This window comes from bacterium (assembly GCA_031082185.1).
GTDB lineage: Bacteria > Sysuimicrobiota > Sysuimicrobiia > Sysuimicrobiales > Humicultoraceae > VGFA01.
On the sequence record JAVHLI010000016.1, the window covers coordinates 1 to 51,944 of the forward strand.

52 protein-coding genes, 4 tRNA genes, 1 pseudogene and 1 riboswitch are annotated in these 51,944 nt (G+C 66.8%); of the genes and pseudogenes, 45 read left to right on the forward strand and 12 right to left on the reverse strand.

What is annotated here, in order from left to right; genetic code table 11:
* Positions 1–51: 51 nt before the first annotated feature.
* Positions 52–147, reverse strand: a pseudogene (locus RDU83_12245) (peptidase).
* Between the two features lie 89 nt (positions 148–236).
* Complete coding sequence (locus RDU83_12250) at positions 237–1,625, reverse strand: Ig-like domain-containing protein (GenBank protein ID MDQ7841776.1); 1,389 nt, start codon at positions 1,623–1,625, stop codon at positions 237–239.
* 123 nt (positions 1,626–1,748) lie between these two features.
* Here RDU83_12250 and RDU83_12255 point away from each other — a divergent pair.
* The 10 genes from RDU83_12255 (at position 1,749) to RDU83_12300 (ending at position 11,821) form a co-directional block, all read left to right on the forward strand.
* Positions 1,749–1,825, forward strand: a tRNA-Met gene (locus RDU83_12255).
* A gap of 70 nt (positions 1,826–1,895) precedes the next feature.
* Positions 1,896–2,930, forward strand: coding sequence for a tRNA lysidine(34) synthetase TilS (gene tilS / locus RDU83_12260; GenBank protein MDQ7841777.1), 1,035 nt, complete (start codon positions 1,896–1,898; stop codon positions 2,928–2,930).
* A gap of 52 nt (positions 2,931–2,982) precedes the next feature.
* Entirely contained in the window at positions 2,983–4,902 is a 1,920-nt protein-coding gene (gene ftsH, locus RDU83_12265; protein ID MDQ7841778.1) for an ATP-dependent zinc metalloprotease FtsH, read from the forward strand.
* Between the two features lie 30 nt (positions 4,903–4,932).
* On the forward strand, positions 4,933–5,535 hold the full coding sequence (locus RDU83_12270; GenBank protein ID MDQ7841779.1) for an isochorismatase family cysteine hydrolase: 603 nt from the start codon (positions 4,933–4,935) through the stop codon (positions 5,533–5,535).
* 61 nt (positions 5,536–5,596) lie between these two features.
* Positions 5,597–7,114, forward strand: a complete 1,518-nt coding sequence (locus RDU83_12275) for a 5'-nucleotidase C-terminal domain-containing protein (GenBank protein MDQ7841780.1) — start codon at positions 5,597–5,599, stop codon at positions 7,112–7,114.
* A 28-nt stretch (positions 7,115–7,142) separates the two neighbouring features.
* A complete protein-coding gene (locus RDU83_12280) occupies positions 7,143–7,640 on the forward strand; it encodes an ECF transporter S component (GenBank protein MDQ7841781.1) in 498 nt (165 codons plus the stop codon).
* 81 nt (positions 7,641–7,721) lie between these two features.
* On the forward strand, positions 7,722–8,201 hold the full coding sequence (locus RDU83_12285; GenBank protein MDQ7841782.1) for a hypothetical protein: 480 nt from the start codon (positions 7,722–7,724) through the stop codon (positions 8,199–8,201).
* Between the two features lie 13 nt (positions 8,202–8,214).
* A complete protein-coding gene (gene hutH / locus RDU83_12290; protein ID MDQ7841783.1) occupies positions 8,215–9,732 on the forward strand; it encodes a histidine ammonia-lyase in 1,518 nt (505 codons plus the stop codon).
* Positions 9,729–11,378 carry a urocanate hydratase gene (gene hutU / locus RDU83_12295; GenBank protein MDQ7841784.1) on the forward strand — a complete coding sequence of 550 codons (1,650 nt, stop codon included), beginning with the start codon at positions 9,729–9,731 and terminating at the stop codon, positions 11,376–11,378. Before hutH ends, hutU begins: the two co-directional genes overlap by 4 nt.
* A 68-nt stretch (positions 11,379–11,446) precedes the next feature.
* Positions 11,447–11,821 carry an ASCH domain-containing protein gene (locus tag RDU83_12300; protein MDQ7841785.1) on the forward strand — a complete coding sequence of 125 codons (375 nt, stop codon included), beginning with the start codon at positions 11,447–11,449 and terminating at the stop codon, positions 11,819–11,821.
* Here the strand turns inward: RDU83_12300 and RDU83_12305 are convergent.
* Positions 11,818–12,390: an RNA 2'-phosphotransferase gene (locus RDU83_12305; protein MDQ7841786.1), complete on the reverse strand. Its 573-nt coding sequence runs from the start codon at positions 12,388–12,390 to the stop codon at positions 11,818–11,820. The genes RDU83_12300 and RDU83_12305 overlap by 4 nt on opposite strands.
* An 89-nt stretch (positions 12,391–12,479) precedes the next feature.
* Between RDU83_12305 and ftcD the strand changes: the two genes are divergently transcribed.
* The 10 genes from ftcD to radA all read left to right on the forward strand — a co-directional run bounded on the left by ftcD (position 12,480) and on the right by radA (position 23,345).
* Positions 12,480–13,376, forward strand: a complete 897-nt coding sequence (ftcD, locus tag RDU83_12310; GenBank protein MDQ7841787.1) for a glutamate formimidoyltransferase — start codon at positions 12,480–12,482, stop codon at positions 13,374–13,376.
* An 8-nt stretch (positions 13,377–13,384) separates the two neighbouring features.
* Complete coding sequence (hutI, locus tag RDU83_12315) at positions 13,385–14,644, forward strand: imidazolonepropionase (protein ID MDQ7841788.1); 1,260 nt, start codon at positions 13,385–13,387, stop codon at positions 14,642–14,644.
* Positions 14,641–15,300, forward strand: coding sequence for a deoxynucleoside kinase (locus RDU83_12320; protein MDQ7841789.1), 660 nt, complete (start codon positions 14,641–14,643; stop codon positions 15,298–15,300). The genes hutI and RDU83_12320 overlap by 4 nt, the downstream gene beginning before the upstream one ends.
* A complete protein-coding gene (locus RDU83_12325; protein ID MDQ7841790.1) occupies positions 15,297–15,926 on the forward strand; it encodes a deoxynucleoside kinase in 630 nt (209 codons plus the stop codon). The genes RDU83_12320 and RDU83_12325 overlap by 4 nt, the downstream gene beginning before the upstream one ends.
* On the forward strand, positions 15,923–16,687 hold the full coding sequence (locus RDU83_12330; protein MDQ7841791.1) for a biotin--[acetyl-CoA-carboxylase] ligase: 765 nt from the start codon (positions 15,923–15,925) through the stop codon (positions 16,685–16,687). The genes RDU83_12325 and RDU83_12330 overlap by 4 nt, the downstream gene beginning before the upstream one ends.
* The gene (locus RDU83_12335) at positions 16,684–17,595 is read left to right on the forward strand and encodes a quinate 5-dehydrogenase (protein MDQ7841792.1); all 912 of its coding nucleotides are present in this window, start codon (positions 16,684–16,686) and stop codon (positions 17,593–17,595) included. The genes RDU83_12330 and RDU83_12335 overlap by 4 nt, the downstream gene beginning before the upstream one ends.
* Before the next feature lie 16 nt (positions 17,596–17,611).
* Positions 17,612–18,724, forward strand: a complete 1,113-nt coding sequence (locus RDU83_12340) for a shikimate dehydrogenase (GenBank protein MDQ7841793.1) — start codon at positions 17,612–17,614, stop codon at positions 18,722–18,724.
* Between the two features lie 107 nt (positions 18,725–18,831).
* A complete protein-coding gene (greA, locus tag RDU83_12345) occupies positions 18,832–19,338 on the forward strand; it encodes a transcription elongation factor GreA (protein ID MDQ7841794.1) in 507 nt (168 codons plus the stop codon).
* Positions 19,339–19,535: 197 nt separating this feature from the next.
* Positions 19,536–21,992, forward strand: a complete 2,457-nt coding sequence (locus tag RDU83_12350) for an ATP-dependent Clp protease ATP-binding subunit (protein MDQ7841795.1) — start codon at positions 19,536–19,538, stop codon at positions 21,990–21,992.
* 3 nt (positions 21,993–21,995) lie between these two features.
* Entirely contained in the window at positions 21,996–23,345 is a 1,350-nt protein-coding gene (gene radA, locus RDU83_12355) for a DNA repair protein RadA (GenBank protein MDQ7841796.1), read from the forward strand.
* A 4-nt stretch (positions 23,346–23,349) separates the two neighbouring features.
* On the opposite strand, the gene RDU83_12360 is transcribed toward radA, so the two are convergent.
* Positions 23,350–23,745: a DUF1573 domain-containing protein gene (locus tag RDU83_12360; GenBank protein ID MDQ7841797.1), complete on the reverse strand. Its 396-nt coding sequence runs from the start codon at positions 23,743–23,745 to the stop codon at positions 23,350–23,352.
* A 246-nt stretch (positions 23,746–23,991) separates the two neighbouring features.
* Here RDU83_12360 and RDU83_12365 point away from each other — a divergent pair, with 246 nt between their 5' ends.
* The 4 genes from RDU83_12365 (at position 23,992) to RDU83_12380 (ending at position 25,938) form a co-directional block, all read left to right on the forward strand.
* Positions 23,992–25,002, forward strand: a complete 1,011-nt coding sequence (locus RDU83_12365) for an HNH endonuclease signature motif containing protein (protein MDQ7841798.1) — start codon at positions 23,992–23,994, stop codon at positions 25,000–25,002.
* Entirely contained in the window at positions 24,983–25,207 is a 225-nt protein-coding gene (locus RDU83_12370; GenBank protein ID MDQ7841799.1) for a hypothetical protein, read from the forward strand. Before RDU83_12365 ends, RDU83_12370 begins: the two co-directional genes overlap by 20 nt.
* An 81-nt stretch (positions 25,208–25,288) precedes the next feature.
* On the forward strand, positions 25,289–25,711 hold the full coding sequence (locus RDU83_12375) for a type II toxin-antitoxin system Phd/YefM family antitoxin (protein MDQ7841800.1): 423 nt from the start codon (positions 25,289–25,291) through the stop codon (positions 25,709–25,711).
* A complete protein-coding gene (locus RDU83_12380; GenBank protein ID MDQ7841801.1) occupies positions 25,711–25,938 on the forward strand; it encodes a hypothetical protein in 228 nt (75 codons plus the stop codon). Before RDU83_12375 ends, RDU83_12380 begins: the two co-directional genes overlap by 1 nt.
* A gap of 239 nt (positions 25,939–26,177) precedes the next feature.
* On the opposite strand, the gene RDU83_12385 is transcribed toward RDU83_12380, so the two are convergent.
* On the reverse strand, positions 26,178–26,378 hold the full coding sequence (locus tag RDU83_12385; protein ID MDQ7841802.1) for a hypothetical protein: 201 nt from the start codon (positions 26,376–26,378) through the stop codon (positions 26,178–26,180).
* A 403-nt stretch (positions 26,379–26,781) separates the two neighbouring features.
* Between RDU83_12385 and RDU83_12390 the strand changes: the two genes are divergently transcribed.
* The 7 genes from RDU83_12390 to sigH all read left to right on the forward strand — a co-directional run bounded on the left by RDU83_12390 (position 26,782) and on the right by sigH (position 33,838).
* Positions 26,782–27,879 (forward strand): TRAM domain-containing protein, encoded by a 1,098-nt coding sequence (locus tag RDU83_12390; GenBank protein ID MDQ7841803.1) that lies wholly within the window; start codon positions 26,782–26,784, stop codon positions 27,877–27,879.
* Position 27,880: 1 nt separating this feature from the next.
* A complete protein-coding gene (gene ispD, locus RDU83_12395; protein ID MDQ7841804.1) occupies positions 27,881–29,038 on the forward strand; it encodes a 2-C-methyl-D-erythritol 4-phosphate cytidylyltransferase in 1,158 nt (385 codons plus the stop codon).
* Between the two features lies 1 nt (position 29,039).
* On the forward strand, positions 29,040–29,375 hold the full coding sequence (locus tag RDU83_12400) for a hypothetical protein (GenBank protein ID MDQ7841805.1): 336 nt from the start codon (positions 29,040–29,042) through the stop codon (positions 29,373–29,375).
* Between the two features lie 61 nt (positions 29,376–29,436).
* Positions 29,437–30,963 carry a cysteine--tRNA ligase gene (cysS, locus tag RDU83_12405; protein MDQ7841806.1) on the forward strand — a complete coding sequence of 509 codons (1,527 nt, stop codon included), beginning with the start codon at positions 29,437–29,439 and terminating at the stop codon, positions 30,961–30,963.
* Positions 30,927–31,724 carry a 23S rRNA (guanosine(2251)-2'-O)-methyltransferase RlmB gene (rlmB, locus tag RDU83_12410; GenBank protein ID MDQ7841807.1) on the forward strand — a complete coding sequence of 266 codons (798 nt, stop codon included), beginning with the start codon at positions 30,927–30,929 and terminating at the stop codon, positions 31,722–31,724. The genes cysS and rlmB overlap by 37 nt, the downstream gene beginning before the upstream one ends.
* 38 nt (positions 31,725–31,762) lie before the next feature.
* The gene (locus tag RDU83_12415) at positions 31,763–33,085 is read left to right on the forward strand and encodes a VanW family protein (GenBank protein ID MDQ7841808.1); all 1,323 of its coding nucleotides are present in this window, start codon (positions 31,763–31,765) and stop codon (positions 33,083–33,085) included.
* Between the two features lie 114 nt (positions 33,086–33,199).
* The gene (gene sigH, locus RDU83_12420; protein ID MDQ7841809.1) at positions 33,200–33,838 is read left to right on the forward strand and encodes an RNA polymerase sporulation sigma factor SigH; all 639 of its coding nucleotides are present in this window, start codon (positions 33,200–33,202) and stop codon (positions 33,836–33,838) included.
* A gap of 9 nt (positions 33,839–33,847) precedes the next feature.
* On the opposite strand, the gene moaA is transcribed toward sigH, so the two are convergent.
* Both moaA and RDU83_12430 read right to left on the reverse strand, forming a co-directional pair.
* Positions 33,848–34,837: a GTP 3',8-cyclase MoaA gene (moaA, locus tag RDU83_12425; protein ID MDQ7841810.1), complete on the reverse strand. Its 990-nt coding sequence runs from the start codon at positions 34,835–34,837 to the stop codon at positions 33,848–33,850.
* Between the two features lie 67 nt (positions 34,838–34,904).
* Positions 34,905–34,981 (reverse strand) — tRNA-Thr (locus RDU83_12430).
* Between the two features lie 76 nt (positions 34,982–35,057).
* On the opposite strand from RDU83_12430, the gene RDU83_12435 reads away from it, so the two are divergent.
* The 6 genes from RDU83_12435 to RDU83_12460 all read left to right on the forward strand — a co-directional run bounded on the left by RDU83_12435 (position 35,058) and on the right by RDU83_12460 (position 40,134).
* A tRNA-Tyr gene (locus tag RDU83_12435) sits at positions 35,058–35,143 on the forward strand.
* Between the two features lie 8 nt (positions 35,144–35,151).
* A tRNA-Gly gene (locus RDU83_12440) sits at positions 35,152–35,225 on the forward strand.
* Between the two features lie 122 nt (positions 35,226–35,347).
* The gene (locus RDU83_12445) at positions 35,348–36,673 is read left to right on the forward strand and encodes a UDP-glucose/GDP-mannose dehydrogenase family protein (GenBank protein ID MDQ7841811.1); all 1,326 of its coding nucleotides are present in this window, start codon (positions 35,348–35,350) and stop codon (positions 36,671–36,673) included.
* Positions 36,657–37,607: an SDR family oxidoreductase gene (locus RDU83_12450; protein ID MDQ7841812.1), complete on the forward strand. Its 951-nt coding sequence runs from the start codon at positions 36,657–36,659 to the stop codon at positions 37,605–37,607. Before RDU83_12445 ends, RDU83_12450 begins: the two co-directional genes overlap by 17 nt.
* Complete coding sequence (locus RDU83_12455) at positions 37,604–39,076, forward strand: glycosyltransferase (protein MDQ7841813.1); 1,473 nt, start codon at positions 37,604–37,606, stop codon at positions 39,074–39,076. The genes RDU83_12450 and RDU83_12455 overlap by 4 nt, the downstream gene beginning before the upstream one ends.
* Positions 39,073–40,134: a glycosyl hydrolase gene (locus RDU83_12460; GenBank protein MDQ7841814.1), complete on the forward strand. Its 1,062-nt coding sequence runs from the start codon at positions 39,073–39,075 to the stop codon at positions 40,132–40,134. Before RDU83_12455 ends, RDU83_12460 begins: the two co-directional genes overlap by 4 nt.
* Here RDU83_12460 and RDU83_12465 read toward each other — a convergent pair.
* Entirely contained in the window at positions 40,131–41,372 is a 1,242-nt protein-coding gene (locus RDU83_12465) for a beta-galactosidase (protein MDQ7841815.1), read from the reverse strand. The two genes, RDU83_12460 and RDU83_12465, sit on opposite strands and share 4 nt — an antisense overlap.
* A 12-nt stretch (positions 41,373–41,384) precedes the next feature.
* Positions 41,385–41,464: riboswitch (cyclic di-GMP riboswitch) on the reverse strand.
* Between the two features lie 211 nt (positions 41,465–41,675).
* Here RDU83_12465 and RDU83_12470 point away from each other — a divergent pair.
* The 8 genes from RDU83_12470 (at position 41,676) to RDU83_12505 (ending at position 50,427) form a co-directional block, all read left to right on the forward strand.
* Positions 41,676–41,948, forward strand: a complete 273-nt coding sequence (locus RDU83_12470; protein MDQ7841816.1) for an HU family DNA-binding protein — start codon at positions 41,676–41,678, stop codon at positions 41,946–41,948.
* Between the two features lie 226 nt (positions 41,949–42,174).
* Positions 42,175–43,749, forward strand: coding sequence for a lysine--tRNA ligase (gene lysS, locus RDU83_12475; protein MDQ7841817.1), 1,575 nt, complete (start codon positions 42,175–42,177; stop codon positions 43,747–43,749).
* Between the two features lie 16 nt (positions 43,750–43,765).
* Positions 43,766–44,725 carry a D-2-hydroxyacid dehydrogenase gene (locus RDU83_12480; protein MDQ7841818.1) on the forward strand — a complete coding sequence of 320 codons (960 nt, stop codon included), beginning with the start codon at positions 43,766–43,768 and terminating at the stop codon, positions 44,723–44,725.
* 28 nt (positions 44,726–44,753) lie between these two features.
* A complete protein-coding gene (gene fusA, locus RDU83_12485) occupies positions 44,754–46,856 on the forward strand; it encodes an elongation factor G (GenBank protein ID MDQ7841819.1) in 2,103 nt (700 codons plus the stop codon).
* 19 nt (positions 46,857–46,875) lie between these two features.
* Positions 46,876–48,639 carry a DNA primase gene (gene dnaG, locus RDU83_12490; GenBank protein ID MDQ7841820.1) on the forward strand — a complete coding sequence of 588 codons (1,764 nt, stop codon included), beginning with the start codon at positions 46,876–46,878 and terminating at the stop codon, positions 48,637–48,639.
* A gap of 31 nt (positions 48,640–48,670) precedes the next feature.
* Positions 48,671–49,780: an RNA polymerase sigma factor RpoD gene (gene rpoD, locus RDU83_12495; protein MDQ7841821.1), complete on the forward strand. Its 1,110-nt coding sequence runs from the start codon at positions 48,671–48,673 to the stop codon at positions 49,778–49,780.
* 72 nt (positions 49,781–49,852) lie between these two features.
* Positions 49,853–50,074, forward strand: a complete 222-nt coding sequence (locus tag RDU83_12500) for a ribbon-helix-helix protein, CopG family (GenBank protein ID MDQ7841822.1) — start codon at positions 49,853–49,855, stop codon at positions 50,072–50,074.
* Positions 50,071–50,427 (forward strand): VapC toxin family PIN domain ribonuclease, encoded by a 357-nt coding sequence (locus tag RDU83_12505; GenBank protein MDQ7841823.1) that lies wholly within the window; start codon positions 50,071–50,073, stop codon positions 50,425–50,427. Before RDU83_12500 ends, RDU83_12505 begins: the two co-directional genes overlap by 4 nt.
* A gap of 58 nt (positions 50,428–50,485) precedes the next feature.
* Here RDU83_12505 and RDU83_12510 read toward each other — a convergent pair whose 3' ends face one another.
* The 4 genes from RDU83_12510 to RDU83_12525 form a co-directional block, all read right to left on the reverse strand.
* The gene (locus RDU83_12510) at positions 50,486–50,701 is read right to left on the reverse strand and encodes a type II toxin-antitoxin system HicB family antitoxin (GenBank protein MDQ7841824.1); all 216 of its coding nucleotides are present in this window, start codon (positions 50,699–50,701) and stop codon (positions 50,486–50,488) included.
* 11 nt (positions 50,702–50,712) lie between these two features.
* Positions 50,713–50,901: a type II toxin-antitoxin system HicA family toxin gene (locus RDU83_12515; GenBank protein ID MDQ7841825.1), complete on the reverse strand. Its 189-nt coding sequence runs from the start codon at positions 50,899–50,901 to the stop codon at positions 50,713–50,715.
* A 127-nt stretch (positions 50,902–51,028) separates the two neighbouring features.
* Complete coding sequence (locus RDU83_12520) at positions 51,029–51,433, reverse strand: ester cyclase (protein MDQ7841826.1); 405 nt, start codon at positions 51,431–51,433, stop codon at positions 51,029–51,031.
* 163 nt (positions 51,434–51,596) lie between these two features.
* The coding region (locus tag RDU83_12525) for a nitroreductase family protein (protein ID MDQ7841827.1) at positions 51,597–51,944 on the reverse strand (348 nt) is incomplete at its 5' end.

Genomic DNA, 51,944 nt, shown 5'->3' on the forward strand with positions numbered 1-51,944 from the left:
GGTCTCATGCATGGGAAGATATCATCGTCCCATTACTTATGCAAGGGTCAATAGGCGGAGGCGTTCTGCATGCTTGGTTTGGATGCCCGCCTTCGTTCCCTTGAGAAAGTACCGTTCAAGCCCCCTGTGCTTGAAGCTCTTGATCACAGATCAGAGTGTAACCCGTAACGCTACAGGTTACAAGCCCTGGCAGACAGAGGGCTTCGGCTCACGGTCACGGGCGGGCCGTAACGGGGCTAGTTCGGCTTTCGCTCCGCCCAGCGGCGTAGCTCGAGCTCCAGGTCCACGGCGGTGACCATCCTGGGATAGAACTCCACCAGGGTGGTCGCCGTGCGTTCGTAGTCGGTCAGTTGCGCGGAGAAGTGATCCACCAGGACCAGCCCGCGCGTGTACGCCGCGCGTACGGCCGCAGCCGCGGCGTCGCCGGAGAGCGCCAGCCGGATGGCCGTCGCCTCGACCAGACTCTCGGCCACGACCTCGGACCACGTACGGTACCCACCCCGGGCCGCTGCTTCTCGCGCCTGGAGGAACAGCGGTTCGGTGCGCTGCACCTGGTCGGGGGACTGCCCCCGGACGGGATCGAGCAGCATCCGGACGAACGGCCGCACCAGCCCAAGGCGGTCCACCCCCACAGGCGCTCCGGCGACAAGGTAGGAGCGATCACCCTGCCGGACCAGGAACCCCTGGCCGGGCGCTCCAAGCAGGCTGGGCAGCACCGTGATCCGCCCGCCCGGCACCGCGGTTACCCTCATGTAATCGGCTACGCGGCCCAACAGCGCCGGTGCTTCCCTGCGATGGGCCTCCAGGGCTTCGGCGTAGGCGCGCTCATGCGCCTTCCACAGGTCCGCCAGTCCTGCCTGGGCATGGAACTGCGCCAGCACCGGTCCGAGGCCGGTCAATCCCCCCGAAGTGGCAGGAGCAGGTCCAGGGGCCGGCTCCCGCAGCTCGGGCGGGTTTGTCAGCAGCAGCGCGGCGGCCACGTACTGCTCGAGCGTGACCGGCCGCTCTGCCATAAACCGCCGGACCGGATCAACCGTACCTGCCGGCAGCCCGGCGAGCCTGGTGCGCACCGCGGCGCGCACCGTTCCGGGTTCCCCGGGAGGGGCGTCGGGCGTGGCGGCCAGGAGTGCCGCAAAAAGGGTGAACACCCGGGCGTCCAGGCCGACGTCTATCCGCTCGGCCAGGCGGAGCCGACCTTCGCCGGCCACGCCCGTGGGCGCCGTGGCCGAGAAGCTCCAGGTGTAGTCCGAGGCCATCTGGTTGCCCTGGCGGTCCCTGGCCCGGAGCCGCACCGTGTACCGGACCCCTGGAGTCAGAGGAGGGTTGGGCCGAACGGTGACCGTCTTGGCGTCGTCTGACCACTGCGCGGGCCCGAAGGTTAGAGAAGGCTCTGCCTTGACCTCGAGCGTATCAGGGCTCATGGCCTTGTTGAAGGTTGCGGTGATGGGCGTATCCGATGGAGCCACGGCGTCCGCTGCAGGCACCACCGACGTGACGGCCGGCGGTGTGTTCTCGGAGACGCCGGGATTGGGCAGGCCTGTCAGGCCTCCGATGGAGCCGCATCCCGCCAGCAGCACAACAAGCACCAGTGCGCCCAGAAGCGCGCGGGGGCAGAGAGCAGACACGGCAGGTTTCCTCATGGGTAGATGCTTGTATGCAGCGGGGCGCGTTTCCTCCTGCTGTGGTGCTGTTCTGCCGCCCGGGCGTGGACTCGTGCTGGGGCCCAGGGTATAATCAAGGGTAGTTGTGGCGGTGTAGCTCAGTTGGTTAGAGCACGCGGTTCATACCCGCGGAGTCGGGAGTTCGAGTCTCCCCGCCGCCACCACGTTGAACCGGCGGTTCCAGAGGGACCGCCGTGTTGCGCTATTATGGGGAATCCGAGGGGTACCGGCCAGATGACCCGCGCGCAGACACTCCGGATGCGCCACCGCGTGCGCCAGACGCTCCGGCGTCACCGCATGCTTTCCGGCGGCGAGACGGTGGTCGTGGCGGTCTCGGGCGGGCCGGACTCTATGGCGCTGCTGCACCTCCTGTTGCGCCTGCGCGACGAGCTCTCCCTGCGGCTGCACGTGGTCACGGTAGACCACGGCATCCATCGAGCCGGCAGCGAGCATGCCGCTTTCGTCCGGCGCACAGCGCGGGCCTGGGGAATCCCGGTATCGTCCGTCCGCGCAAACGCGAGATCCTGGGCGCGACGGCACCGTCTTACGCTTGAGGAAGCCGCAAGGGCAGTGCGGTACGGTGCGCTGGCGCGGGTCGCCAGGCGCATCGGTGCCTCGCACCTGGCCCTGGCGCACACGGCCGACGATCAGGTAGAAACCGTGCTGCTCTGGCTGCTTCGGGGGGCAAGCGCCGATGGGCTCGCAGGTATGCCGGCCACCAGGCAGCACGATGGGCTGCGTGTGATCAGGCCCCTGTTGGATCTGTGGCGCCATGAGATCGTCGCCTACCTGGGGGCCGAAGGCGTGCCCTGCAGGACCGACCCGACAAACCGGCTGCGCGGGCCGCTTCGGAACCGCATCCGCATGGACTTGATCCCCCACCTGTCGGGGTATAACCCGGGTGTCAAGGCCGTGCTGCGGCGTCTGGCAGAGCAGGCGGCCGATGATGCGGCCCTGATGGACCGCCTCTCAGAAGAGGCCGGTTCAAAGGCGCTCAGGCGCCGGGCGGGTGTCATTGCGATTGACGCCGCGCAGTTCGCCGCGTTGCCCGTGGCCCTGCAACGCCGTGTGGCGCACCGGGCTCTGTGCGAGGCCGGCGGGAAGATTCGGGACGTGAAGTTCGTCCATATAGAGCGGATCCGCGCGATGGCCGAAAGCGGGCGGTCCGGGGAGCTGGCGGACCTGCCCGGGCTGCGCGCGGAGCGCAGGGGAGGCCGCGTCGTGATCGAGCGCGCACGCGGCACCGGCCCCCGCCGGATGTTACAATAGAGACGCGGCGCCGCGCCGTTTCAGCGGCACCGCGTCGGAGGAAGTGCTGGCAGTGACGAACCGGTACATGCGCAGTCTAATCGTTTGGGCCGTGATCCTGGCGGTCGCGTTCCCCTTTGCCCTGCAACTCTGGCGCCGCACCCCGCGCGAGGAGATGTCCTACAGCGTCTTCATTGACCAGGTGCAGTCCGGGCAGGTGAGCCAGGCCGAGATTGGGGACGGGGTCGTCGTAGGGAAGCTGAAGAACGGCCAGCAGTTCACCGTCTACGTGCCGCAGGGCGACACGTCCTACATAGACCTGCTGAAGGCCCGGGGGGTTGTGATCAAGGTCGAGCCCCGCTCTCGCTCGGCACTGTGGCCGACCCTGCTGTCCACGATGCTGCCGATCCTGCTGCTGGTGGGTCTCTGGATGCTGATGCTGCGACAGGCGCAGTCGGGCAGCAACCAGGCGATGTCGTTTGGAAAGAGCCGGGCCCGGCTGCACACCGAGGGCAAACCCAAGGTCACCTTCAGCGACGTGGCCGGCGTGGAGGAAGCCAAGGAAGAGCTCCAGGAGATCATCGAGTTCCTTAAGTACCCCAAGAAGTTCCAGGCGCTGGGCGCCAAGATACCGCGTGGCGTGCTGCTGGTGGGCCCGCCGGGCTCGGGCAAGACGCTGCTGGCCAAGGCGATCGCCGGCGAGGCCGAGGTTCCGTTCTTCTCGATCTCCGGCTCGGAATTCGTCGAGATGTTCGTCGGCGTCGGCGCCTCCCGAGTGCGCGACCTCTTCGACCAGGCCAAGAAGAGCGTGCCGTGCCTGGTCTTCATTGACGAGATAGACGCGGTGGGTCGCCAGCGAGGGGCAGGGCTCGGCGGCGGGCACGACGAGCGCGAGCAGACGCTCAACCAGCTCCTGGTCGAGATGGATGGGTTCGATCCCAACAGCGGGATAATCGTGATCGCGGCCACGAACCGGCCCGACATCCTGGACCCGGCTCTACTGCGCCCCGGGCGGTTTGACCGGCGAATCGTGGTGGACAACCCGGACACCAAGGGCCGCCGCGCCATCCTCGAGGTCCACGTCAAGGGCAAGCCCATCGCCGAGGACGCGGATCTGGGCGTGCTGGCCAAGCGGACGCCCGGGTTCTCCGGCGCCGATTTGGCCAACATGGTCAACGAGGCGGCGCTGCTGGCGGCGCGGCGCGACAAGAAGAGTATCGGGGCGGCCGAGATGGACGAGGCGATAGACCGGGTGATCGCCGGCCCCCAGCGCCGGAGCCGCATCCTGTCCCCGAAGGACCGCGAGCTGACGGCCCATCACGAGGCGGGCCACGTGTTGCTCGCCAAGGTAATCCCAGGAGCCGACCCGCCGCACAAGGTCACGATTCTGCCGCGCGGCATGGCGCTCGGATATGTGATGTTTGCGCCGCCGGAGGACAAGTACACCTACACGCGCGCGGAGATCCTGGCACGAATCACCGTGGGATTGGGCGGGCGCGTCGCAGAGGAGATAGTCTTCAACGAGGTCACCACCGGCGCGCAGAACGACTTCGAGGCAGCAACCGAGCTTGCCCGCAAGATGGTCACGGAGTACGGCATGAGCAACAAGCTGGGCCCGCTCTCGCTGGGCAGGCGGCACGGGCCGGTCTTCCTCGGCCGCGACCTGGTGGAGAGCCGCAACTACAGCGAGGAGATCGCCTTCGAGATAGACAAGGAGATTCGCCGAATCATTGACGAATGCTATGAGCGGGCGCGCGCGGCCATCCTGGAACACAGGGGCGCGCTCGACCGCATCGCACAGGCGCTGATTGAGTACGAGAGCCTGGAAGCCGAGGATCTCAGCCGGCTCTTCGCGGGTGAACCGCTGGTGCGGGCCGAGACCGAGGCGGCCGCTCCGCTGGAGCCGCGCGCCGAATCCGCCGTACCTGCGGCGCGTCTGAGGCCGGAGGCGCCGGTGCCGCAGTTGCAGCCGAAGCCGGAGGCGTCCGGATAGGCGCGCAGGTCGCACTAAGAGAGGCAGAGCATGACGCGCGAGGTTGAGGTTCCTCCCTACACCGTGGAGGCAACCGTGGTCGCACCCCCGGCGACGACGGCCCTGGTGGTTGTGGACATGCAGAACGACTTCGTTACTCCCGGCGGCGCGCTGGTGGTCCCCGATGCCGCCGGCACGGTCCCGGCCATTGCGCGCCTGCTGGAGAGGACCCGCGCGGCGGGCGCGCGCGTCTTCTACACCCAGGACACCCACCGCAACGGCGACCCTGAGTTCGCGATCTGGGGCGACCACGCGGTCGAGGGCACCTGGGGATGGCAGATCGTGGAACCCCTGCGGCCTGCCCCCGGCGACCGGGTAGTCCAGAAGCCCAGCTACGACGGGTTCTTCGGGACCTCGCTGGACCACGAGCTGCGGGCGGCCGGCATCCGGACCCTTGTAGTGTGCGGTACGGTGGCCAACGTCTGCGTCCTGCACACCGCCGGAAGCGCTGCGCTGTACGGCTACAAGGTGGTTCTGCCCGTGGACGCGGTGTCGGCGATCGTCCCGTTCGATCTTGAGGTGGCGATCCGCCAGGTCGCGTTTCTATATCGCGGGACGATTACCACGACCGACGCGCTGACCGTGGGGCCGTGACGCCGCGCGCTGTCTGCGCGGCCCCAGATCGCCAGTATGAGATGAGAGAGGAGCCTTCGCGATGCGCCGATTCATTGTCGTAGGCCTGATTGTTCTTGTCCTGGCCGCGACCTCCGCGGCCCAGAGCCCGGCGGTCCGGCTAACACTCCTGTACACCAGCGAGCACCACGGAAACGTCCTGCCGTTCGATACGCCTACTGCTAAGGGCGTGGGAGGAATGGCGGCCAGGGCCTCGCTGATCGCGCAGGTCAGGGGCGAGGCCCCCAACGTGCTGCTCCTGGATTCCGGCGATATCCTGATGGGGACCGCGATGTCGTCGGTTTTCCGCGGCGAGCCGGACATCCTGGCGATGAACCTGATCGGCTACGACGCGATGGCGGCGGGCAATCACGAGTTTGACTACGGGGTCGAGCACTTCCGTCGCCTGGTGCGCCTGGCCAAGTTCCCGATCATCTCCACCTCGCTCCGCGCTCGCGGGCAGGAACTCACCCCGCTGTTCATCATCAAGCAGGTGGCCGGCCTGCGGGTGCTGATCTTCAGCACGCTTGACGAGGAGTGGGCGGACATCATTCACCCGAATATCTCGCGCGATCTCGAGTACTTCGACCCGATAGGCAGCGCGCAGGGACTGATTCGAGGCCTGGGCCGGAGCGTGGACCTGGTCATAGCCCTGACCCACATGAGCAACTCGCTGGACCTGGCGCTGGCCCGCGCGGTTCCCCAGATCCACGTTATCATCGGGGGCCACACGGATGGCTTTGACGGCATGCTGACCGCCGCGGGAGGCCGGCCCGTGGATGCAATTGACAACCCGCCTACCGTCTACGTCAAGACCCACCGGCTGGGTGCCACCGTGGGGCGCCTCGACCTGGTTGTGGCGGACGGCAAGGTGCGCCGGGCATCTGCCCGCAACCTGCCCGTAACCGGCGCTCTGGCGCCCGAACCGGCGGTGGCAGGCCTGGTCAAGCAGTACGAGGACAGGCTCCAGGCCCGGTTCGCGGAGGTGATCGGACGGGCAGCGCTGTTCCTCGACGGTGAGCGGGGGACGGTAAGGGCGCGGGAGACCAACCTGGGCAACATGATCTCCGACGGGGTCCGGGAGTTCGCACGGACCGACGTGGCGATCATCAACGGCGGCAACATCCGCGGCTCGATCAACGAGGGGCCGATCACCCTGGGCGACGCCTTCCGGGTGCTGGCCTTCGACAACACCATCGTGACCTTCCAGTTGACCGGCGCGCAGATTCGCGAGGCCTTGGAGAACGGCGTCAGCATGGTGGAGCAGGGGGCAGGGCGCTTTGCGCAGGTGGCCGGTATGTCCTACGCGTACGAGCGGGGCCGTCCTTCCGGCCAAAGGGTGGTCGAGTTGCGGATCGGCGGGCAGCCGGTAGATCCCACCCGGCGTTACTCGGTCGCCACCAACGACTTCCTGGCCGACGGCGGGGATGGGTTTTCGGTCTTCAAGCTGGGAACACAGCGACGGGACACGCAGATGGACCTGCGCGACCTGTTCATCGAGCAGATCCGCCGCGCAGGGGTTGTCTCGGCTCGGTTGGACGGCCGCATTACAGCCCGGTAGTCCTGACGCGGACTTGAAGGAGGAAAGCATGTCACCACGGTTGATGGCCCAGGTGGCCGTCCTTGCGGCGGTCTACGTTGTGGTAGGGCAGGTGGTCCGGTTCATTCCCAACCCGATGGTGCCCGGAGCCATCGTGGCCCTCAACATGGTGGTGGTAGTGATAGCGGGCATGCTCCTGGGGCCCGCGGCCGGGGCGTCCGTCGGGCTGATAGGTACCCTCGTAAATGCCCTCAGCCCTGCGGGGAACCCCTTCGAGTGGGCCGCCATCGTTCCGCACGTGGTCATGGGGTTTGCAGCCGGCCTGGCGGGCCGGCGACACCTGATCCTGGGCGCGCTGACGATCATCGTCGGCCACGCTCTCAACATCGTGGCCTTCATACTGGTGGGACTGATCCCTGCCTCGCAGGTTGCTGTGACGATCTTCTCGATCGGCCTGCTGGCCGAGGTGGCAATTGACGTGGCCGTGATCCTGGCGGCGGTCCCGCTCCTGCGGCCGGTGGTGCGCGCCGGTTCACCCTCCCGGTAGAGCGGCCCCGCGGGCTCGCGCAGCAGGGAGTCGGGTCTTGGGGTGGAATAGACTGCTGGTCTACCTACGGAGGTGTCAGGCGTGAGCATGCGGCCCAAGAACCTTGCGCGCAAGACCGGCATCAATCTGGTACCCATCTTGATCTACATAGGCGTGGCCGTCGTGGTGGCGGCCGGGATGTACGCCTGGGATGTGAAGTACCGCAGGGACGAGGCGGCCAGGCGCCTTCCCCCTTCGCCTGAGGTCATCGCCAAGAACCTGGTTGAGAACATCGTCGGCTCTGAGACCGTTCGAGACGTGAAGGTGGATCAGGAGAAGAAGACGGTTACGGTGACCTTCGACTCGGTTCTCTTCAAGCCGGGGAAGCCCAAGAAGGACCTGCGCGAACTGATGGAGGCCGAGGCGACGCTGGCCACGCAGGCCGTCCTGATGCAGATGCGCGAGTACGGTCAGGTGAACGCGGTCCTCGTGAACCAGGGTAAGACGCTGGCGGTTGCCGAGGCGGTCCGCGGCAAGGATAAGATATCGATCACCTTCATGGACGAAAGGTTGAAGGACTAGCGGAGCGACCCGCGTGCTCGTCCGCCTGGGGGAGACGCTGACCATCGGCGACGTCGTCGCCGTGGCCGAGGGCCGCGCGCAGGTAGAGGTGCCGGAGGGCGCACGGGAAGCCCTTGGCAAGGCCCGTGCTCAGGTTGACCGCATTGTTGATGCGGGCCTACCGGTCTACGCCATCACCACGGGCGTCGGGAAACTGGCCTCGGTTCCCGTTTCACGCGAGGACGCCGACCGCCTGCAGCTCAACATCGTCCGCAGCCACGCCGCAGGCGTTGGGTCGCCTGCCCCGACCGGCGTGGTGCGGGCCATGATGCTGCTGCGTGCGCACGGTTTGGCACTGGGACACTCGGGCGTCCGGCCGGAGGTGGTGGACCTGCTGGCTGCGTTCCTCAACCGCCGCATCCACCCCATCGTTCCCGAGCAGGGATCGGTCGGCGCCAGCGGCGACCTGGCGCCCTTGGCGCACCTGGCGCTTGCGCTGATCGGCGAGGGCGAGGTCTTCGTGGAGGGCGAGCGCCTTGCCGCGAGGGTCGCGCTCGAGAGGAACGGACTGCGGCCGCTTTGCCTTCGCGCGAAGGAAGGGGTGGCCCTGGTAAACGGCACGCAGTACATGACCGGTTGGGGATCTCTGACCGTCCACCGTGCACTCCGGCTCTGCGCCACGGCCGATGCCGTGGGTGCCATGACACTGGAGGCCCTGCGGGGCTGCTCGGCGGCGCTTCATCCAAGGCTCCATCAGTTGCGCCCTCATCCCGGACAGCAGGCCAGCGCGGAGAACGTACGACACGTGATCGCGGGAAGCGCGCTGGTGGACAGCGTTCCGACGCGCGTCCAGGATGCCTACAGTCTGCGGTGTCTCCCCCAGGTGCACGGGGCGGTGCGCGACGCAGTCAGCTACGCCGCCGGCGTGGTGGGGGTAGAGCTGAACGCGGTAACCGATAACCCGCTCCTGTTCCCGGAGGAGGATCTGGTTCTCTCGGGCGGCAACTTCCACGGCCAGCCGGTGGCGGTGGCGATGGACTTCCTGGCCGTGGCGCTGGCCGGTCTGGGCACGATGTGCGAGCGAAGGGTGGAACGGCTGCTGAACCCGGCGCTGAGCGGCCTGCCCGCGTTCCTTTCCACGGACGGCGGCCTTCGCTCCGGGTTGATGCTGGTCCAGTACACGGCCGCTGCGCTGGCCTCCGAGAACAAGGTGCTGGCCCACCCGGCCAGCGCCGACAGCATTCCGACCTCCGCGAATCAGGAAGACCACGTAAGCATGGGTGCCACCGCCGCACGCAAGGCGGCCACGGTGGTGGCCCATCTCGAGCAGGTTGTGGCGATCGAGCTGCTGTGCGCGGCCCAGGCCCTCGAGTTCCGCGGCGCCGCGGAGATGGGACTTGGTACCGCAGCCGGCCACGCCGTGTTGCGGGAGACCGTTCCTGCGCTCGACGACGACCGCGTGCTGGCCCCGGATATCGAGGCGGCCACGGAGCTCGTGCGCAGCGGGCGCCTCCTGGAGGCGGTTGAACGCGCAGTCGGGGTGCTTCGGTGAAGCGTGTCATCCGCGCGCCGCGCGGCACCTCGCTCTCCTGCCGTGGGTGGCCACAGGAAGCGGCGCTGCGCATGCTGATGAACAACCTGGATCCCGAGGTGGCCGAGAAGCCGGACGACCTGATCGTCTACGGCGGAACCGGGAAGGCAGCACGGAACTGGGCGGCGTTTGACGCGCTGACCTCTGCCCTGCGCGCGCTGGGCGACGACGAGACGCTGCTGGTGCAGTCGGGCAAGCCCGTGGGCTCCTTCCGCACGCACCCCTGGGCGCCCCGTGTGGTGATCAGCAACGCTATGCTGGTTCCGGCATGGGCCACCTGGGAGCGGTTCTGGGAGTACGAAGCCCAGGGCCTGACGATGTACGGGCAGATGACCGCCGGCTCTTGGATCTACATAGGGACGCAGGGCATCCTGCAGGGCACCTACGAGACGTTCGCTGAGATTGCGCGCCAGCATTTCGGGGGGTCGCTGCGCGGCCGGCTGGTCCTGACTGCCGGGCTTGGGGGCATGGGTGGGGCTCAGCCGATGGCCGTCACGATGAACGAGGGCGTGGCGCTCGTTATCGAGGCCGATCCGTCCCGGATTCACAGGCGCAAGTCGCAGGGTTGGGTGGACCGGACGACGGACTTGCTGGACGAGGCGCTGCGCTGGTGCGGTGAAGCAAAGGAAGCCGGGAAGCCCCTGTCGGTAGCCCTGCTGGGCAACGCCAGCGAGATCCTGCCCGAGGTCGTCCGGCGCGGGGTGGTCGTGGATGTGGTGACCGACCAAACCTCTGCGCACGACCCACTGGAGGGGTACATCCCTTCCGGGGTGAGCGCCGAGGAGGCGCCAGGACTGCGACGGCAGGATCCCGCGGGCTACGTTGCTCGGTCGCGGGCCTCGATGGCCCGCCACTGTGAGGCGATGGTAGGCCTGCTGCGGTCCGGCGCGGTGGTCTTCGACTACGGCAACAACCTCCGCGGAGGCGCCCGCGAGGGTGGCTTTGCGGACGCCTTCGCCTACCCGGGATTCGTACAGGCCTATGTCCGCCCCCTGTTCTGCGAGGGAAAGGGACCGTTCCGCTGGGTGGCGATCTCGGGTGAACCCGCGGATATCGCGGCCACGGACGCCGCCGTCCTTGCGCTGTTTCCCGACAATCAGGGGCTCGCGCGCTGGATCCGCCTTGCCGCGGAGCGCGTGCCGTTCCAGGGTTTGCCGGCGCGGATCTGCTGGCTGGGATACGGAGAGCGTGCGCAGGCGGGTCTAGTGTTCAACGAGCTGGTTCGGACCGGCCGGGTGGCCGCCCCGATCGTCATCGGGCGCGATCACCTGGACGCGGGTTCGGTCGCCTCGCCGCTGCGCGAGACCGAAGGGATGCTGGATGGCTCGGATGCCATCGCCGACTGGCCGATTCTGAACGCGCTGGTGAACACCTGCGCGGGCGCGACATGGGTCTCGGTGCACCACGGCGGGGGAGTGGGCATCGGCTACTCGATCCACGCCGGACAGGTCAGCGTGGCCGACGGCACCGACCTGGCCGCGCAGAAGCTTGAGCGGGTGCTGACCACCGATCCGGGTACCGGGATTCTGCGTCACGCCGACGCCGGCTACCCCGCGGCGCTGGCCGCTGCCGATCGGTGGGGGCTGCGGCTGCCCGGCGCCTCCTAGCCCGCGGCAGGAGTCGCCCGACCGAAGGGGAATCTGCCAGAGACCGTTGTTCTGCCACGGAGGTCCTAATGCTTGCGCTGAACTTCTACTCAACCGTTTTCGTCGATGCCCTGCGCCACGGGGTAAAGACGGCGACGATCCGGCTGGGCGACAAGAGCGACAAATACTGCGACGGCCAGGTGGTCTGGATCACGGTTGGGCGCAGGTTCGGCACCCGCCGCAAGATTTTCTCGGCCGTCATTGACCGGGTTGAGCTGAAGCGGCTTGCCGAGGTCACGCCGCGCGAGATCGAGCGGGACAACCCGCAGCTGCGGCGGCACGAGGACCTGGTGGAGTTCCTTTCCAAGATCTACGGCCGTCCGGTGACGCTCGATGACGAGGTCACCGTGATCCATTTCTCGCGGGTGGAGGAGGGCGAGGGCCTCCCGCCCATGGACGTCTAGATCAGGATAAACGGGGCAGATACGCCCCGCGCTAGAAACAGGGCGGCTCCAGCCCGCCAGAACTCTATCCCGGCAGCATGCGCCCGCCGGCTAAAGACCACCACCACAACCGGATCGCTCAGATGCCGCCGCGCCACCTCGGCTGCGGCCTGAGGCGTCGTGGCAAGATGCACTAGTTTGCGGTCCCTGGGCCGCAGGCCGGTCTCGCGCAGCGTGTCGGCATCGTCTGCGGATGCGCCCAGGTACAGCCACTCCGGGGGCAGCGCCGCCTCTCCCGGTTGCTCAATCGTGACGGTGTGGCCGTATCGAGCGCGGATCCGGCCGTCGCTCAGTTCATACCGCCTTGGATCGGCCGCCGCCAGCGCGACAACGTCATCCGTGCACAGGGACTCCCATCCCCGCTGCGTGCTCAGCGCCTGGGCAAGCGCCTCCACCTGCACGAAGCCGCCGCTGTCCAGCGTGAGGCCGAGCTCGTCGGGGCGGTGGCGCAGCACGAGGGCTGCCAGCCGGCTGAGCCTTGCCAGCTTCTGGGAGCGGTTGTTGTGTCGGTCGGGACCAGGGGACGGCATCGGAGCTTACCTATCAATTGGCCGTTGGGTCTAGGAGAACCTGCCGGCACGACGAAGCATCTAGCTAGATGACGCCGGGAGGTGACTGAGTGATCGGGCGGCTGGTCGAGTGCGTGCCAAACATCAGCGAGGGGCGGCGGCGCGAGGTCATTGACGCGGTGGTAGACGCGGTGCGCCAAACCCCAGGGGTGAGGGTTCTCAACGTCCAGTCGGACGAGAGCCACAACCGGACCGTGATCACCTTTGCAGGGGAAGGTGAGGCCGTGGCGCAGGCGGCCCTGGCGCTGGTCGGGAAGGCGGTGGAGCTGATTGACCTGCGCGACCACCATGGGGAACACCCGCGCGTGGGCGCAGTTGACGTGATCCCGTTCGTGCCTCTGGGCGAGACCACGATTGAGGAGTGCGTCGGTCTCGCACGCCGGCTCGGCGAGCAGATCTGGGCCGCGCTGCGGCTTCCGGTCTACCTGTACGCCGCTGCGGCGACCGCGGCGCACCGAGTCCGCCTGCCCGATATTCGCCAGGGCGAGTTCGAGGGGCTGGCGGAGAAGATGCTACGGGACGGCTGGGCGCCCGACGTCGGCGATCCCCATCCGCACCCCAGCGCGGGCGCAGTTGTCGTGGGCGCCCGATTTCCGCTTATCGCGTACAACATCAACCTCCGCACCACCGACGTGAAGATCGCGCGCGCCGTGGCGCGCGCCGTGCGGGGGTCCAGCGGCGGGCTGGTCAACGTCCAGGCGCTGGGTGTTATGGCGGCGTCCGGTCTGGCACAGGTCACGATCAACATCCTGGACGCGTCCAAGACCCCGATGGCCAGGATCTTCGACCTCGTGCGCGTGGAAGCGGAGAGGTACGGCGTTGAGGTTGCGGAAAGCGAGGTCGTGGGGCTCGTACCGCTGGACGCCATCGTGGACGCGGCCCGAACCCACCTCCGCATGCACAGCTTCGATCGCGGGCAGATACTAGAGGTTCGCCTGCTGGAGTAGACGGTCTGATGCGCTCCGCCGACCTTATCGTCGAGCATGCCGCGGAACTGATCACGCTCGCGGGTTACCAGGACGGTCCGCGCACCGGCGGGGCGCTGCTGGATCTTGGCCTGATAGCGGACGGAGCAGTGGCCGCATCCGAAGGCCGGATCGTGGCGGTCGGCCCCACGTCGCAGGTGCGCGACCTCGTTCGGCTCGAACCCTCATCCACCGTCGTGGACGCACGGGGGTGCGTGGTGCTCCCGGGATTCGTGGATCCGCACACGCACCTGGTCTTCGCCGGAGATCGGGCGGACGAGTTCGAGATGCGACTGCGCGGGGCGACCTACCAGGAGATCGCGGCAGCCGGAGGCGGCATTCTGCGCACCGTCGCCGCGACGAGGATCGCCGACGAAGAGACACTGGTGCGGCTCGGCATGGCGCGACTGGACCGAATGCTACGGTGTGGCACGACCACCGCCGAGGTCAAGAGCGGGTACGGGCTGTCGGTGTCTGATGAGGTCAGGCAATTGCGCGCGATCCGGCGGCTGTCCCAAATGCACCAAGTGGAGCTGATCGCCACGGTTCTCGCGGCCCATGCAGTGCCTGTGGAGTTCCACGGGGATCCCGACGGGTACGTCGCGGCGATTATCGGGCAGATCCTGCCGGCGGTCGCAGGGGAGGACCTGGCGGAGTTCTGCGACGTGTTCTGCGACGAGGGCGCGTTTACGCCCGACCAGGCGCGGGCCGTGTTGAGAGCAGGCGCCGAGATGGGGCTGGTTCCCAAGCTCCACGCGGACGAGCTCTCCGACCAGGGCGGCGCAGCCCTGGCGGCAGAGGTGGGAGCGATATCGGCGGACCACCTACTCTACTCCTCGGAGGACGGCCTTGCGGCGATGGCCCACAGAGGCACGGTGGCCGTCCTGCTGCCGACCACCGCGTTCTTCCTGGGGTTGCCCTACGCCGGCGCCCGCCGGATGATCGAGATGGGCGTGCCGGTGGCCCTGGCGAGCGACTTCAACCCGGGATCGTCACCGACGTGGGCGATGCCCGCGGTGATCTCCCTGGCCTGCGTCGGCATGAAGATGCTTCCCGCCGAGGCGGTAGCGGCTGCCACGATCAACGCGGCTTGGGCGGTCGGCAGGGCCTGCGATGTTGGGAGCCTGGAGGCCGGCAAGTCGGCCGACATGCTCGTTCTGGAGGTTTCCGACTACCGGGAGCTGGCCATGCACATCGGCGCGCCGATCGTGAGCACGGTGATCAAGCGCGGCCGCGTGGTGGTCCAATGACCATCCGGACCAGCCTGCCGAGGGCGCGGCAGCACGCCCTGCTTCCCCCAGAGCCGCGCGGCCGGCTGATCGCCGTGGAAGGGCCCATCGGGGTCGGTAAAACCACGCTGGCCCGGCGTCTGGCAGGGCGCATGGGCGCCGAGTTGCTCCTGGAGGTTGTGGAGGAGAACCCCTTCCTGCACGGTTTCTACCAGGACATCCGCGGCCGGGCGTTCCCGACCCAGTTGTTCTTCCTTCTCAGCCGCCACCGCCAGCAGCGCTCCGCGCTGTGCCGGCTCGCCGCCGGAGGGGTAGTGGTTTCCGATTACATGTTTGCCAAGGACCGGCTGTTCGCCTCGCTGACACTGGATGCCCCCGAGCTCGTGCTCTACGAGACCGTCTACGAGCTAATCGCCCCGCAGGTGCCGGCCCCCGATGTGGTGGTCTACCTGAGGGCCACGCAGGACACGCTGCTTCGGCGCATCGCCGCTCGGGGACGGCCTTTCGAGCGCGCTCTCGGCCCCGCCTACCTGGCGCGCCTGGCCGAGGCATACGACTCATACTTCGAGCGGTTCGACGGGGCGCCGGTGATAACGGTAGACACCGATGCCCTGGATCTGCTGCACGAGGCCGGGCTGGCACGGGTCGCCGGCGCCGTCGCCGAGGTGCGGGCGTGAAGTGGTTTGTGGCGATGAGCGGCAACATCGGTTCGGGGAAGTCCACCCTGACCACGCTGCTCTGCCAGCGGCTGGGATGGCAGCCCTACTACGAGGTGGTGGACGAGAACCCGTATCTGCCGGACTTCTACGCAGAAATGGCCCGGTGGAGCTTCCACCTACAGGTGTTCTTCCTTTCGCGCCGGTTCCGGCACCACCAGGAGATCCTGCAGGCAGGGCACGCCGTGATTCAGGATCGCACGATCTACGAGGATGTGGAGATCTTCGCCCGCAACCTCTATTTGCAGGGGCTGATGGACGAGCGCGATTTTCGGGCCTACCACGACCTGTTCCAGACAATGGTGGGGTTCCTCCGGCCTCCCGACCTGGTGATCTACCTGCGCGCGCCGGTGGAGGTGCTGCTGGAGCGCATCAGGGCCCGCTCGCGCGACTACGAACGGCAAATCCCCTCCGACTACCTGGCCCAGCTCAACGAGCGCTACGAGGAGTGGGTCGCGCGCTTCACCCTGTGTCCGGTGTTGGAAGTGGACGCCGCCTCGCTCGCCCTGGACCAGATCGACGAACTGATCGTCCAGATGCAGCAGCGGCTCTCGTCTCTCTTCCCCCTGGGCGATGCGCGGTCGTGACCGCCCGCCTGGGACGGCCCCTGGTATGGGTAGGCGAACTGGGGTCCACCAATGACATGGCGCGGCTGCTGGTGGGTGCCGGGTGTCCGGAAGGCGCCGTTGTGGTGGCGGACCGGCAGACGCGCGGGCGCGGACGACAGGGGCGGGCATGGGCCTCGCCCGCGGGCGGGCTGTGGTGCTCGGTCCTCCTGTACCCGTCCGCGGACTCGCCGCAGGGTCTCCTCAGTCTGGCCGTGGCCGTGGCGGTCGCCCAGACGGTCGAGCAGTTCGTCCCGGAGGCGGCAGGGATACGCTGGCCCAACGACGTCGAGATCGCGGGCAGGAAGGTGGCGGGGATCCTGCTCGAGGCCACAGGCGCGGCTGTGGTGGCCGGAATTGGGATAAACGTGGGCATCGAATTGCAGGCGATGCCCCCGGAGGTGGCCGCAATCGCCGGGTCGCTCCACCTGATCGCCGGCCGTCCCATCGAGAGGCGTGCGGTGCTCGAGGCACTGCTCGCCCGCCTGGCAGACTGCTACTCCGCGTGGGCCGCCGGTGGGGACGCCGTGAGCGACGCCTGGGGCTCCCGCGACCTGCTGCGCGGGAAGCCGGTTGCCGTACTGCATTCGGATCAGGTGATCGAGGGCGTCGCGGAAGGGATCGACCGGGAGGGCGCCCTGAGGGTACGCACGGCCGACGGTGCCATCCGGCAGGTGGTGGCCGCTGGATCCGTCAGGGTAACAGGAAACGCCGCGTCCGTGTCAAACCAATCCTTCTTATGAAGCCCGAACGACACGTGGTCAGCATCAGCCTCGGCTCCAGCAGCGGGGATCACCGGGTCGAGACCGTGCTCCTGGGCCACCCGTTCATAATCGAGCGGATAGGCACCGGCGGCGACTACCGGCTGTTCTGCCAGAAGATACGCGAGCTGGACGGCAAGGTAGATGCCATCGGCATCGGCGGGATCAACCTGGCCCTCGTGGCGGGCCGCCGCAAGTACTACATCCGCGATGCCGTGCGTGCGGTCGCGGGAATGCGCACGCCCGTGGTGGACGGGGGCGGCATCAAGGACAGTTGGGAGCGCCACCTGATCCGGCACATCCTTCCCGAGGAGGCCGGGCTTACGCTGCGGGGCAGGCGCGTGCTTCTGGTGGCATCGGTGGACAGGTACGGCATGGCGGAGGCGCTTGTGGAGGTAGGAGCGGACCTGGTCCTTGGTGATTTGATGTTTGGATTGGGCGTTCCAGTCGGCCTGCGCGGGCTCGTGACCATCAGGGTGCTGGCGGCGGTCCTGCTACCCGTACTTACCCGGGGGCCGTTTACGTGGCTCTACCCGACGGGCAAGAAGCAGGACCAGGTGACACCCAGGTTCGGACGGGCCTACCGGTGGGCCGAGGTCATCGCCGGCGATTCCCATCTCATCCAGCGGTTCATGCCTGACGACCTGACCGGGAAGACGATCATCACAAATACCATCACCGCGGCCGGAGTCGAGGCATTTCGGCGCAGGCGCGCCGCGCTGCTGGTGACCACGACGCCCGAGATGGACGGACGTTCCTTTGCCACCAACGTCCTGGAGGCGATTGTGGTCGCGCTTTCGGGCCTGCGCCCAGAGCGGCTCGGCCCCGCAGACTACCTCGATTGGATCCGGCGTGCAGGGCTCAGGCCCCGCATCGAGCGGCTGACCTGAGGTCGGGGCGGCGAACATGGCCAGCGAAACCCGACGCTTCGCCTTCGTAGTTCACCCCCTGGTGGCGCGGGACTTCGTTCGGAAGTACCCGGTAGCCCGCCTGGTGCCCGATTCGGTGCTGGAGCGGATCGGCGGCTGGATGAAGCCGTTGGTCGCGTCGCACATCACCGGCGTTCGCTCCCCGATCGGTGTCGAGGCAGAGGGATGGTTCATCGGCCTTCCGATGACCTCGTCGCTGATTCTACGCTCGGACCCCGAGGTCGTTTACCGCAAGCTGGTGGCCTGCGGGCACCTGGCCGAGTCGCTGGGTGCGGACATCATGGGCCTGGGAGCATACACCAAGGTCATAGGCGACCGCGGGGTGACGGTGGCCGAGCGGCTCGGGCTGCCGGTGACGACGGGCAACAGCTACACGGCGGCCACCGCGGTGGAGAGCTCGTTGCTGGCCGCGGAGGAGATGGGAAAGGCACCGGGCGGGCTGCACGCCGTGGTGATCGGCGCCACCGGCTCGATCGGCGCGGTGTGCAGTCGGATACTGGCCCGGAACGTGGGCTCCTTGTTGCTGGTGGCCCGCAACACCGACCTGCTCAACGGGCTGGCAGAGCGCATCCGTGCCGAATCCGGGACGGACGTTAGGGTCACCACGGACGTCCATGCCGCGGTGCGGCAGGCCGACCTGCTCCTGGCGGTTTCCGCTTCGCCGGAAGTCCTGATCGAACCCGAGGACCTTCGCTCCGGGGCGGTTGTGTGCGATGTGGCCCGCCCCAGGAACGTCTCGCGGAAGGTCTGCGAGCGGCGCAACGACGTGCTGGTGTTCGACGGCGGCGTGATCAAGGTGCCGGGTGAGCCCGACTTCGGCATTGACTTCGGGTTCCCCCCGGGGCTTGGCGAAGCGTGCATGGCCGAAACGATGGTGCTGGCCCTGGAGGGCCGGCTTGAGGACTACACGCTGGGCCGCGACCTCTCTTGCGAGCAGGTGGATGAGATCGCGGTCATGGCACGCAAGCACGGTTTCTCGATAGCGGGGTTCAGGCGCTTCGAGCGGGCGATCTTGCCGGAGGAGATCGCATCCATCAGGAGTGCGGCGGCCGGGCGCGCTACGCGCGCCACGCGCGCCACGCGCGCTTGACCGGTAGTGCCCCTGGGAGTATGCTTGTGGTTAGTAACCTCCGACCGCCGGGCATCCGCCCGGCGGTTCGTGTCCGTTGTGGCGACAGATCGCTCGGGTGACGCTGGATGAAGAGCAACAGAAACGCTCGACCCAACAACGTTGAGAAGGAAACCATCCTCACGGCCGCCGGGCTCCGCAAGGTCGAGGGGGAACTCGATCAGTTGAGGGGACCCCGTCGCAAGGAGATCGCGGAGCGCATCAAGCTGGCAAAAGAGTTCGGCGATCTCTCGGAGAACGCGGAGTACGACGACGCCAAGAACGAGCAGGCCTTCGTCGAGGGGCGTATCCTTCAGCTGGAGCACATGCTGCGCAGCGCGCGTGTGATTGACGGCAGCGCAGCCATCGGCGACGCGGTGTCGGCGGGCGCCACGGTGCGTCTCAAGGATCTTGCCACGGGGGACGAGCTGAGATACACGATCGTCGGCTCCACCGAGGCCGATCCCCTGCTTCACCTCATCAGCAACGAATCGCCGGTGGGTGAGGCGCTCATCGGACGCAAGAAGGGCGAGACCGTGAAGATCCGCATCCCTGCCGGGGAGATCAGGTACAAGATTCTTGAAATCGTCCGGTAGCCGGGCTAGCTGGACGCGTGCGCGCCTCCGCTCGGGAATACGCTCCGCCCCGGCGCCGTAGTTGCAGGTGAGGTAGCGGGTGTCCTCCCGACGGCGGGGGGACAGCCCGGCAGGATCGGGGCCCGGTCGAACAGAAGACTCGGAGGACGACATGCGGGGTTCCTCTCACCCTCCGAAGAGAGGGGAGTGCGGTGGCAATGTTTGAACGGTTCACGGAGCGCGCTCGCCGCGTAATCATCCTCGCTCAGGAAGAGGCCAAGCGCCTCAACCACAGCGCTGTGGGGACCGAGCACATTTTGCTGGGCATCATCCGAGAGGGCGAGGGGGTGGCCAGCAAGGTCCTGGAGAGCCTGAACATCAGCCCTGAGCGGGTGCGCTCCGAGGTCGAGGGCGCCATCGGGCGTGGGGAGCGCTCGCCTCACGAGGAGGTCGCCTTCACCCCACGGGCCAAGAAGGTGCTTGAGCTGGCGCTGGACGAGGCCAGGCGCCTCGGGCACAACTACATTGGCACCGAGCATCTCCTGCTGGGCCTGATCCGTGAAGGAGAAGGCGTGGCATTCCGCGTGCTGGAGGCGCTGGGCGCCGACCTGGACCGCATCCGCGCGCAGGTGGTCTATCTCCTGGGCGAGGAGGGCACCACCTCGTTCGCCAAGCAGGCGAGCAAGACGCCCACGCTGGACGAGTACGGTCGCGACCTCACCAAGCTTGCCCGAGACGGCAAGCTCGACCCGGTCATTGGGCGCGATCGTGAGATCGAGCGCGTTATCCAGGTGCTCTCCCGTCGTACGAAGAACAATCCCGCGCTCATTGGGGAGCCCGGTGTTGGCAAGACAGCCATCACCGAAGGGCTGGCCCAGCGGATCGTGAGCGGCGACGTGCCCGACGTGTTGCGTGGGAAGCGCACCGTTCAACTTGACCTGGCCTCGCTGGTCGCGGGCACCAAGTACCGCGGCGAGTTCGAAGAGCGCATGAAGAAGGTAATGGAAGAGATCCGCAAGGCACAGGGCGAGGTGGTGCTGTTCGTTGACGAGCTGCACACCCTGGTGGGCGCCGGCGCCGCCGAGGGCGCCATTGACGCCAGCAACATCCTCAAGCCCGCGCTTTCGCGAGGGGAGCTGCAGTGCATAGGCGCCACAACGCTTGACGAGTACCGGAAGTACGTCGAGCGCGATGCCGGGTTGGAGCGCCGCTTCCAGCCGATCCTTGTCTCTGAGCCAAACGTCGAGCAGACCATCGAGATTCTCCGAGGCCTGCGCGAGCGGTACGAGGCGCACCACGGGGTCAGAATCAGCGACGAGGCCCTCGTGGCCGCGGCGACGCTTGCCGAGAAGTACATCTCAGACAGGTTCCTGCCGGACAAGGCGATTGACCTGATGGACGAGGCCTCGTCCAAGATCCGCCTGCAGGCTTCTTTCCTGCCCCAGGAAGTGCGCCAGGCGATGGAACGGGTGGAGCGGGCCAAGCGCGAGAAGGAAGAGGCCAGCAAGGCGGAGGATTTCGAGCGCGCTGCGCAACTGCGCGACCGTGAGCGGGTGCTCCGACAGAAGTTGGACGAAATGGAGGGGTCAATCAGTCGCGACAAACACAAGTCGGACCTCAACGCCGTGACCGCAGACGACATCGCCGACATCGTGAGCTCCTGGACCGGCATCCCGGTTACGCGTCTGGTCGAAGAGGAGTCGCACAAGCTGTTGCGCATGGAGGAGTCGTTGCACGAGCGGATCGTGGGCCAGGACGACGCGGTGCGGGCTGTGAGCAAGGCGGTGCGGCGGGCGCGGGCCGGCCTGAAGGATCCCCGCCGGCCCATCGGTTCGTTCATTTTCCTTGGACCTACCGGGGTCGGCAAGACCGAGCTTGCCCGGGCGCTGGCCGAGTTCCTGTTCGGGGACGAGGGTGCGCTCATCCGCATAGACATGTCGGAATACAGCGAGCGGCACACCGTCAGCCGGCTGGTCGGTTCGCCACCCGGTTATGTGGGCTACGACGAGGGAGGTCAGCTCACCGAGGCGGTACGCCGCCGGCCTTTCTCGGTTGTGCTCTTCGACGAGATCGAGAAGGCCCACCCCGAGATCTTCAACGTGCTGCTGCAGATCCTTGACGACGGCCGCCTGACCGACGCCCAGGGGCGCGCCGTGGACTTTAAGAATGCGGTCATCATCATGACAAGCAACGTGGGCGCCCCGCAGCTCAACAAGGAGATCGGGATCGGATTTCGGGCATCGGGATACGACGACACGGTGGACCGCGAGCGTGTCTACCAGCGCATGCGCGATCACGTGATGGAGGAGCTGCGCCGGACGTTCCGGCCCGAGTTCCTCAACCGCCTGGACGAGATGATTGTGTTTAGGCCGTTGACGAGCGAACAGATAATGGAGATCGTTGGGATCCTGGTGGAGCGGGTGCGGCGCGAGTTGCGCAGCCAGAAGATGGACATGGAGCTAACCCCCGCCGCCCGGGAGGTCCTCGCGCGTGAGGGATTCGACCCGGCCTTTGGGGCCAGGCCGCTGCGGCGCGCCATCCAGCGCCTCGTGGAGGACCCCCTCAGTGACGAACTCCTCCGTGGCCAGTTCACCAGCGGCGACATGCTGGTGGTGGACGCCCGGGACGGACAGATCGTCTTCGAGCGCAAGCGGGAGCCTGCGCTCGCCGAGTAGCCCCTGACGGACCGCACGCGCATCAGGTACGTCTGCCAGAGCTGCGGGCACACCGCGGCGAAGTGGCTGGGCCGCTGCCCGGCGTGCGGGGAATGGAACTCCATTTCGGAAGAGATAGAGCACTCCCTCGCCGCCCTCGCCCGCCACGCCCCGGCCGCGGAGCCCGTGTCCGTGGCAGACGTGGCCGTGTCGATGGAGACCCGCCAGCCGACCGGATCCGTGGAGTTCGATCGGGTTCTGGGCGGCGGTGCGGTGGCAGGTTCCGTTGTGCTCGTCGGCGGGGATCCCGGCATAGGCAAATCAACGCTCTTGCTGCAGACCGCCGAGCGGGCGGCGCGCGCCGGCGGAGTGGTCCTCTACGTCAGTGCCGAGGAGTCGGTGCCCCAGATCAAGCTCCGCGCGGAGCGCCTGGGTGTCGCTTCCCCGCTCCTCTACCTGCTCGCCGAGGTTAACCTGGAGGCGATCCTCCAGGCGGCCGGCCGGCTCCATCCGGCGATGCTCATCGTGGATTCCATCCAGACCGTCCACCGCGGCGACGTGCCCTCCGCGCCCGGAAGCGTGGCGCAGGTCCGAGAGTGCACGGCCGCGCTCGTCAGGCTGGCCAAGGATCAGGGAGTTGCCACGTTCATCGTGGGCCACGTCACCAAGGAAGGCGCGCTCGCCGGGCCGCGGGTCCTGGAACACCTGGTTGACACGGTGCTCGCCTTTGAGGGCGACCGGCACCACGCCTACCGCATCCTCCGCGCCACCAAAAACCGGTTTGGCTCCACCAACGAGATCGGCGTTTTTGAGATGGCAGGAGGAGGACTTGTCGAGGTTGTGAATCCGTCGGCCGCGTTCCTCTCCGAGCGCCCGGAGGCGGCGCCAGGTTCGGCGGTGGTGTGCGCGATTGAGGGAACCCGGTCCCTGCTGGTGGAGGTACAGGCCCTCACAATCCCCACCTCATTCGGCATGCCCAGGCGAACCGCGGCAGGAGTGGACTACAACCGGCTTCTGGTGCTCCTCGCGGTGCTCGAGCGTCGCGGCGGCCTGCAGCTCTCCGGCCAGGACGTGTACGCGAGCGTTGCGGGTGGCATCTCAGTGGACGAGCCGGCCGCGGACCTCGGCATCGCCGCGGCGGTGGCCAGCAGCCTGCGCAACCGTCCGGTGGATCCCAGGACGGTGGTTGTGGGCGAGGTGGGTCTTGCGGGAGAGGTGCGCGCCGTCCCACAGGTGGAGAAGCGGCTCGCAGAAGCCGCCCGGCTGGGGTTTGGCCGGGCCGTGGTGCCGCGGATCGAGTCCCTTAAGGGGCCGGCCGGCCTGGAACTAGTACGGGTGGGCGACCTGACCGAGGCGCTGCGGGCGCTGCTCTAGGCGTTCAGGTTAGGCGGAAGACCCCCAGCGAGACGGCCCGGCCGTGCTCCTTCAGGAGGATCTCGCCGAAATCCAGGTTGAGCAGGTTGCAGGTCGCGGCTAGGTAGAACAGCGACATTCCGATCTCAGTCTCAAGGACTTCCCGGCACCGCTCGCACACGGCTCCGTTCAGGTGAGTCTGCATGGCATTGCGTAGTTCCGCCATGCTCAGGTCCGATGGAAAACACTGCCGGCCGGCCTGGATCCTGATACAGCCGCAGTTGGTGACCGACTTGGCAACGGCGCGGTTGACGCGGGCGACCGCTTCGGAGAGCTTGCTCTGCACATCCAGGATGCTGCGGTGTCGGATCAGGTACTCGGCGACGGCGCTCTGGAAAGTGCCTTCGCTGATCTCCGCCATCCGCGCCACCTCGAGGCAGTCAAGCCTGCCGTGCAGAACAACGTGTCTATGATTATAGTGATCGGCCGCCGCCACTGTCAATTTGGTGTACTGCCTATTGCCCCGACTTCGGCAAGAGGACCTCGATGCGCTTCTGGCGCCGTTCACCCTGCGCCCGCACGTTCCGCAACTAGGTCCGGACCTAGTTGCGGCCGGGCCCTGCAAACTCCGCCCGCCTCGGCCGATGATTACATGGGGAACCAGGCTATGGACTCAACCCAGGACCTGCTGCGCCTGGCGGCCCGGCTCTCCGACGCCGAGCTGACCGCGCAGGTGAAGCTGCTCGCCGGCACCGAGCGAGAGGCGACGGTCGCGCTCATCGGGCACCTGGCCGAGCTCGATCGGCGGCGCCTCTACCTGGCCGCGGGCTACTCCTCGCTCTTCACCTACTGCACCCGCGTCCTTCATCTCTCGGAGCACGCCGCGTACCGGCGCATCGAGGCCGCCCGCCTGGCACGGCGGCTGCCGGTCATCCTCGAGCGGCTCGCCGCCGGCGAGGTCACGCTGACGACACTCGGCCTGCTGGCCCCGCACCTGGCGCCCGGAAACCACATCGATCTCCTCGACCGGGCCCGAGATAAGAGCCGCCGCGAGGTCGAGGCCCTCATCGCCTCGCTGCGCCCCCAAGCCCCTGTCCCTGACCAGATACGCAAGCTCCCGCCGCCACGCCAGCCAGAGGCATCGCCGCCACCTCCGTCGCCGCCATCTCGCCCCCTAACCGTCGCGCCGCTCGCGCCCGAACGCTACCGGATCCAGCTCACGGTTGACGCCGACACCATCCAGAAGCTGAGGGGGGTGCAGGCGCTCCTGCGCCACCAGATCCCAGATGGCGACCTGGCCAAGATTCTCGACCGCGCCCTGACCGCGCTGCTGCGCGATCTCAGTAGACAGAAGTTCGCGGCGACCGACCGGCCGCGCCCAAGCCAGGGCAGCGCGGCCGACCCGCGCCACGATCCGCGCCACGATCCACGCCGCGGCTCGCGCCACATCCCGGCCGAGGTCAGACGGGCGGTCTGGGCGCGCGACGGAGGGCGCTGTGGCTATGTCGGCGAGGGCGGCCGCTGCGACGAGCGCGGCTTCCTTGAGTTCCACCACGTGGTGCCGCACGCCTCAGGCGGCGCGGCCACTATAGACAACATCCAGCTACGCTGCCGCGCCCACAACGCCTACGAGGCAGAGCAGCACGGCGCCATGCCCGTTGCTGCATCCCACCCTTGACCCCAGCCATCGCAACCACCGGCGCTCGCTCACGCAGGAGGCGGTCTTCATCATCGAGGAGGCGGTGGGTGGGGCTGGGTCCCCCGGCGAGATCTGGCAGCAGGTGGACCGCGTCAGGGAGGCAATCAGAAGCACGTACGGGTCCTCCCCGGTGGTGGTGGATACCAGCGTGGCGGAATTGGCTCGCTCGACCGCTTGCACCTGATCTGATCTACCCCGAGTTCGCGAGCACCGGTCTCTGCACAGATTGCACATTTTGTGCTACCATACCCGCGAGGTGATCGAAGTGCTGGTCCCCACGAGGTTCTCAGAAGCCCGGAGCCGTTTCAGCCAGTTGTTCGATGAGGCGGTGGAGCAGCTGCGGCCGGTCTTGATCCGCCGAGGGGCCCGACAGGAAGCGGTAGTCGTGCGCCGCGAGGATCTGGACGCGCTTCTACAGGCATTCACCCTGCGGCCTCAGGTCCTGCGCGAGGGCGATGGATCGGTGACGATAACGGTGGACGAATTGGACTGGGCCGTCAACGCCGCATCCGTCGAGGAGGCGGTGAGCGCTCTCGTCGCCGACCTGCGCCAGTACGCGGAGGACTATCTTGAGCGGGCGCCGCTGTTCCTGCGCGCGCCCAACCGGCGCTCTCACTTTCCCTATGTGCTCAGGATCGCGCTCGCCCGCGACGAGGAGGAGATCCGCCACGGGCTCCTGGGCCTGTAGTGCCTCCCACATTTCGTGACCTCAAGCGGTTCTGCGAGCGCGACCGCTGGGCACTCGTCAGGTCAACGGACCACTGGTACTACGAGAAGGTCCTTCCTGACGGCCGCGTGCTCCGCACCAAGGTGAGCCGCGCACTCCATCGTGAGATTCCCGGGTACCTTTGGAGGAGCATCCTCAAGCACCAGCTACAGATCCTCGAAGAAGAGTTCTGGAGGAAGATCCGGTAGGCCCGCCTGCAAGAAGGAGGCGCGGGGGAGGCAAAGCCCTACCAGGTCCGGCAGGTGCTCGCCATCGTTGACATGTCAAGCGCGCGCCTCACGCGGCTGAGGCCCCGGGCAAGACGGCAGCGCCTACTCGCTGTAGAACTCCCTCATCCAACTCCTGATGTCTGGGGACCGTCAGGACCTGGACAGGGTGGCGACAACCTTGACGCTCTGTTGGAGCCTCATACACTCCCCTCCCGACCTCAACCGCCCCAGGCCTGGGCGCGCAGCACCCTCGCCGCCACCCGCCTGGTCACCTCGGCCAGATCCTCGTTCTGCAGCAGCACCGATGCGGCCGCGTAGGCGGCAACCCCAAGCACTATCAGCCCGCCCACCCGCGCGGCCTCAAGCAGGAACGGCGTGCCGGGCAGGACCGCGGCCGACCAGCCATCGGCTGCGGCCACCACGACCCCCATCACCAGGAAGGCGAGCGCGAACTTCGCCCCTGAGCGCGCGATGCGCCCCCTGTCCAGGTACCCGAGCCAGCCCGCCGTGGGCCAGGTGGCGGACCAGGATGAGGTTCAGGACGGTGTTTACCGCCACTGCCACGATGCCGATCCTGACCGGGTAGGGTGTAGTGTCTTGTTCCTGCCGAGGGGAAAGGGCAGCCTGCAAGGCGGGTGTAGCCCCGCCGGACCGGCTTGAACCGGTTCTTGAGCCGTAACACCCCTCAGTCAGAGTGTCTCGTATCTATCTGAGGCAGCGCATTTGAGCGCGGCGGCCCTGCTTCTCGGGGTGCAACCCCGTGTGGTATACTCGGGCGCGTAGGCTGATCGCACCCGCTCTTCTGGGCAGTGTGGCATCATTATGCGCGATATGCGCAATCCGTTCGTGCGCGTCGCCGGAGTTCTCGTCGGCGGCCTTGCCGGCTACCAGGCGGTGATCCTCGCCTATGCGTGGGTTTCGGCCGCCCCGAGCATGGGATTCCTGGAAGAGGCGGCCGGTGTGGTTCTCGGCGGGCTGGTCGGCTTCTTGCTCGGACCTCCTGTGGCCAGGGTGTTCGTCAGCGCGATGGAATGGGTCCTGGGCGGTCTATCAGACCTCTCCCTCCACGACCTGCTCCTGGCGGCGCTCGGCCTGACCTCAGGCTTGGTCCTGGCGTTCTTCGTCGGGTACCTGCTGGAAGGGCTGCCGCTTGTTGGACCCTATGTTCGGCTGGTGGCGGGTGTCGTCCTAGGGTATCTCGGTCTGCATGTTGCCCTCCGACGGCGGGACGAGATCTCCGGCGCGCTCTTGCCGCGGGGCCACCTACAGACCCGGGGCCGCCCAGCCCCGCAGGTGACCCCCAAACTCCTCGACACCAGCGTCATCATAGACGGCCGCATCGCGGAGATATGCGTGAGCGGGTTCCTGGAGGGCCCGATAGTCGTGCCCCGATCGGTGCTCGCCGAGCTGCAGCGCATCGCGGACTCGCCGGACGCGCTCCGGCGCAACCGGGGCAGGAGAGGTCTGGACATCCTCAACCGACTCCGGCGCGAGCTGGTAACGGTGCAGATCTTGGACGAGGAGGCCCCGCCGGGGCAAGATGTGGATGCGCGGCTGGTGACCCTGGCCAAACTACACCGTGCCGCGATCGTGACCACCGATTTCAACCTGAGCAAGGTTGCCGAACTGGAGGGCGTGCGCGTCCTCAATGTGAACCAGATGGCCCAGGCGCTGCGGCCGACGGTACTGCCGGGCGAGGAGATCTTGGTCCACGTCGTCCGCGACGGAAAGGAGGCCGGCCAGGGCGTGGCCTACATGGAGGACGGGACGATGGTCGTTGTTGATGGCGGCCGGCGCTACATCGGCGAGACCTTCGGCGTTATCGTGACCAGCGCGCTTCAGACCTCTGCCGGACGGATGGTATTCGCGCGTCCCAAGCTGGGCGACCCCGCCGGGCGGTCTGACCCGGAGCGAGGGTGAAGTGAGCACCGGCCTGACGGGTGCGGTGATCGTAGCCGCCGGAAGCGGTACCCGACTTCCAGGCCCCGTGCCCAAACCGCTGCTGCGGCTGGGATCCACCACAATCCTAGAGCGGACGCTTCGGGTCTTCGAGCAGTGCCCCGCGGTTGACCGGATCGTTGTCGTGGTGGGCGCCGACCATGTGGCTTCGCTGTCCGACCGATTGGCAGGCAAGGTGGTGGCGGTTGTCCCCGGCGCCCCCGACCGTCGGGGATCCGTGGCCGCCGGGCTTGACGCGCTGCCCCAGGCGAAGTGGCTGGTGGTCCACGACGGGGTCCGTCCCTTCGTTACCCCGGCCTTGATCGAGCGTGTGCTGGAAGCCGCCATGCGATGGGGCGCCGCGACCGCCGGGATTCCCGTTGTTGACACCCTGAAGGAAGTGGGCCAGAATCTGGTCCTCCGGACGCTGGACCGCGCCGGGCTCTGCGCCGTGCAGACGCCGCAGGCGTTTGCCGCGGCGCTGTTGCGCGAGGCGCACCTCCGGGTGCCCCGCACGGTTCCGGCCACCGACGACGCAGGGCTCGTCGAAGAGCTGGGGGAGCCGGTAGCCGTGGTCACGGGTGATCCTGCCAACTTCAAGATCACCACCGAGGCCGACCTTGAGCTGGCGCGCCTAAGCGTCGGCGATAGGGGTGAGCCGGGACTGCGCGTGGGCACCGGATGTGATCTCCACCGGCTGGTACCCGACCGGGCGCTGGTGCTGGGCGGTGTCCGCATCCCCCATGCACGTGGGCTTGCCGGGCATTCCGACGCGGACGTCCTCACCCACGCCGTTATGGACGCGCTGCTGGGAGCTGCCGGCGAACGCGACATCGGTCACCATTTCCCACCGGGGGATCCCGCGCTTCGCGACGCGGACAGCATCGCTCTGGCCGCGTCGGTTTCGGGCACGCTCCGCGCGGCGGGGTGGACCATTGTAAATGTGGACGCCGTAGTGTTGGCCGAGGCGCCCACTCTGGCGCCGCACATTGAGGCGATGCGGGAGAGATTGGCCGGAGCGCTGGGAATTGGGGCGGATCAAATAGGGATCAAGGCCACCACTGCTGAAGGCATGGGACCTGTGGGCCGCGGCGAGGGGATGGAGGCCCACGCCGTGGCACTGCTGCGGAAGGTGGAATAGCATGGGCCGCCGCCCGAGGCCGGGGAGCGATTCCCCACCAGAGATACTGTTCATCGAGCGTGCCGCGGTCACCGAACCGATCGCCGTTGAGGTTGACAGGCCCCTCGCATTTCGCCCCCGCCTGGTGGGGTTCTGGCGGGGCGACGAGTTTTATTCTATCGCACGGGTGGTCGCTACGCGCCGCGAGTACGATGCCACCTACCACCGCGTGCTGACCGATCGGGGCGCATTCGACCTGCGCTCCATCCTGCGGGCCGACGCGGTGACGCTGCGTTCCCGCCGCTGCTGGGAGGTCTGCGCCGAGCTCGACGCCATCCCCCTCGCCCGGCGTCCGTAGCCGGCACCTCCCCTTGTGGCCCCCGCAACGCTCCGATAGACTTTACAGTCGAGGTGGCGCTATGGGCCTGGAGATAGACAACTCACTGACCCGACAAAGGGAGTCGTTCCACACGCTGGTCCCGGGCGCTGTCAGCATGTACGTCTGCGGGCCGAACCTGTACGGCCCGGCACACGTGGGCCACGCGCTCTCGTACATCTTCTTCGATGTCGTGAGGCGCTACCTCGAGCACAAGGGATTCGAGGTCCGCCACGTTCAGAACTTCACCGACATCGAAGATCGCATCGTAGCGCGCGCGCAAGAAGAAGGCCGGAGCATCTTCGCGATCGCCCAGGAGTACATCGAGCGGTTCCTCCAAGAAATGGACGCCCTCCACGTGCAGCGTGCCCATCACTACCCGCGGGCGACCGAGGTCATTCCCAAGATGATCGAGATCATCGAGGGGCTGATCGCCGGCGGGCACGCCTACATGGTGGACGGAGACGTGTACTTCCGCGTCACTTCCTTTCCCAGGTACGGTCTGCTGTCCGGCCGATCGCTGGAGCAGATGCAGGCCGGCGCCCGCGTCGAGGTGGACGAGCGCAAGGAGCACCCGATGGACTTCGCGCTCTGGAAGTCGTCCAGGCCCGGAGAACCGTCGTGGGAGAGCCCCTGGGGTCCGGGACGGCCCGGCTGGCACATCGAGTGCTCGGCCATGTCCATGCAGTTCCTGGGGGAGCAGATTGACCTTCACGGCGGCGGGGACGATGTGCGGTTCCCGCATCACGAGAACGAGATAGCGCAGTCCGAAGCCTACACGGGCCGGGCGCCCTTCGTGCGCTTCTGGGTGCACAATGCCTTGATGAAGCCCCCGGTTGGCGACGAGATGCACCGGCACCTGGGTAACTTCGTGGCGATTCGCGACGCTCTGGCGCGGTATGAGCCGGACGTAATTCGTCTGTTCGTCCTCTCGGCGCACTACCGGACCCCGTCGCGCTGGACCGACGAAGCAGTGGATGCCGCCGGAAGAGGTCTGGACCGGCTGCGGGCTGCTCTGGCCAACGCCGACACGGTGCTGGGAGGGGACCCGGTACCGTCACCGGATGGCCCCCTAGCCAGGCGGGCCTCGGAGAGCCGGACTGCATTCGAGCGGGCGATGGACGATGACTTCGGCACTCCCCAAGCGATCGCGGTCCTGTTCGACCTGGCGACCGAGATCAACCGCGCGGCCGGCGCCGCCATGGGCAGGAACTTCGAACCCTCCGGCGGGATGGCCCAGGCCGCATCGGCCCTCCGTGCCCTCGCAGGTGTATTGGGACTGCGCGTGGTCTCGGATGCGATTCCCCCTGGGGCCGCGGCGGCCGTCCTCCAGATCCTGGACGAGATGCGGGCGGCGGAGCCCGCGTTGTTCCCGGGACTAGGAGGCCCGGTAGGCACCGAGGGGGCGATGTTGTTGTTGCTCTCAGGCCGCGGCCGTGCCCGCGAGGCAAGGCGGTTCGATCTGGCCGACCTTATACGGGCCCGCCTGGGCGATGCAGGCATAGTCGTCGAAGACCTGCCCGGAGGTAGCCGTTGGCGCCTGGTATCGCGCCGCGACGCGCGGGCCTGAGATCGGCCGAGGCGCAGATCGAGGGCAGGCACCCCGTCCTGGAGGCGCTGCGCGCCGGCAGGCCGCTTCGGAAGCTGCTGGTGGCCAGGGGCAGCGCCGCCGATAGGGTGATGCGCCACCTGGTTGGGGAGGCCCGGGCCCGGGGCGTATCTGTTCAGGAAGTGGACCCGGCGGTCCTGGCCCAGCAGGCACAGACGCGGTCACCCCAGGGCGTCATCGCCTACGCGGCCGCCCACAAGACGGTCGAAATCCCAGATATCCTGGGATGTGCCCGTGGAAAATCCGAGGCCCCATTCCTTCTGTTGCTTGACGGCGTGCAGGATCCCGGCAATCTGGGCGCCATCATCCGATCTGCCGACGCTGCCGGTGTTCACGGTGTTGTGATTCCGCGGCACCGGGCGGTTGGGTTGACACCCACGGTGGCAGCTTCCTCGGCAGGAGCGGTCGAGCACGTACCCGTGGCCGTGGTGCCCAACCTTGGGTCGGCGATCGAGTACCTCAAGCGCGAGGGCATCTGGGTGACCGGGGCCGATCCCTCAGCCCGCGATCCCGTCTATGCCGTTGAGCTGACCCCACCGCTGGCGCTCGTGCTGGGCGGCGAGGGCCGTGGTCTATCGCGGTTGGTGCGCGAACGTTGCGACCGGTTGATACGCATCCCGATGCACGGCGCCACCTCTTCGCTCAACGTGTCGGTGGCCGCCGGCGTTCTCCTGTTTGAGGTCCGGCGCCAGATGGCCGCGCGCGCGAGGGAGGCCATCTGAGCCGCCGGCTGATTCTCCTGGGGACCGGCCTGCTCCTGGTGGTGGCCGCCGGCACGGCCGCCTGGGCCGCGCTGACCAACCTATACTACTCCGGCCGGCCACTGCCCGGTGTGACCGTTGCAGGCCATCCGGTGGGTGGCATGAACCCGGACGACCTCGCCGCGCGCGTGCAGACCCTGGCCGAGCCGGTTCTGACGCGGCATGTCAGGGTGCGCGCCGCAACAGCCGAGGCCACGCTTGCGGCAGGAACGCTGGGACTGCGGCCTGCCGTGGACCGGACGGTGGCTGCCGTCCTGGCTGCCGGACGCACCGGCACGCTGCCGCAAAGATGGCTCCGGCATCTGGCGCTACTGCGCCGTCCGGAGGATGTGCCCATAACCTACCGCGTCGATCTCGACGCCGTCAGGGCCTCCGCAGCCGGCGTGGCCGCACCCCTGCTTGTCGAACCGCGGGACGCCGTTGTGGCGGTATCCGGGAGGCGTCTGGTTGTGCTGCACCCAAGCCAAGACGGCGTGGTCCTGGAAGAGTCGGCCTCGATCGCCCGTGTGGCTACCGCGCTGGAGCAACGGCTGTCTGAGGTGGATCTGGTTGTGACCCTGCGGCGGCCGGCGTTTACCACCGAGATGGCCGACCTGATGGCAGAGCCGCTGGCGCAGTTCACGACGCGCTTCTCCAACAATCCCGACAGGGTTCACAACATTCAGCTCGCCTCCGCTGCGCTGGGCGGTCTGCTGCTGCCGCCGGAGGCCGTGCTCTCCTTCAACCAGGTCGTGGGCCCTCGTGACCCGGCCCGCGGCTACAGGAAGGCCCCGGTGCTGATCAGGAACGAGTTGGTGCCGGGCGACGGGGGCGGGGTCTGCCAGGTCTCCTCAACGTTCTACAACGCGGCGCTACTGGCCGGGATGGAGATCCAGAGCCGGACCAATCATTCCAGGCCGGTTCCCTACCTGGCTCCGGGCCGCGATGCCGCGGTTGAGTTCGGTTCGATTGACCTGCGCGTGCGCAACTCGAGCGGGAATCACATGTTTGTCTGGACCGAGGCCACGGGCCGCCGCATTACGGTTACGCTGTTTGGAGCGCGGCAGCCGGGGCGGTCGGTAGAGATCGCGGTTACCGACCACACGCCCATTCCGCCACCGACGCACACGGTCACCAGGCTCGATCCAACACTCCCCGCCGGGCAGACTAAGATCGAAGAGGCCACCTCCGGGCTTCGCGCGCGTACGCTCCGCATCGTGAGGCAGGACGGCGCGGTCCTCCAGCAGGAGGTCGTGTCACACAGCTACTATCAACCGACGCCGCGCACGGTTAAGATCGGCACGGGCACGGGCGGCGCGAACCAGCGGGCTTCCGCTCCTTGACGCGGCGCAACCATGTTTCTATAATGAGAAAGAATTACGACGATGGACACCTGCTTCCGCACTGCTCGTCTGCAGTCACCCGTACATCTCTCTGCACCTAACCGGAGGCGATAGCTGGTGGCGCTGGTACGCAGGGAAGGCCTCGGTTACAGCGATCTGGTAGACGAAGAGCTGGTTGACCACGCCAAATCCGGGGACGATCGCGCCGCGGAGTTCCTGATCGGGAAGTACCGCAACTTCGTTCGCGTCAAGGCCAAGGCGTACTTCCTGATCGGCGCCGACCGCGAGGACATCATCCAGGAAGGGATGATCGGCCTTTACAAGGCGATCCGCGACTTTCGGCGCGACAAGCTTTCCTCGTTTCGGGCGTTCGCCGAGCTGTGCATTACCCGTCAGATCATCACGGCGATCAAGACCGCGACGCGGCAGAAGCACATCCCGCTCAACTCGTACATCTCGCTGAACAAGCCGATCTACGATGAGGATTCCGACCGCACCCTGCTGGACGTGATCAGCAGCATCAAGGTTAGTGATCCCGAGGAACTGGTCATCAACCAGGAAGCCTCGGCGACCATGCGCGAGCGCATCCGCAAGAACCTCAGCGAACTGGAGTGTCGCGTGCTGACCGCCTACCTGGAGGGCAAGTCCTACCAGGAGATGGCCAACGAGCTCACACGGCACGTCAAGTCCATTGACAACGCCCTGCAGCGCGTCAAGCGCAAGCTCGAACGCAACCTCGAAGACGACGCCTGACCGGGCGCTCTATCCGCCTATCCGGCCCATCAAGCACGATACGGGAGAAGTGGTCTGGTCGAGCGTCTGGCCAACCGGACGCCTGTAGGCCGCGGTCTCGAATAGGACCTTCATCTGGTCGCGCGAGGCTCCGGCGCGCAGCGGCGCCAGGAGGTCCTCCTCGTCCTCTCTCAGCAGGCACAGGCGCAGCCGGCCGTCCGAGGTGAGTCGGAGCCGACCGCACCTCGCACAGAACGGCTCGCTCATGGAGCTGATGAGACCGATGCGGCCCGGGGCCCCTGGAAGGCGATAGGTCCTGGATGGGGCGCTCCCGCTGAGGTCCAGCGGCTCAAGGTGCCCAAGCGCCGCCTCGATGCGGGCTCGGGTCTCCTCGGACGGCACCATGCCTGCCCCCTCAATCCCGGCCAGGGACGCGAACGGCATCATCTCTATGAAACGCACCTCCCACGGGTGCTCAAGGGTGAGAGCGGCCAGTGAGACCACGTCGTCCTCGTTGTGGCCTCGGATGACCACCGAGTTGATCTTGATCGGGCCCAGACCGACCTCCTCGGCGCGCCGGACGCCTGCGAGCACGCGCTCCACCTGCCCACCCCGCGTGATCCGCCGGAACTTCTCCGGGTCGAGGGTGTCAATGCTGATGTTGACCCGGTCCAGCCCGGCGGCGGCAAGCGGCCCGGCCATTGGCTCAAGCAGGATCCCGTTGGTGGTCATGGCCACGTCCCTGATCCCTGGGACGGACACAATGCGGCGGACGAGATCCACAATGCCCGCTCGGATGATGGGTTCGCCGCCGGTAAGGCGGATCTTCTCGACCCCGAGCTCGGCGGCGATCTCCACAAGGAGGATCAGTTCGTCATCCTGGAGCAGCTCGGCCGGCGGGCGGTGGTAGATCCCCTGCTCGGGCACGCAGTAGACGCAGCGCAGGTTGCACCTGTCGGTGAGGGAGATGCGAAGGTTTCTCAGCGGCCGTCCGTGCTGGTCGCGCATGGGTAAGACCATTCTAGCACAGCACCCGACTGGAATCCCCTGGCGGTAGGTAGTGTGCTAGGGCGATGGGCGGGGTTCTTGGAGCCGCCGACCGGAGTCGAACCGGTAACCCCCGCATTACAAGTGCGGTGCTCTACCGGGTTGAGCTACGGCGGCTCGATGCGGTCCGAATTATAGCACAAGCGGCAAGATTGACGCTGCGTCCACGCGCCACCTATAATCGTCCCCGGGAGGGCGGGTACCCAAGTGGCCAACGGGGGCTGACTGTAGATCAGCTGGCGGATGCCTACGGAGGTTCGAATCCTTCCCCGCCCACCAACAAGCCAGCGGGAGTAGCTCAATGGTAGAGCTCCAGCCTTCCAAGCTGGTGGTGCGGGTTCGATTCCCGTCTCCCGCTCCACTCCGGGATTAGGTGCCAGCGGTGGGGGCCCGGTGACTAGCGGGCCGGACCAGTGGGCATGAGTATGTTCGACCATCCCCGTAGTTGGGAGAGGCCTGGATCGGCAGGAAGGTAGGGTGGAGATGGGATCGGATGGGACCGGAGCGCGGATCACGGTTGTCGGCCTGGGATATGTCGGCCTGGTGGCTGCGGCCTGTCTTGCGGAGATGGGTAACAGGGTTGTCGGCCTCGAGACCAACGCGGCGTACCTCAAGAACCTTCGGGCCGGGAGGATCCCGTTCCACGAGCCAGGACTCGAGGAGCTGACCGCCGAGCAGTTGGCCGCGGGGCGCCTCTCACACACCGGCGATCCCGCGGAGGGCGTTAGGGGATCGGAGTTCATTTTCCTGGCCGTAGGCACGCCCAAGCACTCCGACGGTCAGGCCGATCTTTCCCAGATTGAATCCGCCGTGGAGCAGATTGCCGAGTTCCTTGAGCCGGATGCGGTTGTCGTGATCAAGAGTACTGTCCCGGTGCGCACGGCCGAAAGGGTGCGAGTTCTGATCCAGGGCGTCCGCGGCCCCGAATTCCGCGTCAGATTGATTTCCAATCCGGAGTTCCTGCAGCAAGGGCGGGCAATCGAGAGCTTCCTCCGGCCTGACCGGATCGTGCTCGGGGGCGACCCGGATGCCGTGGATAGGGTTGCCGGTCTCTATGCCGGGATTGACGCTCCGATCCTGAAGACTGATCACGAGACCGCGGCGATGATCAAGTACGCATCCAATGCGATTCTTGCCACCAGGATCTCGTTTGTCAACGAGATGGCGAAGCTATGCGACACGGTGGGCGTGGATTTCCTGACGGTGGCTGAGGGTATGGGATTGGACCACCGCATCAACCCCCTCTTTATGTCTCCTGGGCCGGGGTTCGGCGGTTCGTGCTTTCCAAAGGACGTGAACGCCCTTGTGGCCATGGGCGTGGAACACGGCGTGGACATGATTCTGCTCAAGGAAGTGCTGCGGGTGAACCACCGCCAGCCGCGATACGTGTACAACAAGCTGCGGGCGAAGGTCGGGGACGTGAAGGGCCGTACGATCGCTCTCCTCGGTCTGTCGTTCAAGGCGAATACCGACGACGTGCGGGAATCGCCGGCAATAGACCTGGCGCGCATTCTGCTCTCCGCAGGCGCGGTCGTGCGCGTGTACGATCCGCGCGCAGAGGAGAAGGGCGCGTTGGTCCTGCCCGCGGTCCATTACGATCCAGATCCCTACCAGGCCGCTTCAGGAGCGGACGCGGTGGTTATTTGCACGGAGTGGCAGGAGTTCAGGGATCTGGACCTGGATCGGCTGCGCGAACGTCTCGCCAGCCCCGTGCTGATAGACGCCAGGAACATCCTCAACCCGGAGAGCGCGGCTCGCCACGGGCTTCGGTACACTGGAATCGGGAGAGGGATTGATCCGGTCACGTAGCGCCCTGGTGGCCGGCGGCGCCGGCTTCATTGGCTCCCACCTGTGCGACCGCCTGCTGAGCGACGGTTGGTCGGTCACCTGCCTGGATTCGCTTGTGACGGGCAGTGCTGCCAACGTGGACCACCTCATCCGCAACCCGCACTTCTTCTTTCGCGCCGGCGACGCCCGCCATCCGGTGGACTGGGAAGGGGATCTGATCCTGAACCTGGCAAGCCCGGCCAGCCCGCCTGCCTACCAGCGCGATAGGGTGCTGACGCTGACGACCAACGCCGAAGGCACCAGAAACCTGCTGGAGCTGGCGCGCCGCACAGGCGCCAGGTTCGTGCAGGCCTCAACGTCCGAGGTCTACGGCGATCCCGAGGAAAACCCGCAGCGCGAGACCTACCCCGGGCGCGTGAACCCGATCGGGCCGCGCTCGTGCTACGACGAGGGCAAGCGCTATGCCGAGGCCCTGATTGTGGCCGTGGTGGCCGAGTGGGGGGTAGATGCCCGGATAGCCCGCATCTTCAACACGTACGGTCCCCGAATGGATTCCGCGGACGGCCGCGTTGTCGTGACGTTTATTGGTTGTCTCATTGCGGGCAGGCCCCTTCCGGTCTTCGGCGACGGCTCGCAGACGCGCAGCCTGTGCTACGTCGAGGACTTGGTGGAGGGGCTCCTACGGCTGGCGGCGGCGCCTGGGTTGGCAGGAGAGGTCTTCAATCTCGGGAATCCCGACGAACGAACCATCCTGGAGCTGGCCGAAGCAGTGCAGCGCGTGGCGGGAAGGCGGGCGGAGATAGAGTTCCTGGAGCTGCCGCAGGACGATCCGACAAGACGATGCCCGGACATCACCAAGGCCAGAGAGACGCTAGGGTGGTCGCCTCGGGTTCCCCTTGAAGAAGGACTCAAGCGCACCTGGGACTGGTACCTCGATCAACACGGCCGGCAATGACCTGGCTGGAACGCGCGGTTGCGTGGCTTCTGTTCTCGCTGGGGCTCCTGGGGGTCTTCTACTTCCTGACCTGGTGGGCTGCTCCAGGAACGGTGGCGAGCCCGGCCCTCTTTGCCCTCTTCTCGTTTGTCGCGTGGTTTTCGGTGTTCCGGATGATATCCAACTGGTACGCGCTGGTCAACGTGGTGCGTCCGCAACCGCGCCCTCCTGCCCAGGGCATGGCCGTGGATGTGCTTACGACGGCTGCGCCGGGTGAGCCCCTGGAGATGTTCCGCACCACGCTCACTGCTTTGCTAGGCATGAGGTATCGGCACAAGACCTACCTGCTGGACGACAGCCATAGCGACGACCTGCGTGACCTGTGTGGCGAACTGGGGGTTCACTACATCAGGAGGGATCGACCGGGCGAGGGAGGCAAAGCAGGGAACGTGAACGCCGCCCTCCGCGCGACCAACGGCGAGTTCGTGGCCATCTTCGATCCGGACCACGTTCCCGAGCCGGAGTTCCTGGAGCGCGTGCTGGGCCACTTCGACGATCCCCGGGTTGGTTTTGTCCAGGCGGCCCAGGCATACCACAACCAACACGAGAGCTTCGTTGCGCGCGGGGCGGCGGAGCAGAGCTACGAGCTGTACGGCCCGACGATGATGGGGCTGCACGGGATCGGGTCACCGCTGCTCTTCGGGTGCCACACCACCTTTCGCAGAACGGCGCTGGAGTCGGTCGGCGGATACGCCGTACACAACGCCGAGGACCTGCGGACGACGATGCGGCTCTACGCCAACGGATGGAAGGGGGTCTACGTCCCCGAGATCCTGGCCCGAGGCCTGGTGCCGGCCGACCTGCCCACCTACTTCCGGCAGCAGTACCGGTGGGCGCACAGCGTCTTCGATCTGTTGTTTCGCGACTACTGGCAGCTGTGCCGGCGCTGGACCCTGATGCAGTGCTGGGCCTTTCTGGCGACGTGCACCTTCTACTTCGTCGGGGTGGCGATCCTGATAAGCTTGTTCCTTCCGGTTATCTTCCTGCTGTCCGGCTGGACTCCGGTTGCGGTCGATGCAAGCTCGTTCCTGATCCACATGGCGCCGCTGCTGCTGGCCAACTTCATCATTCGGAGGTACGGGCAGCGCTTTCTTCTCGACCGGAGGGAAAGAGGATGGCACATCGCCGGCATGACGATGCTGTTTGCGAGCTGCTTCGCTCACACCGCGGGGCTCGTGGCGGCGCTCCGCAACGTCCGCGTGCCTTACCTGGTAACGGCCAAGGGAGGCAGGGCACAGACGGGCGCGACCCACACTCGGCCCCACGCCCTGGTCGCCGCGGCCTCGTGCGGCGCGGTTCTCTACAGCGTCTGGATGGGACAGCCCGCGGAGACCTGGCTGATTCGGGCGTGCGCGGCATGGAATGCGGCCGTGATGGGCGCCGTAGTGTGGATCGCTAGTAGGGACGAAAGAGGAGGTCCGGGAGGGTGAAGCTCGCGTGGCGAGCGGCTCGGGTGCTGCTGTTCGCGGCGTGGCTTTTGGTGCTGTGGTGGGGGATTCGCCAGGGGGCCCTGGCGGTAAGGCAGATCTTGGCCAACCTGCCGGCCGGCGTCACCCCTGTTCTCGCATTGGACGAGCTCCGCAAACCCGGCGCAGGGGCCGTGCTGGGCGTCTTCGTTCCAGGGGTGCCGGAGGACATGCGCCTGCTTGACTCCCTCGAGGAGACCGTGCGCAGGCGGTTCATGATGGTGAGCTTCTACCAGTCGTGGGGGAGCCGGCCCGACCAGCAGTTCGATCCACGCGCCCTAAACCGGATACTGGCTCACGGCGCGATTCCCGTGCTCACCTGGGAGCCGTGGGTCACCGATTTCACCCGCCCCGGGCTGCCTCCCATGCCGGACCGCCAGTTCCGGAACCTGCGTGCGATCTCCAGTGGTCAGTACGACTTCTACATCGAGCGATGGGCGCGGGCTGCCAGGGACTGGGGGCATCCCTTGATGGTAAGGCTGGGGCACGAGATGAACGCTAGCTGGTATCCCTGGGGAGAGCGCGCCTTCGGCAACACGGCGGAGGACTACATCGCCATGTGGCGCCACGTCGTTGGAGTCTTCCGGCGAGCCGGCGCCCGCAATGTGCTGTGGGTCTGGTCCGCGGCGCTGGTACCGCTGGGTGAGACCTACCCAGGCGGCGACTACGTGGATTGGGTGGGTATTACCGTACTGAACTTCGGCACGGTGCCTCCGGGATGGAAGTGGCGCTCATTTCAAGATCTCTTCTCGTCCCACTATGACGAGCTGAAGAAGACGGGCAAGCCCATCATGGTTGCCGAGGTTGCTTCTGCAGAAGAGGGCGGCGATAAGGCCGACTGGATCCGGGATTCCATGGCCTCGCTCCTGGAGAGCTTTCCCCAGGTCAAGGCCTTCATGTGGTTCAACAGCGCGCAGGATCGGTACTGGCCGATCAACTGGTCCCTGACCTCTTCTCGGGAGGCCGCCAGCGCGTTTCGTCGCGCAGCCGCGGATCCCTACTTCAAGGCGCCCCCCCGCTAGGGCGGCGGTGCTGGGGATCTGCCCAACGCCCGGTACGCGAAGTAGGCGGGTTTGGGATCGAAGTTGTGGTGGACGAGGCCGTAGTTGTGGTAGGCGAGGGTGGGGTTGGTGCCCTTGTCGCGGAGGTTGTACCACATGGCGACCTGGACGAAGGGATACTCCGCTGCGATCTTCTCGTATGCGCGCGACAGGTAGGCGGCCTGGGTGGCGTGGCTGACGCCCTCTGCCCAATCGCCGGTGGCGCCTGGGGCGCGGCGGTTGGTGGGCCAGGACATCTCGGTGATCCAGATGGGCTTGGCGGCGTCTCCGTTGGCGACCATGATCTTGCGCAGCTCGGCGAGGCCGTGGAAGGAGTTGCGGACGTGGGGGTGGACCTCGTCGGGGCTGCGCTGGAAGACGTACGGGTGGACGCCGAGGACATCGAAGAACGGGCGGGCGCCGAGCGCGTACATCTGGCGTAGGTAGTCGGTGTTGTTGCCGGCGAGGCCGCCCGAGATGAAGGTGGCCTGGGGGTCGGCGGCCTTGCCCTTGGTGTAGGCCTCCCGGAGCATCTCGACGAAGCCGCGGACATCGGGAGCAGGCTTCCAGAACTCGTGCCAGTCGGGCTCGTTCCAGATCTCCCAGTGCCTGACGCGCGAAGAGAAGCGGCGGACGGTGTAGCCGACGAAGTCGCCCAGGTCGCGCATGCGCAGCGGCGGGGCGTCCCATCCACGGGGGTTGGCCCAGGGAGGTGTGGCAAGGACGAGAAGCATCACGCGCATCCCGGCGCCGCGGATCTCGTCAACCAGCGACTCCAGAACCCTCAGATAGTCCTCGTTGTATTCGCCCTTGCGGGGTTCGGCCGCGTACCAGTTGAGTACGATGCGGACCCACGCGATCCCGGCATTCTGCATCAGCGCGATTTCGCGCCGCCGGATCGCAGACTCCGTGTCCGGCTGGATGTCGCTCTGGACGCCGATCAGGAGGGAGCGGGCTGCAGGGGTGAGTCGCTGGTTTGCGGGCTCACGGCTGTGAGGAGGCCCAACGTCGTCATCACCGGTGTCCGCAGGCTGGATCACGACGGCTCCTGGGTCCTGCTCCTGGGGATCAGGTTCGCCATCTTCCGGGAGTATGGTGATCAGCGTGACTGGCTCGGTCGCTCCGGAGATCACTGGTGGGATTGCGGTGGCTAGCAGGGCGGCTATCAACAGCGTGCGCGCGATCAGTGAGCCGGGGCCGCGCTGTCCGGTTCGGTACATGCTCCCGCCCCTTTCGGTAGCCCGGCTGACCGGCTTGGGCCGGTCCCGCGGCTTTGCGTCCCCGCCTCACGACGGGTATGCCTTTATCGAGGGGCCAGGCGGAGATCGGCTTGGCCCTTGGATCAAAGTACTCCGTTCCCTTATGTTCTTCCCAGGAGGTGGACTCCATAGTCCCCGCACCCTACGGGATGCGGGTTTCGGTTCCCGGAGCGGCTGGAAGCAGGAATACGGTAGGGTTTGCGAGAATCGGAATCGCGGCGCACCGTATGGGTGCGACCTCTGGGGTTTGTGAGGAGGGGACGCATGAACAAGGAACAGCTCATCGAGAAGGTCGCCGACAAGACGGGCGCCACCAAGAAGAGCGCGCTCGAGGTGGTCAACATGGCTCTGGATCTGATCGCTGCTGCCCTGCGCAAGGGCGACAAGGTCACCTTGGTTGGCTTTGGCACCTTCCTGGTGCGCAGGCGCAAGGCGCGCGAGGGTCGCAACCCTCAGACCGGCGCCAAGCTCAAGATCCCGGCCAAGAAGGTACCTGCTTTCACGGCGGGGAAGGATCTCAAGGCCGCGGTCAAGTAGTTCCAGACCCTTGAGCACGGTGGGCAGGCCGCCTCTGGCGGCCTGCCCGTTGTTTCGATGTTCGGCCAATGCTCGGCCGGCAGGGGTCCCGGATCGGAGGAACTTTCCGGCCCCGGCGCGAAGATAACCATGACGTCCAGCGCACCGCCAGTACCGGTCATTCCCCCTGTCAAGTTGCTGGTGCGTTCGAGGCCCGGCTGTGCGCCGGAGGAGGAAGTGTCCTGCCGTGTGGGTTGATCTTCTGGCCGAGGAGATACTGACGGCTCGCGCTGAGCCGCGCCACGTTGTCAACGACGCCAAGAGCCCGTCGGGCCGCGTCCACGTGGGCTCCCTGCGCGGCGTGATCCTGCACGACTGCGTGACCCGCGCACTGCGGGACCGCGGCGCACCCGTTGAGTTCCTGTACGGTTACGACGACTTCGATCCCATGGACGGCCTGCCTGCCGGCCACGGGGACCTTGCGTCCTACCTGGGCGTGCCGCTGTGTCACGTGCCTTCTCCGGATCCAGATGCGGCGTCCAGCTTCGCGCGATACTACGCGGACGAGTTCACGCGCGTCTTCACCCGGCTCGGCGCTGCCCCCCGGATCTACTGGACGAGCGAGCTGTACGGCACTGGGGCATTTGACGCGACGATCCGGATCGCGCTGGACCGGGCGGCGGAGATCATCGAGATTGACCGCGCGATCAGCGGGAGCCGGAAGGCCGAGCGCCATCCGTTCCAGGTGATCTGCGAATCTTGCGGCAAGATCGGTACCACTGTGGTTACCGGCTGGGACGGCGACCAGGTTTCCTACGCGTGCCGTCCGGACAAGGTGGTCTGGGCGCAGGGGTGCGGGCACGAGGGCCGCCGCTCGCCTTTCGGCGGGGGCGGCAAGCTCCAGTACGTCACCGAGTGGGCGGCCAAGTGGCACGCCTTTGGAGTGACCGTGGAGGGTGCCGGCAAAGACCACATGACCCGGGGAGGCAGCTTCGACCGAGCGGGGGCCATAGTTGAGGCCGTCTACGGCTCCCCGCGCCCGTTCTCGATACCCTACGAGTGGTTTCTGGTTGGTGGCCGGAAGATGGCCTCCAGCAAGGGGGTGGGAATGCCCGCGGTAGAGTTTGCGGAGGTCCTGCGGCCCGAGCTGGCCCGGTTCACTATGGTCCGGCCCCACTACCGGCAGCACGTGGACTTTGACCCGTCAGGAGAGACGATCCCCCTGCTGTACGATGAGTTCGATCGGGCGGCGCGTGCGCACGCGGGATGGGAAGATGACCCCGACCTCGCTCGTACCTTCTACTACGCGCACGCCTCCGAGCCGCGGGCAGGCATCTTCCGCCTCCGCTTCACCCGGGTGGCCCACCTGAGCCAGATCCCCAGCGCAAACCTGGAAGAGGAAGCCGAGCGCGGGAAAGGCGCCTCCCTCACCGACGAGGACCGGCGGGAGTTGGAGGCACGCCTCGCCGATGCACGCCGGTGGCTGAAGACCTACGCTCCCGAGGCCTACAGGTTCGAGGTCCAGACAGCCTTGCCGCCGGCCGCTTCTGGGCTTTCACCCCAGCAGCGCGCGTTCCTGGCCGCCCTGGTTCCTCTGGTTGAGGAGGCGGTGGACGGTGACTCGCTGCACGGGGCCATCCACGATCTGAAGGTAGAGCTCGGGCTCGCGCCGAAGGCGGCGTTTGGAGCGATCTATCTGGCGTTCCTGGGCAAGGAGTCGGGTCCCCAGGCCGGATGGTTCCTGGCGGCGCTCGACCGGCGGTTCGTGATCGGCCGACTGCTGGAGGCTGCCGCCCCCGCAGGCGAGGCCCCGGTTGCATGAGGAGAGGTACACTATCGTGAGCACCGACGCGCTGACGGTGCTGGTGCTGTCCAGGGTGGAGGAGCACCACCTCGACGCGATCCGGGCCGTGGATCCGCGCGTCCGCGTGCTGGCCGCGACCGACCCCGAGCACGCCCAGGCCCTGGCCGCGGAGGCCGATGTCATCGTTGCCTGGCAGATCCCGCAGCCGTTGCTGGACCGTGCCGAGCGGCTGCGCTGGATCCACGCCACCGCCGCCGGCGTGGACGGGCTGCTGGTGCCCGCCGTGGTCGAGGGACGCGTTACGCTGACGAGCAGCGTGGGGATTCACTCCACGGTGCTGCCCGAGCACGTGATGGCCTTGGTGCTGGCGTTCTCCAGGCGCCTGCACGTGGCCGTTCGACTCCAGTCGGTCCGCCGGTGGGATCGGGCGGCGTGCGTTGGAGGCGAGGTCGAGGGCAAGGTTCTGGGCGTGCTGGGGCTGGGTGCCATAGGGCGCGCCCTGTCGCGCCGGGCCTCGGCGTTCGGCATGCGGGTGATCGGAACCAAGCGGACGCCGGAGGCGATGCCCTGCGTGGAGCGCGTCCTGCCGCCGGAGGGTACCGACCAGATTCTAAGAGACGCGGACTACGTGGTGGTGCTACTTCCGCTCACGCGGCAGACCCGCGGCCTGATTGACGGGCGGGCCCTATCGCTGATGAAGCGGTCGGCCGTGCTCATCAACGTGGCACGCGGTCCCGTGGTGGTGGAGGAGGCGCTCGTCGCGGCCCTGAGGGGCGGCCTGATCGCAGGCGCCGGCCTGGACGTCTTCGATCGCGAGCCGCTGTCCCCCGACAGCCCGCTGTACGACATGGAGAACGTTATCATAACGCCGCACGTCTCAGGCGCCTCACCGACCTACTTCGACCGGGCGATTCCCCTGTTCTGCGAGAATCTGCGCAGGTACCTGGTCGGGGCGCCGATGCTCAACGTCGTGGATGCCGAGCGGGGTTACTAGCAGTCCGCACGGCGATCATTGGAGGAGGATGACCTTGAAGCGCTACAGTGCAGACCAGATAAGGAACATCGCCGTCATAGGGCACGGGGGAACGGGCAAGACCACCCTGGTGGAGGCGATGCTCTTTCGCACGGGGACCATCGACCGCCAGGGCCGGGTGGACGACGGTACGACCACCACGGACTTCGACCCGGAGGAGATCAGGCGCAAGCACACGATCAACGCGTCGCTGGCCCCACTGGAGTGGGAGGGCGCCAAGGTTAACCTGATCGACACGCCTGGATACCCGGACTTCGTGGGCGAGATGGTCGGCGCGCTACGCGTCTGCGAGGGCGCGCTGGTGGTCGTGGACGCCCGCTCCGGCGTGGAGGTGCAGACCGAGCAGGCATGGGCGCGGGCGGATGAGCGGGGTCTGGCCCGGTTGGTGATCGTGAACCGTCTGGACCGCGAGCACGCCAGCTTCTCCCAGACCATGGAAGGGTTGAATGCCAGGTTCGGGAAGCAAATCGTCCCGCTGCACCTGCCGATCGGTGCGGAGGCAGGGCTCTCCGGGGTCGTAGACGTGCTTTCCATGAAGGCGCACACCGTGCGCGACGGGCAGGAATCGGTGCAGGAGCTGCCCGTCGAACTGAGTGAGGAGGCAGCGGCCGCGCGTGAGCGGCTGATAGAGTTGGCCGCCGAGAGCGACGACGCGCTGCTGGAGAAGTACCTGGAAGCCGGCACGCTGAGCGACGAGGAGATCCGCCGAGGCCTGGTCGCCGGGGTCCGTGCCGGCAAGATCGTGCCGGCCGTGCCCGCGTCCGCGACCAGGCGGATTGGGGTGGGCCAGGTGCTTACGGCGATCGTTGACCTCCTGCCCTCCCCGGCCGACCGCGGCCCGACCACCGGCACGCACCCGCGGAACGGATCAGAGCTTCTGGTTGAGCCGTCCGAGGCCGGTCCGTTTGCGGCCCTGGTCTTCAAGACCATGGCCGATCCCTACGTAGGCAGGCTGTCGTACTTCCGCGTCTACGGTGGGACTTTCGCTTCGGACTCCCATGTGTTCAACGCGTCCCGCGACAAGACGGAACGGGTGGGCCAGCTCTATCGCCTGCGCGGCAAGCAACAAGAGGCCACCCCGCAGGTTGGCCCGGGCGACATCGGGGCCGTGGCCAAGCTCGCCGAGACCGCCACCGGGGACACGCTGTGCTCCAAGGAAGCGCCGGTCCGCCTCGCTCCGGTGGTGTTTCCCCAGTCCGCGATCTCGATGGCGATCGAGCCCAAGAGCAAGGCCGACGAAGACAAGATGGGCAATGCCCTGCACCGCCTGGCGGAAGAGGACCCAACGTTCAGCGTTCGCCGCGATCCTGAACTCAAGCAGACCGTGATCTCGGGCATGGGCGAGTCCCACCTGGAGATCATGGCCGATCGGCTGCGGCGCAAGTTTGGCGTGGACGTTGTGCTCTCGCCCCCGCGCGTGCCCTACCGAGAGACCATACGGGGCCGCGGCAAGGCGCAGGGCCGGCACGTCAAGCAGAGCGGAGGGCGCGGGCAGTACGGGGTTTGCTCTGTGGAGGTGGAGCCGCTCCCGCGCGGCAGCGGGTTCGAGTTCGTGGACAAGATCTTCGGTGGAGCGATACCCAACCAGTACATTCCCTCGGTCGAGAAGGGCGCCCGCAAGGCGCTTGAGGAAGGCATTCTGGCAGGGAACAAGGTGGTGGATGTCAGGGTCACGCTCGTGGATGGGAAGTACCACGACGTGGACTCCTCGGATATCGCGTTCCAGCTCGCCGGTGCGTTGGCGGTCAAAGAGGCGGCGACACAGGCCGGGTTAACGCTGCTGGAGCCGATCCTGGATCTGGCCGTCCGCGTCCCTGAAACCCTCATGGGCGACATCATCGGTGACCTGAACTCCAAGCGCGCCCGCATAAGCGGCATGGAATCACAGGGAGACGGCACGACGATCGTGAGGGCCCAGGTTCCCCAGGGAGAGGTCCTGCGGTATGCTTCGGACCTGCGGTCCATTACCGGAGGGCGCGGATCGTTTACCGCTTCCTTCTCCCACTACGATCCAGTTCCCGGGCACGTGGCCGACCGGTTGGTGGCCGAGGCCCGCCGCCAGAAGGAGGAGGTGGAGGGGCCCCGGGCATAACGGTAGGACCCACAGGGCAATGAGTCGCGGGTGGATTTCGGGTGAGATCAAAGAGGAGATCAGGCGGCGGACCGACATCGTCGCCATGGTCTCGACCCATGCCTCGCTGAAGAAATCCGGCCGCTACTACAAAGGGCTCTGCCCGTTCCACCAGGAGAAGACACCGTCGTTCCACGTAGACCCGGAGCGGGGGCTGTTTCACTGCTTCGGCTGCGGCGCGGGCGGCGACGTCTTCGACTTCGCGATGCGCTCCGCCAACCTCACCTTCATGGAGGCCGCGGCGGAGCTGGGCCGGCGAGCCGGCGTTGAGATCGAGACCTCGCCTGATGCCGCGCAGCGGGCGTCGGAGAGGGAGCAGGTCCTGCGCGCGCTGGACGCCGCCCGCGACTACTTCCGGGCATCGCTCGCCTCAGTTGGGCGCAAGGCCCGGGCGTACCTGGAGCGGCGTGGGGTGAGCGAGGAGATCGCCGGCCGGTTTCACCTCGGCTACGCTGCGCCGGGATGGGATGGCATGCTGACCGCGCTCCAGGCGCGGGGTTATCCGGCGGCGGTGCTGGAGCAGGCAGGTCTTGCCGCGCCGCGGACCAGCGGGGGCTACTACGACGTGTTTCGCGACCGCCTCATGTTCCCGATCCTGGACCTGCAGGACCGGGTGGTGGCCTTCGGCGGCCGCGCGCTTGACGAGGCCGAACCCAAGTACCTGAACTCTAAGGAGACCCTCGCGTTCTCGAAGGGCAGGTTGCTGTATGCGCTCGGCCCGGCCCGTGAAGCGATTCGGGAGCGAGGGGAGGTTCTGGTGGTAGAGGGCTACATGGATGTCCTGGCCTGCCACCAGTTCGGGTTTCGCAATGCGGTGGCATCCCTGGGGACCGCGCTTACAGCCGATCAGGTGGGTCTGCTCAGGCGGTTCGCCCCGCGCGCGGTGCTCATGTACGATCCGGACCAGGCCGGAGCAGCGGCGGCCGAGCGCGGCCTGGCGCTGTGTGAAGAAGCGGAGGTATCGGTTCGGGTGGCAGTCCTGCCGCCCGGCGAGGATCCCGACGCCTACCTGCGGCGCCACGGTGCCGAGGCGTTCGGCCAACTGCTGGCCGGTGCGCTCCCCATGTTCGAATACCGGCTCGAGGCCGCCGCCCTCCGCCACGGCCCCGATCTGAGGGAAGGGAAACTCGCGCTTGTTGACGAAATGTTAGATGTTATTCAGACGGTTGCGAATCCGGTTCGTGCGGCAGAGTATTTGCGCGCGTTGGCCGGACGGTTCGCGCTGCCCGAGGAGGCCTTGCGCCAGCGGTTGCGTTCGCGGAAGCGGTCGGGGCGCTCCCCTGCACAGCAGCAGGGCGCGATGACGCTCAGCGGCGACCGGGCCCGGGAGGAAGCGGAGCGGTTGCTGCTGCACCTGATGGTGGCGGAGCCGACCCGCAGGACGGAGGTTGCCCGGGTGCTGGACGCCGACGCTTTCTTCGTCCCGGTGCACCGGGCTCTCGCGGCAGTTCTCCTGGTGTCGCCGGATGCCGACGCCGCGGAGCTGCGCGAGGGGCTGGATGAGGCGGCTTCGGCTTTACTGGTGCGGCTGGCGTTTGAACCACCGCCGGTGACCGAGCGTGACAAGGACCGGGCCGCCGCCGAGGCAGTGCGCTACTTGGTGCACACCAGCCCGGCGGCAGTTGAGCGGGAGCGGCTGTGGGTGGCGCTGCAGGCGGCCCAGGCATGCGGGGATGAGACAGAGCTTCGCCGGCTCCAGGCTGCCTACGCGGAGCTGATCACGGCGGGCCGGCGACGGAACTAGACGTCGTACTGGAAACGGGTCAGGTTTGGGGATGGCGAAGAAGAAGCCGCAGGTTCAGGTGAGCACCGAGGAGCTTACGCCCGAGTTGCGGGCGCTCGTTGAGCTCGGGCGTAAGCGTGGTTTCCTGACCCACGACGACGTCCTTGAGCAGTTTCCCGAGATAGAGCAGAACGTGGACCAGGTGGACCGGCTCTACGCGATTCTGGCCGAGCAGGGGATCGAGATCGTCGAGGACGCCAAGGAGGTCGAGGCCAGGCCGAAGCGCGAGGTCGAGGAGGAGGCCGAGGCTTCCATCAAGCCCCCGGAAGGGATCTCGATTGACGATCCCGTCCGGATGTACCTCAAGGAGATCGGCAAGGTGTCGCTGCTCACCCAGCCGCAAGAGGTTTCGCTGGCGCAGCGGATGGAGAAAGGCGATGAGGAGGCCAAGCGGCGCCTGATCGAGGCCAACCTCCGGCTCGTCGTCTCGATCGCCAAGAAGTACGTGGGCCGGGGGATGCTGTTCCTGGACCTCATCCAGGAGGGCAACCTGGGGCTGATCCGCGCGGTCGAGAAGTTCGACTGGCGCAAGGGGTACAAGTTCAGCACATATGCCACCTGGTGGATCAGGCAGGCGATCACGCGCGCGCTGGCCGACCAGGCGCGGACGATCCGCATCCCGGTACACATGGTTGAGACGATCAACAAGCTGGTGCGCATCTCACGGCAGCTGCTGCAGGAGCTGGGGCGCGAGCCCACCCCCGAAGAGATTTCCGCGGCGATGGGCCTGCCGGTGGAGCGGGTGCGCGAGATCAACAAGATCGCCCAGGAGCCGATCTCGCTGGAGACGCCCATCGGCGAGGAGGAGGACAGTCACCTCGGCGACTTCATCGAGGACCACAACGCCCTGGCGCCTGCCGAGGCCGCCTCTTTCACGATGCTCAAGAAGCAACTTGAGGACGTGCTTGAATCCCTGACCCCGCGTGAGCGCAAGGTGCTGAGACTGCGGTTTGGCCTGGACGACGGCCGGCCGCGTACGCTGGAAGAGGTGGGGCGGGAGTTCGGGGTCACCCGTGAGCGCATCCGGCAGATCGAGGCCAAGGCGCTACGCAAGCTGCGACACCCCAGCCGCAGCAAGCGGTTGAAGGATTTCATCGAGTAATCAGGGTGTCTCGACGGTCACGGCAGCAGCAGGCACTTGTTGAGAGGCGCCGCCCGTATTACAATGTAAGACATGAAGACATCCGCCCTGACAGTTCGACTGGATCCGGATCTGGAGCGCCAACTGGCCCGCATCGCCCGGCGGACCGGCCGGAGCCGGAGCGAGGTGGTGCGTGAGGCGCTTCGCCGCCAGCTCGCCCTGGCTCAGTTCGAAGATCTCCGACGCCGCATCATGCCCTTGGCTGAGGCACGGGGGTATTTGACGGACGAGGACGTCTTCCGCGACGTCTCGTGAAGGTCGCCCTTGACACCAACGTTCTGGTCAGTGCGGTCGCGACTCGGGGACTCTGCGCCGATATCCTCCAAGCTATTCTTGCCGAACACCAACTGGTCGTAGGCGAGACCGTCCTCGCTGAACTCCGCCGCGTCCTGCGCCAGAAGCTCCGGGTACCCCCCGACACCGTCGATGAAATGGATGCCTTCCTGCGTCGTCAAGCCGTCATGGTGGAAGCGGTCGCTGGCGGAGCCAACGTGCTCGTGACCGGCGATCAGGACTTGCTTGAGGCCGCCAACAAGGCTCCGCTGCCGATTCTGACACCGCGGGGATTCTGGGAACGGCTCCGGACCAACCCTCACGCCGATGAGTAGCGCCAGCTAACGGTGGGCATCAGCCGCGCGCCCCAGCGCGTCGGGCTGCATGCTTGGGTTAGGCGGCGCCCACCTCAACGAGCTCTCCCTCAGAGCTCGGCACTGGTATCGGCAGTCCCTCCTGCTTTAGCCCCTCGATGTGAAACTCGATCGCTTCGCGGATGAGCCGAAGCGCTTCATCACGGGTCTTCCCAACCGCAATGCAGCCCGGGAGATCTGGCACATGCGCCCCCCAGCTCGTCTCGCCTCGCTCGACTACTACCATGTACCGCATCGTCGCGCACCTCACCTCTTCAGGGCTGCTTGCTTGAGTATTGAGTTCAGAGTACCCGGCGGCACATCCAGGTTCAACTTGCCAGCCAAGGTCACTGCCCCTGGCTTGTTCGGATGCTTGTACTGTCGATGGCTCCCCCGGGTCCGAACCAGGCGCCGCCCGTCCTTCTCCAGGAGTCGAATCAAGTCCCCGACCTTCAAGTGTCCTCCAGCCTACCCCTGATGCCGTCGAACGGTTAGCGCGTCAGCGGCGGCCGGACGCGCCCCGCTTCCCAGTCTACGCCTGCGCCGTCCGCTGGACGCGCTGGTTAGCCGGAGCCTGACTCGCCTACCGGTGCGACTCACCCAGCTGCTCACGGAGCACGGCGGTATCGACGATCTCCCACAGCTCGGCAATCTTGCCGTCTCTGATATGCGCGAATACAGCCTGATCTATCTTGAAGGCTCGTCCCTCCGAGGAGAGCCCCCCGTAGGACCCGTACATCGTGCCTGTGACGACTGCACGAGCGGCTTCAGCAGTAGGGCTGGAAAACACATCGATGAACTCGTGATGAATGTCCGGCATCACCGACTTGGCCTTGCGCCAGGATTCGCGCTCACGCTCAAGTCCCACTGTTGAAAGCCCCGCGGGAGCATGGACGATCACGTCGTCGTGGAGGTACTGATCGAACGCTTCGAGGTCGCCAGCGTTACCTGCGGCGAATAATGCGGTGATCAGGGACGGATTGGACACGCGGCCTCCTCACCTCGCACTCTTGGGACGACCAGTAGGTACCCCTTCCAACATGGCTTCCGGCTAACGGCTTGGCTCAGCAGCGGGAGCGGAGCGACCGTCCGCTGGAGCCATTGTTGGGCGGTGTTCTACAACGCAAATCTGTTCTCCAGAATGCTCTTCTTCACCAATGTTCGTAACGCACTAATTCAACCAGAGGCTTACGAATCTTGGGACCAGGTTGGTCGGCAGGATAACCGAGCGGTGTAAAGATTACTGGCTCGACTTCTTCGGGCAGCTGTAGAACGCTGCGCGCAGCCTCAACATTGAAAGCCGCAATCCAACAGGTTCCCAATCCCAAGTTTGCAGCAGCCAAGATGAGGTGATCAGCTACGATCGCTGCGTCGATCAAGCGCGCATTGAAGCGGTCGCTTTCCCGAACCCATGCCTGCGAAGAGATCGCGCAGACAGCAATCACTAAGGAGCCGTAACTGAATAAGTGAGCTAAGTATGCTTCTGCCGGTTCGGACGA

Bases quoted from the DNA above. Each gene is read 5' to 3' on its own strand.
- tilS (MDQ7841777.1), top strand. From the start codon at position 1,896: ATGACCCGCGCGCAGACACTCCGGATGCGCCACCGCGTGCGCCAGACG.
- RDU83_12270 (MDQ7841779.1), top strand. From the start codon at position 4,933: ATGACGCGCGAGGTTGAGGTTCCTCCCTACACCGTGGAGGCAACCGTG.
- RDU83_12275 (MDQ7841780.1), top strand. From the start codon at position 5,597: ATGCGCCGATTCATTGTCGTAGGCCTGATTGTTCTTGTCCTGGCCGCG.
- RDU83_12280 (MDQ7841781.1), top strand. From the start codon at position 7,143: ATGTCACCACGGTTGATGGCCCAGGTGGCCGTCCTTGCGGCGGTCTAC.
- RDU83_12300 (MDQ7841785.1), top strand. From the start codon at position 11,447: ATGCTTGCGCTGAACTTCTACTCAACCGTTTTCGTCGATGCCCTGCGC.
- RDU83_12305 (MDQ7841786.1), bottom strand. From the start codon at position 12,390: ATGCCGTCCCCTGGTCCCGACCGACACAACAACCGCTCCCAGAAGCTG.
- hutI (MDQ7841788.1), top strand. From the start codon at position 13,385: ATGCGCTCCGCCGACCTTATCGTCGAGCATGCCGCGGAACTGATCACG.
- RDU83_12320 (MDQ7841789.1), top strand. From the start codon at position 14,641: ATGACCATCCGGACCAGCCTGCCGAGGGCGCGGCAGCACGCCCTGCTT.
- RDU83_12335 (MDQ7841792.1), top strand. From the start codon at position 16,684: ATGAAGCCCGAACGACACGTGGTCAGCATCAGCCTCGGCTCCAGCAGC.
- RDU83_12340 (MDQ7841793.1), top strand. From the start codon at position 17,612: ATGGCCAGCGAAACCCGACGCTTCGCCTTCGTAGTTCACCCCCTGGTG.
- greA (MDQ7841794.1), top strand. From the start codon at position 18,832: ATGAAGAGCAACAGAAACGCTCGACCCAACAACGTTGAGAAGGAAACC.
- RDU83_12350 (MDQ7841795.1), top strand. From the start codon at position 19,536: ATGTTTGAACGGTTCACGGAGCGCGCTCGCCGCGTAATCATCCTCGCT.
- RDU83_12360 (MDQ7841797.1), bottom strand. From the start codon at position 23,745: ATGGCGGAGATCAGCGAAGGCACTTTCCAGAGCGCCGTCGCCGAGTAC.
- RDU83_12365 (MDQ7841798.1), top strand. From the start codon at position 23,992: ATGGACTCAACCCAGGACCTGCTGCGCCTGGCGGCCCGGCTCTCCGAC.
- RDU83_12390 (MDQ7841803.1), top strand. From the start codon at position 26,782: ATGCGCGATATGCGCAATCCGTTCGTGCGCGTCGCCGGAGTTCTCGTC.
- RDU83_12400 (MDQ7841805.1), top strand. From the start codon at position 29,040: ATGGGCCGCCGCCCGAGGCCGGGGAGCGATTCCCCACCAGAGATACTG.
- cysS (MDQ7841806.1), top strand. From the start codon at position 29,437: ATGGGCCTGGAGATAGACAACTCACTGACCCGACAAAGGGAGTCGTTC.
- moaA (MDQ7841810.1), bottom strand. From the start codon at position 34,837: ATGGTCTTACCCATGCGCGACCAGCACGGACGGCCGCTGAGAAACCTT.
- RDU83_12445 (MDQ7841811.1), top strand. From the start codon at position 35,348: ATGGGATCGGATGGGACCGGAGCGCGGATCACGGTTGTCGGCCTGGGA.
- RDU83_12455 (MDQ7841813.1), top strand. From the start codon at position 37,604: ATGACCTGGCTGGAACGCGCGGTTGCGTGGCTTCTGTTCTCGCTGGGG.
- RDU83_12465 (MDQ7841815.1), bottom strand. From the start codon at position 41,372: ATGTACCGAACCGGACAGCGCGGCCCCGGCTCACTGATCGCGCGCACG.
- RDU83_12470 (MDQ7841816.1), top strand. From the start codon at position 41,676: ATGAACAAGGAACAGCTCATCGAGAAGGTCGCCGACAAGACGGGCGCC.
- fusA (MDQ7841819.1), top strand. From the start codon at position 44,754: ATGACCTTGAAGCGCTACAGTGCAGACCAGATAAGGAACATCGCCGTC.
- dnaG (MDQ7841820.1), top strand. From the start codon at position 46,876: ATGAGTCGCGGGTGGATTTCGGGTGAGATCAAAGAGGAGATCAGGCGG.
- rpoD (MDQ7841821.1), top strand. From the start codon at position 48,671: ATGGCGAAGAAGAAGCCGCAGGTTCAGGTGAGCACCGAGGAGCTTACG.
- RDU83_12500 (MDQ7841822.1), top strand. From the start codon at position 49,853: ATGAAGACATCCGCCCTGACAGTTCGACTGGATCCGGATCTGGAGCGC.
- RDU83_12510 (MDQ7841824.1), bottom strand. From the start codon at position 50,701: ATGCGGTACATGGTAGTAGTCGAGCGAGGCGAGACGAGCTGGGGGGCG.